39 protein-coding genes and 1 other RNA gene (1 of these 40 cut by a window edge) are annotated in these 40,657 nt (G+C 64.8%); 22 read left to right on the top strand and 18 right to left on the bottom strand.

Annotated features, from left to right (window positions below; translation table 11 throughout):
• Positions 1-138 precede the first annotated feature (138 nt).
• The 4 genes from AC0L3U_RS27405 to dapE all read left to right on the top strand — a co-directional run bounded on the left by AC0L3U_RS27405 (position 139) and on the right by dapE (position 3,941).
• On the top strand, positions 139-828 hold the full coding sequence (locus AC0L3U_RS27405; RefSeq protein WP_473363911.1) for a pyrimidine 5'-nucleotidase: 690 nt from the start codon (positions 139-141) through the stop codon (positions 826-828).
• Between the two features lie 194 nt (positions 829-1,022).
• Positions 1,023-1,868 (top strand): 2,3,4,5-tetrahydropyridine-2,6-dicarboxylate N-succinyltransferase, encoded by an 846-nt coding sequence (gene dapD / locus AC0L3U_RS27400; protein ID WP_247407202.1) that lies wholly within the window; start codon positions 1,023-1,025, stop codon positions 1,866-1,868.
• Positions 1,869-2,124: 256 nt separating this feature from the next.
• Positions 2,125-2,778: a DUF805 domain-containing protein gene (locus tag AC0L3U_RS27395; protein WP_473363921.1), complete on the top strand. Its 654-nt coding sequence runs from the start codon at positions 2,125-2,127 to the stop codon at positions 2,776-2,778.
• Positions 2,775-3,941 (top strand): succinyl-diaminopimelate desuccinylase, encoded by a 1,167-nt coding sequence (gene dapE, locus AC0L3U_RS27390; RefSeq protein ID WP_473363910.1) that lies wholly within the window; start codon positions 2,775-2,777, stop codon positions 3,939-3,941. Before AC0L3U_RS27395 ends, dapE begins: the two co-directional genes overlap by 4 nt.
• A 150-nt stretch (positions 3,942-4,091) precedes the next feature.
• Here the strand turns inward: dapE and AC0L3U_RS27385 are convergent, their stop codons facing one another.
• The 4 genes from AC0L3U_RS27385 to def all read right to left on the bottom strand — a co-directional run bounded on the left by AC0L3U_RS27385 (position 4,092) and on the right by def (position 6,770).
• Positions 4,092-4,427: a GIY-YIG nuclease family protein gene (locus tag AC0L3U_RS27385; protein WP_473363909.1), complete on the bottom strand. Its 336-nt coding sequence runs from the start codon at positions 4,425-4,427 to the stop codon at positions 4,092-4,094.
• Between the two features lie 23 nt (positions 4,428-4,450).
• On the bottom strand, positions 4,451-5,188 hold the full coding sequence (truA, locus tag AC0L3U_RS27380; RefSeq protein ID WP_473363908.1) for a tRNA pseudouridine(38-40) synthase TruA: 738 nt from the start codon (positions 5,186-5,188) through the stop codon (positions 4,451-4,453).
• Positions 5,188-6,111: a methionyl-tRNA formyltransferase gene (gene fmt, locus AC0L3U_RS27375; RefSeq protein ID WP_473363907.1), complete on the bottom strand. Its 924-nt coding sequence runs from the start codon at positions 6,109-6,111 to the stop codon at positions 5,188-5,190. Before fmt ends, truA begins: the two co-directional genes overlap by 1 nt.
• A gap of 134 nt (positions 6,112-6,245) precedes the next feature.
• A complete protein-coding gene (def, locus tag AC0L3U_RS27370; RefSeq protein WP_007604684.1) occupies positions 6,246-6,770 on the bottom strand; it encodes a peptide deformylase in 525 nt (174 codons plus the stop codon).
• 171 nt (positions 6,771-6,941) lie between these two features.
• Here def and AC0L3U_RS27365 point away from each other — a divergent pair, with 171 nt between their 5' ends.
• Complete coding sequence (locus AC0L3U_RS27365) at positions 6,942-8,141, top strand: DNA recombination protein RmuC (RefSeq protein ID WP_247285430.1); 1,200 nt, start codon at positions 6,942-6,944, stop codon at positions 8,139-8,141.
• A 180-nt stretch (positions 8,142-8,321) separates the two neighbouring features.
• Positions 8,322-9,686, top strand: coding sequence for an AmpG family muropeptide MFS transporter (locus AC0L3U_RS27360; RefSeq protein WP_473363906.1), 1,365 nt, complete (start codon positions 8,322-8,324; stop codon positions 9,684-9,686).
• A 157-nt stretch (positions 9,687-9,843) separates the two neighbouring features.
• Here AC0L3U_RS27360 and AC0L3U_RS27355 read toward each other — a convergent pair whose 3' ends face one another.
• From AC0L3U_RS27355 to ffs, 5 genes are all read right to left on the bottom strand, one after another.
• Complete coding sequence (locus AC0L3U_RS27355; RefSeq protein ID WP_473363905.1) at positions 9,844-10,281, bottom strand: hypothetical protein; 438 nt, start codon at positions 10,279-10,281, stop codon at positions 9,844-9,846.
• A 26-nt stretch (positions 10,282-10,307) separates the two neighbouring features.
• Positions 10,308-10,910, bottom strand: coding sequence for a recombination mediator RecR (gene recR / locus AC0L3U_RS27350; protein ID WP_473363904.1), 603 nt, complete (start codon positions 10,908-10,910; stop codon positions 10,308-10,310).
• 1 nt (position 10,911) lies between these two features.
• Positions 10,912-11,241 carry a YbaB/EbfC family nucleoid-associated protein gene (locus AC0L3U_RS27345; RefSeq protein ID WP_007597704.1) on the bottom strand — a complete coding sequence of 110 codons (330 nt, stop codon included), beginning with the start codon at positions 11,239-11,241 and terminating at the stop codon, positions 10,912-10,914.
• A 104-nt stretch (positions 11,242-11,345) separates the two neighbouring features.
• Positions 11,346-13,163 (bottom strand): DNA polymerase III subunit gamma/tau, encoded by a 1,818-nt coding sequence (locus AC0L3U_RS27340; protein ID WP_473363903.1) that lies wholly within the window; start codon positions 13,161-13,163, stop codon positions 11,346-11,348.
• Between the two features lie 94 nt (positions 13,164-13,257).
• Positions 13,258-13,354, bottom strand: an RNA gene (gene ffs / locus AC0L3U_RS27335) — signal recognition particle sRNA small type.
• Positions 13,355-13,547: 193 nt separating this feature from the next.
• On the opposite strand from ffs, the gene AC0L3U_RS27330 reads away from it, so the two are divergent.
• The 9 genes from AC0L3U_RS27330 to AC0L3U_RS27290 all read left to right on the top strand — a co-directional run bounded on the left by AC0L3U_RS27330 (position 13,548) and on the right by AC0L3U_RS27290 (position 21,031).
• A complete protein-coding gene (locus AC0L3U_RS27330) occupies positions 13,548-14,393 on the top strand; it encodes a transporter substrate-binding domain-containing protein (RefSeq protein WP_473345537.1) in 846 nt (281 codons plus the stop codon).
• Positions 14,394-14,533: 140 nt separating this feature from the next.
• A complete protein-coding gene (locus AC0L3U_RS27325) occupies positions 14,534-15,196 on the top strand; it encodes an amino acid ABC transporter permease (RefSeq protein WP_247285426.1) in 663 nt (220 codons plus the stop codon).
• Entirely contained in the window at positions 15,193-15,990 is a 798-nt protein-coding gene (locus tag AC0L3U_RS27320) for an amino acid ABC transporter ATP-binding protein (RefSeq protein ID WP_473363902.1), read from the top strand. The genes AC0L3U_RS27325 and AC0L3U_RS27320 overlap by 4 nt, the downstream gene beginning before the upstream one ends.
• Complete coding sequence (locus AC0L3U_RS27315) at positions 15,990-16,745, top strand: SDR family NAD(P)-dependent oxidoreductase (RefSeq protein ID WP_473363920.1); 756 nt, start codon at positions 15,990-15,992, stop codon at positions 16,743-16,745. The genes AC0L3U_RS27320 and AC0L3U_RS27315 overlap by 1 nt, the downstream gene beginning before the upstream one ends.
• Entirely contained in the window at positions 16,742-17,869 is a 1,128-nt protein-coding gene (locus AC0L3U_RS27310; protein ID WP_473363901.1) for a muconate cycloisomerase family protein, read from the top strand. The genes AC0L3U_RS27315 and AC0L3U_RS27310 overlap by 4 nt, the downstream gene beginning before the upstream one ends.
• A gap of 255 nt (positions 17,870-18,124) precedes the next feature.
• A complete protein-coding gene (locus tag AC0L3U_RS27305; protein ID WP_473293174.1) occupies positions 18,125-18,544 on the top strand; it encodes an HIT domain-containing protein in 420 nt (139 codons plus the stop codon).
• An 11-nt stretch (positions 18,545-18,555) separates the two neighbouring features.
• Positions 18,556-19,494, top strand: coding sequence for an NAD(+) diphosphatase (gene nudC, locus AC0L3U_RS27300; RefSeq protein WP_473363900.1), 939 nt, complete (start codon positions 18,556-18,558; stop codon positions 19,492-19,494).
• Positions 19,495-19,500: 6 nt separating this feature from the next.
• Positions 19,501-20,454, top strand: a complete 954-nt coding sequence (locus AC0L3U_RS27295) for a sugar kinase (RefSeq protein WP_473363899.1) — start codon at positions 19,501-19,503, stop codon at positions 20,452-20,454.
• Positions 20,455-20,521: 67 nt separating this feature from the next.
• Complete coding sequence (locus AC0L3U_RS27290; protein ID WP_027514344.1) at positions 20,522-21,031, top strand: Lrp/AsnC family transcriptional regulator; 510 nt, start codon at positions 20,522-20,524, stop codon at positions 21,029-21,031.
• Positions 21,032-21,164: 133 nt separating this feature from the next.
• On the opposite strand, the gene AC0L3U_RS27285 is transcribed toward AC0L3U_RS27290, so the two are convergent.
• The 4 genes from AC0L3U_RS27285 to AC0L3U_RS27270 form a co-directional block, all read right to left on the bottom strand.
• Positions 21,165-22,664, bottom strand: a complete 1,500-nt coding sequence (locus AC0L3U_RS27285) for a phosphomannomutase/phosphoglucomutase (RefSeq protein ID WP_473363898.1) — start codon at positions 22,662-22,664, stop codon at positions 21,165-21,167.
• 189 nt (positions 22,665-22,853) lie between these two features.
• Positions 22,854-23,363, bottom strand: coding sequence for a TIGR02281 family clan AA aspartic protease (locus AC0L3U_RS27280; protein ID WP_473363897.1), 510 nt, complete (start codon positions 23,361-23,363; stop codon positions 22,854-22,856).
• Between the two features lie 125 nt (positions 23,364-23,488).
• A complete protein-coding gene (hrpB, locus tag AC0L3U_RS27275; protein WP_473363919.1) occupies positions 23,489-25,966 on the bottom strand; it encodes an ATP-dependent helicase HrpB in 2,478 nt (825 codons plus the stop codon).
• A gap of 143 nt (positions 25,967-26,109) precedes the next feature.
• Positions 26,110-27,426, bottom strand: a complete 1,317-nt coding sequence (locus AC0L3U_RS27270; protein ID WP_473363896.1) for a UDP-glucose dehydrogenase family protein — start codon at positions 27,424-27,426, stop codon at positions 26,110-26,112.
• Between the two features lie 193 nt (positions 27,427-27,619).
• Here AC0L3U_RS27270 and AC0L3U_RS27265 point away from each other — a divergent pair, with 193 nt between their 5' ends.
• From AC0L3U_RS27265 to AC0L3U_RS27255, 3 genes are all read left to right on the top strand, one after another.
• On the top strand, positions 27,620-28,687 hold the full coding sequence (locus AC0L3U_RS27265) for an acyltransferase family protein (protein ID WP_473363895.1): 1,068 nt from the start codon (positions 27,620-27,622) through the stop codon (positions 28,685-28,687).
• 252 nt (positions 28,688-28,939) lie between these two features.
• Entirely contained in the window at positions 28,940-32,020 is a 3,081-nt protein-coding gene (gene polA / locus AC0L3U_RS27260; protein WP_473363894.1) for a DNA polymerase I, read from the top strand.
• A 294-nt stretch (positions 32,021-32,314) separates the two neighbouring features.
• Positions 32,315-32,950 (top strand): LysE family translocator, encoded by a 636-nt coding sequence (locus AC0L3U_RS27255; RefSeq protein ID WP_473363893.1) that lies wholly within the window; start codon positions 32,315-32,317, stop codon positions 32,948-32,950.
• Positions 32,951-33,098: 148 nt separating this feature from the next.
• Here the strand turns inward: AC0L3U_RS27255 and AC0L3U_RS27250 are convergent, their stop codons facing one another.
• Positions 33,099-33,725, bottom strand: coding sequence for a glutathione S-transferase family protein (locus AC0L3U_RS27250; protein ID WP_473363892.1), 627 nt, complete (start codon positions 33,723-33,725; stop codon positions 33,099-33,101).
• 175 nt (positions 33,726-33,900) lie between these two features.
• Here AC0L3U_RS27250 and pyrE point away from each other — a divergent pair, with 175 nt between their 5' ends.
• The gene (pyrE, locus tag AC0L3U_RS27245) at positions 33,901-34,464 is read left to right on the top strand and encodes an orotate phosphoribosyltransferase (protein WP_018460046.1); all 564 of its coding nucleotides are present in this window, start codon (positions 33,901-33,903) and stop codon (positions 34,462-34,464) included.
• Positions 34,465-34,753: 289 nt separating this feature from the next.
• Entirely contained in the window at positions 34,754-35,533 is a 780-nt protein-coding gene (locus AC0L3U_RS27240) for a DUF2865 domain-containing protein (protein ID WP_473363918.1), read from the top strand.
• 116 nt (positions 35,534-35,649) lie between these two features.
• Here the strand turns inward: AC0L3U_RS27240 and AC0L3U_RS27235 are convergent, their stop codons facing one another.
• From AC0L3U_RS27235 to AC0L3U_RS27225, 3 genes are all read right to left on the bottom strand, one after another.
• Positions 35,650-36,081, bottom strand: coding sequence for a hypothetical protein (locus AC0L3U_RS27235; RefSeq protein ID WP_007605013.1), 432 nt, complete (start codon positions 36,079-36,081; stop codon positions 35,650-35,652).
• Positions 36,082-36,170: 89 nt separating this feature from the next.
• Positions 36,171-36,470, bottom strand: a complete 300-nt coding sequence (locus tag AC0L3U_RS27230; RefSeq protein WP_473363891.1) for a hypothetical protein — start codon at positions 36,468-36,470, stop codon at positions 36,171-36,173.
• Between the two features lie 7 nt (positions 36,471-36,477).
• Positions 36,478-36,708: a hypothetical protein gene (locus AC0L3U_RS27225; RefSeq protein WP_473363890.1), complete on the bottom strand. Its 231-nt coding sequence runs from the start codon at positions 36,706-36,708 to the stop codon at positions 36,478-36,480.
• A gap of 229 nt (positions 36,709-36,937) precedes the next feature.
• Here AC0L3U_RS27225 and AC0L3U_RS27220 point away from each other — a divergent pair, with 229 nt between their 5' ends.
• Positions 36,938-39,454, top strand: coding sequence for a glycogen/starch/alpha-glucan phosphorylase (locus tag AC0L3U_RS27220; protein WP_473363917.1), 2,517 nt, complete (start codon positions 36,938-36,940; stop codon positions 39,452-39,454).
• A 94-nt stretch (positions 39,455-39,548) separates the two neighbouring features.
• A complete protein-coding gene (locus tag AC0L3U_RS27215; protein WP_473363889.1) occupies positions 39,549-40,364 on the top strand; it encodes an acyl-CoA thioesterase in 816 nt (271 codons plus the stop codon).
• A 165-nt stretch (positions 40,365-40,529) separates the two neighbouring features.
• On the opposite strand, the gene AC0L3U_RS27210 is transcribed toward AC0L3U_RS27215, so the two are convergent.
• Positions 40,530-40,657: the final stretch of a phosphoenolpyruvate carboxykinase gene (locus AC0L3U_RS27210; RefSeq protein WP_456767288.1), read on the bottom strand. The gene runs 1,489 nt beyond the window's last position; the window shows 128 of its 1,617 coding nt (coding positions 1,490-1,617); its start codon lies beyond the right edge, outside the window; the stop codon is at positions 40,530-40,532.

Genomic DNA, 40,657 nt, shown 5'->3' with positions numbered 1-40,657 from the left:
ATGCCTTGACTTCAGAACCCCGGCAGAGGCCTTCTCCTCTCAACTGTTGCACTTCGAGTGTGAATCCACCTCCTGGCCTTCGCCAGGACGACGATTGAGGGTGGGGCTGCCACCGCGGTCAACGGATAGAGAGTGAAAATGACCTCACCCCGCGCCTTTGCCCATATCGACACTTGGGTGTTCGACCTCGACAACACGCTCTATCCGCACCACGTCAATCTGTGGCAACAGGTCGATGCGCGGATTACCGAGTTCGTTTGCAACTGGCTGAACCTGACACCGGTGGAAGCGCGCAAGATCCAGAAGGATTATTACCAGCGCTTCGGCACCACCATGCGCGGCATGATGACCCTGCATGGCGTCCGCGCCGACGACTATCTCGCCTACGTCCACAAGATCGATCACTCGCCGCTGGAGCCGAACCCGGCGCTGGGCGAGGCCATTGCAGAACTGCCGGGACGAAAGCTGATCCTGACCAACGGTTCGGTCGATCATGTCGATGCGGTGCTGGCGCGGCTCGGCTTTGCTGGGCATTTCGACGGCGTGTTCGACATCATCGCCGCCGACTTCGAGCCGAAGCCGGCGCCGCAGACCTACCGCAAGTTTCTCGCCGACCATTCGGTCGATCCGACCCGCGCCGCGATGTTCGAGGACCTCGCCCGCAACCTCACCGTCCCGCACGAGCTCGGCATGACCACCGTGCTGGTGATACCGGACGGGACGAAAGAGGTCGTGCGCGAGGACTGGGAGCTGGCGGGCCGTGACGCCGCCCATGTCGACCACGTCACCGATGATCTGGCGGGGTTTTTGGGCAGGCTGTTGCATTGAACGGTAGCCCGGATGGAGCGCGAGCAAAATCCGGGGCTTTGTTGCGGTGAGACCGCCCCGGAATGCGCTTCGCTCCTTCCAGGCTACGGTCTTCGCGGGTGATGACACCGAACCAAGCTTGACTCCGTCCCCCCAAATCCCGAAAAAGCGCTCCAAATCACCGCAAATTCCCGCCCGCCTCTGAGGAAATCCCGATGTCCCTGTCCGCCCTCGAATCCACCATCAACGGCGCCTTCGACGCGCGCGACGGCGTCTCGACCTCGACCAGGGGCGAGGTCCGCGACGCCGTGGATCACGCGCTGGAGATTTTGGACAAGGGCGAGGCCCGCGTTGCCGAGCGCGGGGCCGACGGCAAGTGGAAGGTCAATCAGTGGCTGAAGAAGGCGGTGCTGCTCTCGTTCCGCCTCAACGACATGGGCGCCATTCCCGGCGGCCCCGGCAAGGCGGCCTGGTGGGACAAGGTGCCCTCGAAGTTCGACGGCTGGGGTGAGAACCGCTTTCGCGACGCCGGTTTCCGCGCCGTCCCCGGCTCCATCGTGCGCCGCTCGGCCTTCATCGCCCGCAACGTCGTGCTGATGCCGTCCTTCGTCAATCTCGGCGCCTATGTCGATGAATCCACCATGATCGACACCTGGTCGACCGTTGGCTCCTGCGCGCAGATCGGCAAGCGCGTGCACATCTCCGGCGGCGTCGGCATCGGCGGCGTGCTCGAGCCGCTGCAGGCCGAGCCTGTCATCATCGAGGACGATTGCTTCATCGGCGCGCGCTCTGAGGTCGCCGAAGGCGTGATCGTGCGCAAGGGCGCGGTGCTGTCCATGGGCGTGTTCCTGGGTGCGTCGACCAAGATCGTCGACCGCGACACCGGCGAGATTTTCATCGGCGAAGTGCCGGAATATTCGGTCGTCGTTCCCGGCGCACTGCCCGGCAAGCCCATGAAGAACGGCCAGATCGGCCCGAGCACCGCCTGCGCCGTCATCGTCAAGCGTGTCGACGAGCGCACGCGCTCCAAGACCAGCATCAACGAGCTGCTGCGGGACTAAGACTCTTCTCCCTCTCCCCGTTCTTACGGGGCCGCGACGAGCTTCGCTCGCGCTGAGAGGGTTGGGGTGAGGGGCCTCTCTCCACGGACGAGATGTCCGCGAGACCTGTACCCCCTCACCCGGATCGCAAGGGCGATCCGACCTCTCCCCGCAAGCGGGGCGAGGTGAAAGAAGCCCCTTGCGGCTCCTCATCGAACCCACCCTCCCCCAATCTCGACCAACATCCGGGCGACCTCTCCCGCCCGGAGCCTTTGGCATGGACTGGACCTGGTATCTGTTCCGCTTCGATGGCCGCATCAATCGCGCCTTGCTATGGCAGGCGCTGCTGATCGTGATGCTGCTGGTTTGCATGCTCGGGATGATCGACCAGGCCATCAAGGTGCAGAACGGGGCCGCAACTTTCGCCTTCAACTTCAAGGTCGACTTCGATTTCGGCGTCGACGACATCTTCAACGTGGTCGATCCCAGGGCCTACCGTCAGCTGGCAACGGCCGATCGCGCGACCCTCATCCTCAAGGTGCTCGGCACTTCGCTGTTCCTGTGGATCTACCTCGCAACCGCGACCAAGCGGCTGCACGATCGCGACCGGAGTGGCTGGTGGCTGGTTCCGTTTTTCGTCGTGCCCGCGTTGTTCGACCAGTTCTCGGACCTGCTGCCGACCGAATCAAACTGGGTTGTTGCCCTCGCCTGGGCCATGCACATTCCGTGGTTTTGGGGCCTCGTCGAAATGTTCGTTGTGCCCGGCACCTCGGGCGACAACCAGTTCGGCCCCGATCCGTTGGCCGAAGTTGAGGATGGCTCCGCATCCGCCCCGCTTGCGGCGAAAAGCTGGGACCAGCAGAGCGAGATCGAATTTGTCCCGCCCAGTGCTAGCCCACCCGGCGGCATGCATGTTAAGCGGGGCGTATGACCGATGCTCTCTCGATTGCCCGCGATCTCATCCGCTGCCCCTCGGTAACCCCTGAAGATGCCGGTGCGCTGGGCGTGCTTGAAAAAGCCCTCAATGCGGCAGGCTTCACATGCCACCGCGTGACCTTCAGCGAGCCCGGTACCGCCGACGTCGACAATCTCTATGCGCGGATCGGCACTGACGGGCCGCACATCACCTTTGCCGGCCACACCGACGTGGTGCCGCCGGGCGACGAGAGCGCCTGGAGCGTCGGCGCGTTCTCGGGCGAGGTCCGGGACGGCTTTCTACATGGCCGCGGCGCGGTCGACATGAAGGGCGGCATCGCCTGCTCGGTCGCCGCGGTGCTGGAGCATCTTGCCGCGAACGACGGGAAGCCGCGCGCGGACGGACAGGGCTCGATCTCCTTTCTGATCACCGGTGACGAGGAAGACGTCTCTATCAACGGCACGATCAAGCTGTTGAAATGGGCGGCGGAGCGCGGCGAGAAATTCGACCATTGCGTGCTGGGCGAGCCCTCCAATGTCGAGACGCTCGGCGACACCATCAAGGTCGGCCGCCGCGGCTCGCAATCCGGCACGCTCTACGTCGATGGCGTGCAGGGCCACGTCGCCTATCCGCACCGCGCCGCCAATCCGGTGCCTGATATCGCGCGGCTGATCGTGGCGATCTCCGACGAGCCGCTCGACCATGGCAGCGCGCAGTTCCAGGCCTCCAATCTCGAATTCACCTCGGTCGACGTCGGCAATACGGCCAATAACGTCATCCCAGGACAAGCCCGCGCAAAATTCAACATCCGCTACAACGACAATCACACCCAGGCGAGCCTGCGCGAGCTGGTCGAGACGCGGCTGACCAAAGCCTGCGGCAACCGCATCCGCGCCCGCATCGTCTGGGAGCCCTCGAACTCGAACGTGTTCGTGACCAAGCCCGGCCCGTTCACCGAACTTGCGGTGTCCGCGATCGAGGAGGTGACGGGCCGCAAGCCGGAGCTATCGACCTCAGGCGGCACCTCGGACGCGCGCTTCATCTCGAGCTATTGCCCGGTGATCGAATTCGGCCTGGTCGGCCAGACCATGCATCAGGTCGACGAACGCGTGCCGGTTCAGGATCTGGAGCAGCTGACGAAGGTGTATCGCGGGATTCTGGCGAGGTATTTCGGGTAGGCTGTGAGGCTATCTCGCTGCCGCCAATCACTCCGCCGTCATGCCCGGGCTTGTCCCGGGCATCCACGTTCTTTGCGACCGCGAAACAAAGTTCGTGGATGGCCGGGACAAGCCCGGCCATGACGGCAGTGGCGGGAGCTCAGGCCCGCCTTACTCGACAATCGTATCGTAAAGGTCCTTCCATTCGGGATTCTCCTTCAGGATTAGCCTCACCTTCCACGTCCGCGACCAATGCTTGATGTTGTGCTCGCGCTGGATTGCGGTTTGGATGTCCTCATAGCGCTCGAAATAGACTAGCAGTTTGACGCCGTACTTCTTGGTGAAGCCTGGCACGAGTCCATTTCGATGCTCGTACACGCGACGAATAATGTCATTCGTCACACCGACATACAAAATGCCGTTGGCCGCGCTCGCCAGGATGTACACCCATCCCCCATGCATGGTCGCATGTTGACGCACGTGGATGGCCGGGACAAGCCCGGCCATGACGCCTGTGGCGGCATCACACTCTAATAATCCACCTGCATCAGATACAGCCCGTCCGGCGGGGCGACGATGCCGCAGGCGGCGCGGTTGCGCGCGGCGAGCGCTGCGGAGAGATCGTCGGCGGTCCAGCGGCCTTCGCCGACCCACATCAGCGATCCCACCATCGAGCGCACCTGGCTGTGCAGGAACGAGCGCGCCGAGGTGAGAATATTGATCTCGCGCCCGTCGCGCACGACATCGAGCTGATCGAGCGTCTTCTCCGGCGATTTGGCCTGGCACTCGGTATCGCGAAACGTGGTGAAATCGTGCTTGCCGAGCAGGCGCTGTGCCGCCGCATGCATCGCATCGGCATCGAGCCGGCGCGGCACGCGCCAGGCGTGGCCGACATCGAGCGCGAGATTGGCGCGGGTGTTGACGATACGGTAGCGGTAGTGGCGCTTCACGGCCGAGAAGCGTGCCTCGAAACTATCAGGCACGATGTCCGCCTCGAGCACGGCGATCGGATGCGGGCGCAAATGCGCGTTCAAGCCGTCGCGAAAACGACCCTGCGGAAACTGCTTGTCGATATCGACATGCGCGACCTGGCCACGCGCATGCACGCCGGCATCGGTGCGCCCGGCGCCGTGCACGCGTGCATCCGCGCCGGTCATCGCCTTGACGGCAGCCTCCAGCGCGCCCTGCACCGAGGGCAGCGTCTCCTGCACCTGCCAGCCGAAGAACGGCGCGCCGTCATATTCGATGATGAGCTTGTAGCGGGGCATCAGGCCAGCCGCATCGGCGGCTTGAGCGGCACGCCGCGCAGGAAGTCCGCGGCCTGCATGCGCGCCTTGCCTTCGCGCTGGAGCTCGATCAGGCGGATTGCGCCCTCGCCGCAGGCGATGGTGAGGTGATCGTCGAGCACCTCGCCGGGTGCGCCCGCGCCTTTCGCCAGCTCGCAGCGCAGGATTTTTACCCGCGCATTCTCAAGCTCGGCCCAGGCGCCGGGAAACGGCGACAGGCCGTGGATATGGCGCAGCACCTCGCGCGCGGGCCTGGTCCAGTCGATCCGCGCTTCGGCCTTGTCGATCTTGGCGGCATAGGTGACGCCGTCCTCACTCTGCTGCTTGAGCTGAAGCCCGCCGCGGGCGAGCGCGGCCATGGCGCGCACCATCAGATCGGCACCGAGCCGGGACAGACGATCGTGCAGATCGAGCGCGGTCATATTGTCCGTGATCGCGAGCCGTTCCGCCATGGCGACGTCGCCGGTGTCCAACCCGACATCCATCTTCATCACCATCACGCCGCTCTCGGCATCGCCGGCCATGATCGCGCGGTTGATGGGAGCAGCACCGCGCCAGCGTGGCAGCAGCGAGGCGTGCAGATTGTAGCAGCCAAGCTTTGGCGCATCGAGGATCGCCTGCGGCAGGATCATGCCATAGGCGACGACGACGGCGGCATCGGCGTCGAAGGCGCGAAATTCTTCCAGCGCCTCCGGCGTTTTCAACGTCTTCGGCGTCAGCACCGGCACGCCAAGCTTTCGCGCGGCCTCTTCCACCGGTGTCGGCTGCAATTGCAGGCCGCGCCGGCCGCCGGGCTTGGGCGCGCGCGTATACACGGCCACGATCTCGTGGCCGTGCGCGACGAGCTCGAGCAGCGTCGGCACGGAGAAATCGGGCGTGCCCATGAAGATCAGGCGGAGGGGCATGTGGCGGCGCTCGGTAAGGATGGTTTCTCCGTCATGCCCGGGCTTGTCCCGGGCATCCACGGTCTTGGCGACAAAGCAAGCAAGGCGTGGATGGCCGGGTCAAGCCCGGCCATGACGACGAGAGAGAACCCTACTCACTCCGCGCGCTTGGCGGCTTTCTCGAATTTCTTCAGCACGCGGTCGCGCTTGAGCTTTGACAGATAGTCGACGAACAGCACGCCGTTGAGATGGTCGATCTCGTGCTGGATGCAGGTGGCGTAGAGGCCTTCCGCGTCCTCCTCGTGCACCTTGCCGTCCAGATCCATGTAGCGCACCCGCACCTTGGCAGGGCGCTCGACCTCCTCGTAATATTCGGGGATCGACAGGCAGCCTTCCTCGTAGACCGACAGGTCCTCGGAGGAGGCGATGATTTCCGGGTTGATGAAGACGCGCGGCTCGGGCTTGGTCTCGCCGTCCTGGTCGGGCTTGGCGAGGTCCATGGTGATCAGCCGCAACGGCTGCGCGATCTGGATCGCCGCGAGCCCGATGCCGGGCGCGTCGTACATGGTCTCGAACATGTCGTCGGCAAGCTTGCGGATCTCCGGCGTGACCTTCTCGATCGGCTTGGAGACCAGACGCAGCTGCTTGTCGGGCAGGATGATGATTTCTCTGAGGGCCATGGCCGCGATTTAAGCCGCGCGTTCGATGCGGTCAATCCGGCCGGGAACCCCGTTAACCCTCCGCTAACCATAAAACTTCGCCTTTCGTTAACCATAAAAATTAACGGGGCATTTACACTAAATGTTCGCTATTCGTTCGTGCCGCCGAGCGAATCGGCTAGAAGCAGGAGCATGAACGAGATCATTTTCATGCTCGGCGACTGGCCGGTGCGCACCGTGGACGCGCTGATCGGCTTCGGCGCCCTGGTCCTCATCCTGATGGTGGTGATCGCCGTCGTGATCGCGCGCTCCGGGCGGCGCGGCGCGGAACTCGCGATGGCCAACGCCATCCGCGCCGACGAGCTCGAGGAGCGCATCAGCCAGATGCTGCATGCCCAGAGCGAGGCTTCGGGCCGGGTCGACGCCATGACCCAGACGCTGGCCGGCCGCCAGGCCGACATGGCGCGCGCGGTCAACGAGCGGCTGGATTCGGTGACCCACCGCGTCGGCCAGTCCATGGAGCACTCGACCCGCAACACCATGGAGAGCCTGCACGCGCTGCACGAGCGGCTCGGCATCATCGACAGCGCGCACAAGAACCTCACCGACCTCACCACACAGGTCACGACCCTGCGCGACGTGCTCGCCAACAAACAGTCGCGCGGCGCCTTCGGTCAGGCGCGGATGGAGGCGATCGTCCAGGACGGTCTGCCGAAGGGCGCCTACGAGTTCCAGTTCACGCTCTCGACCGGCAAGCGGCCGGACTGCGTCGTGTTCCTGCCCGACCAGCGGCCGCTCTGCATTGACGCGAAATTTCCGCTGGAAGCGATGACCGCGCTGCATGACGCGCGCACCGACGAGGAAAAGCGCATCGCCACGCAGCGGCTGCGCGGCGACGTCATGAAGCATGTCAGCGACATCGCCGAGAAATATCTCGTCGCCGGCGAGACCCAGGACATGGCGCTGATGTTCGTGCCGTCGGAATCGGTCTACGCCGAAATCCACGACGGTTTCGACGACGTGATCCAGAAGGCGTATCGCGCCCGGGTCGTGCTGGTGTCGCCGTCGCTGCTGATGCTGGCGATCCAGGTGATGCAGCAGATCATGAAGGACGCGCGCATGCGCGACGCCGCCGACCAGATCCGCACCGAGGTGATCAAGCTCGGCGACGACCTCGGCCGCCTGCGCGACCGCGTGCTGAAATTGCAGAAGCACTTTGCCGACGCGAACGAAGACGTGCGGCAGGTGCTGATCTCCGCCGACAAGATCGAGAAACGCGCCGGGCGTATCGAAGAGCTCGATTTCAGCAAGAGCGATGCGCCGGAAGCGCCGCATCTGGTCGCGACCGGCGCTGCCGAGCTGTTCCCGCGGAAGCTCCAGGCGGGGGAGTGACTTTCCTTACCTCGCCCCGCTTGCGGGGAGAGGTCGGATCGCCCTTGCGATCCGGGTGAGGGGGTACAGGTCTCACAACCATCTCATTTGTGGAGAGAGGCCCCTCACCCCGACCCTCTCCCCGTAAGAACGGGGAGAGGGAGAAGAGGCAGCGCTGCCAGAATCTGCTAACACCCTGCCATGACCGCACCCGACGCGACCTCACCTGCCGGCCCCGGCACGGCCCCCACTTCCTGGCGTGACAGCCTTGCCGTTTACCTGCAGCCGCGGGTGCTGATCGTGCTGTTCCTCGGCTTCTCGTCCGGGCTGCCGCTGGCGTTGTCGGGCTCGACGCTGCTGGTGTGGATGCGGGAATCAGGCGTCGATCTCAAGACCATCGGGCTGTTTGCGCTGGTCGGCACGCCCTACACGCTGAAATTCCTGTGGGCGCCGCTGGTGGATGCGATGCATGTGCCGCTGTTCACGCGCGCGTTCGGGCGGCGGCGCGGCTGGCTGCTGTTCTCGCAATTGCTGCTGATCGCAGCCATCCTGCTGCTGGCGCTGACCGATCCCGCGCGCTCGCCGTTCTACGTCGCGCTCGGCGCATTGCTGGTGGCGACGGCCTCGTCGACGCAGGACATCGTGGTCGACGCCTTCCGCGTCGAGAGCCTGCCGGAAAGCGAGCAGGCCGCCGGCATGGCGTCCTATGTCGCGGCCTATCGCATCGGCATGCTGGTCTCGACCGCCGGCGCGCTGTTCATCGTGTCGGGCTTCGAGAGCACCGGCATCACCCGCACGTCCGCCTGGATGTGGGGTTATGTGGTGATGGCGGCGATGGTGCTGATCGGGACGATCACGGCGCTGGTCGCGACCGAGCCCGAGCAGTCATTGCGGGCGGAAGCCGCGACGCAGACGCAGACCGCGTTCGCGCGCGTGCTGCACGCGGCGGTCGGCGCCTTCTCGGAATTCCTGACGCGCAAGGACGCGCTCGCCGCGCTCGCCTTCGTCGTGCTGTTCAAGTTCACCGACGCCTTCTCCGGCACGATGACCGCACCGTTCGTGATCGACCTCGGCTTCTCCCGCAACGACTATGCCGCGATCGTGAAGGGCGTGGGCCTTGCTGCGACGCTGATCGGCGGCTTTGCCGGCGGCTTCGTCGCACGGCGCTATTCGCTTGCGACCAGCCTCTGGATCGGCGGCGTGGTGCAGGCGCTTGCGAATCTCTCCTTCTCCTGGCTGGCCTTTGTCGGCACCAGCCAATGGGCGCTCGCCTTCGCCATCACCTGTGAGAACTTCACAAGCGCGATCGGCACGGTGATCTTCGTCGCCTATCTTTCGGCGCTCTGCCAGAACCCGCTGCACACGGCGACGCAATATGCGCTGCTCACCGCGCTTGCCGCGGTGGGGCGGACCTATCTCTCGTCAGGCGCCGGCTTCGTGGCTGATACCACCGGCTGGCCGCTGTTCTTCGTGATCTGCATGCTGGTGGCGATCCCGAGCCTGGTGCTGCTGGCCTGGCTGCAGAAGCGCGGGCATTTTGATGCGCTGGGGCCGGTGAGGGTTTAGACCGGCTCTCTCACCTTCGTCATTACGAGCGACTTGTCCGCCGTAGCTCGAAGAGCGAAGGCGGAAGCGAAGCAATCCAGACTGCCGCCGCGGAGACGGTCTGGATTGCTTCGTCGCAAGTGCTCCTCGCAATGACGACGCAGATAGCAGAGCTCCCCTATTGCTTCTTGATCAAACTCCACTTCGTGATCACGGCCTCGCTCATCTGGCCGGGGTCGCTGGCGCAGGCGACTTCGTCGACCTTGACCGAGATCTCCTTGCCGGCGAACGTCTTCAACTGTGCGGCCTGCGCGTCGCCGCTGGGAACGAGCTGGAAGGTTTCGGGGCCGGTCTCGAGATTGCACAGTCCGTTCGGCGGCGGCAGCCGGCGCGGCTCGGAGGTGATCTGGTAGGTCGCAACCCGCTTGCCGACGTTCTTGACGTCGCGCACTTTCATCGTGTTCAGCTCGCCCGAGAGCACCTCGCCGGCATTGATCGGCTTGCCGGGCTTCGACGGCGGCGGAGCCCCGTCGTCCTGCTGCGCGGAGATCGCCGGCGTTGCCAGCATCGTCAGCGTCGCGACCAAAGCCCATCGTGTGGCGAAAAGTTTCGTCATGTCGTCCGTTCCGTAAGTCTGGATGGCTAGAACAGGGTGCGCTGCCGCATCGCGGCCGATAGCGTACCTTCATCGAGATAATCAAGCTCGCCGCCGACCGGCACACCATGGGCGAGCCGGGTTACTTTTACGTTGGCGTCCTGAAGCAGGTCGGTGATGTAGTGTGCCGTGGTCTGGCCGTCGACGGTGGCATTCAGCGCCAGGATGACCTCATGCACCTGCGCCTCATGCGCGCGCGCGACCAGCGCCTCGATGGTGAGGTCCTGCGGGCCGACGCCGTCGAGCGGCGACAATGTCGCGCCCAGCACGTGATAGCGCCCTTGGGTGGCATTGGCCCGCTCCAGCGCCCAGAGATCGGCAACGTCGGCGACGACGACGATGATCGAGGGATCGCGCTTCGGATCGGTGCAGACCGTGCAGGGACTTTGCGTGTCGATGTTGCCGCAGGTCTTGCAGACCTGGACCTTCTCGAGCGCGACCTGCATGGCCGAGGACAGCGGCATCATCAGCGCTTCGCGCTTCTTGATCAGATGCAGCGCCGCGCGCCGCGCCGAGCGCGGGCCGAGGCCCGGCAGCCGCGCGAGAAGCTGGACCAGCCGCTCGATCTCAGGACCCGCAACAGCGCCCATATTACTGGCCGAACAGCCCCGACAGCCCCGGCGGCAGGCCGAGCCCGCCGGTGAGCGACTGCATCTTCTCCTGCATGGCGGCTTCCGCCTTGCGGCGGGCCTCGCCGAACGCGGTGACGAGCAGATCCTCGAGCACCTCGCGCTCTTCCGCCTTCATCAGCGAAGGATCGATCTTGACGCCCTTGACGTCCATCTTCGCGGTCATGCGCACGGCGACGAGACCGCCGCCGGAGATGCCCTCGACCTCGACGTTGGCGAGCTGGTCCTGCATCTCCTGCATCTTGGATTGCAGCTGCTGCGCCTGCTTCATCATGCCGAAAATATCGACCATCGGTGCTGTCCTTGGTTGGCGCGATCAATCATCATCGCGCCTTCGCTAGTTGTTTTGAGCATGATCCAATCGGAAAAGCGCTTCACGCTTTTCCGGATCATGCTCTAGAGATCGTCGCCGTCGGAACCGTCGGGCGGATCGTCACTGCCATAGTCGGCGTTAATATCGGATTCCGGCGCCTCGGGGGCAAGCCTGCGGACCTCGACGACCTTCGCACCCGGAAAACGCGACAGCACCTCGCGCACGCGCGGATCGGCCTCGGCGGTGCGCGCATGTTCCTGCTTGGCCGCCTGGCTCACCGAGCGCAGCGTCGGCTGGCCCGGCTCGTTGGAGACGATCACGGTCCAGCGGCGCCCGGTCCAGAGCTCGAATTTGCGCGCGAGATCGGAAATCATGGTCTTGGAGGCGTTGGGCTCGAGCGCGACTTCCAACCGGCCCTCCTCGAAACGAACGAGGCGCATGTCGCCTTCGAGCGCCCCCTTGGTCAGGAGGTCGCGCTTCTGCCCGGCGAGCGCAACGAGCTGGGTGAAGCTCGTGACACGCAACACGGGCGCGGCAGCTTGCGGATCCGGCGCGGGCGTTGCCATCTGCGGACGGGCACCACCGCCGCCGAACGAGGACGGCGACGATGTCGGCATGCGAACCGGAGCTGCGGACGCCACCGGTCCCGCCGGCGCGTTGCGCGCGGCACTGCCGCCGCTCACGACCGGCGAACCCCCGCCGTTCTGCTCCAGCATCTTGATCGCTTCGTCCGGCGTCGGCAGGTCGGCGACATAGGCGATGCGCACCAGCACCATCTCGGCGGCTGCGGCGGGCCGCGTCGCGGCCTGCACCTCGGTGATGCCCTTGAGCAGCATCTGCCACATCCGCGACAGCACGCGCATCGATATCTTCGAGGCGAAATCCCGCGCGCGCACGCGCTCGGTCTCGCCATAGGCGACGTTGTCGGCGGTCGCCGGCACGATCTTCACGCGGGTGACGAAATTGACGAACTCGGCGAGATCCGAGAGCACCACGATCGGATCGGCGCCGACGTCGTACTGGTCACGGAACTCCTTGAATGCGGACGCGATGTCGCCACGCGCCAGAGAATCGAAAAGATCGATGACACGGGTGCGGTCGGCAAGCCCCAGCATCTGCCTGACGGCATCGGCCTTCACGGTGCCCGCCGCATGGGCGATGGCCTGATCGAGCAGCGAGAGCGAATCCCGCACCGAGCCTTCCGCGGCCCGCGCGATGATGCCGAGCGCTTCAGGCTCGATCTCGACGTTTTCCTTGGCGGCGATGTTGGCGAGATGCTTCATCAGCACGTCGGCCTCGACGCGGCGCAGGTCAAAACGCTGGCAGCGCGACAGCACAGTCACGGGAACCTTGCGGATCTCCGTGGTGGCGAACACGAATTTGGCGTGCTCCGGCGGTTCCTCCAGCGTCTTCAGGAAGGCGTTGAACGCCGCCGTCGACAGCATGTGGACTTCGTCGATGATGTAGACCTTGTAGCGGGCGCTGGCCGGGGCGTAGCGGACGCTGTCATTGATCTGACGGACGTCGTCGACGCCGGTATGCGAGGCCGCGTCCATCTCCAGCACGTCCATGTGCCGGCTTTCCATGATCGCCTGGCAATGCACGCCGAGCGTCGGCATCTGGACCGTCGGGCCCTTCACCGAGCCATCCGGCATCTCGTAGTTGAGCGCACGGGCAAGAATGCGCGCGGTGGTGGTCTTGCCGACGCCGCGGACGCCGGTGAGGATCCACGCCTGCGGAATGCGGCCGGTCTCGAATGCATTGGAGACGGTGCGGACGACGGCTTCCTGGCCGATCAGATCGTCGAAGCTGGAGGGACGGTATTTCCGCGCCAGCACCCGGTAGGGCGTGCTGGCCTGGCCGGCGCTATCAGGGTTGGGAGGGGCGCCAGCGTCGGTCATCGGTCGATCCGCAATGAAGTGTCTTTCGGCCGGCTTTGCGGAAAGGAGCGCGCTGGCGGCCCGAGCCGCCGGCGCAATTCGCTCGGAAAAACAGGTAGGAGACTGACGAGCGACCCGATCCGGACCTCGTTAGGGCTGCTTCCTTCCGGACCTGACCCGGTTGGCGAGTGGCTCGTCCACCGCCAATCTCCCGGTCCCTATTTGGGGCCAAAAGGCCCGGAAAGCAAGCGGGTATCGGCTTGAACGGGCTGGGCTTCGTAGTGGCTTGCCCAGCATCCGGGCAATTCCCGCTCTGCACAGCCGATAGGCTGTGCTTTCACTGCCGGAGGCGCCTTGGTAAGAACGCTGCCGGAACTCCTTCCAACAGAAAAGCGATTGATCCCAATGGTTACACGTCGTGATGTTGCATCGATTGTCGGACTTGGCGCGATGGCTGCGGCGACGCTGGCCTCCCCGGCCGTGGCGCAGACCGCCGATACCAACGAATCGACCTTCGCCCGCATCCGCCGCACCAAGAAGATGCGGATCGGCGCGGTCGGCGGCGGCGCACCCTATTACATGAAGGATCTTTCGACCGGCCAGTGGAAGGGATTTTACGTCGATATCGCCAAGGCGCTTGCCGAGGACATGGAGGCCGAGCTCGAGATCACCGAGACCACTTGGGGCAATTCGGTGCTCGACCTGCAGTCCAACAAGATCGACATCTTCTTCGGCCTCAACCCGACCCCGAAGCGCGCGCTGGTGGTCGACTTCTCGGTGCCGGTCTTCAACAATGCCTTCGGCATCCTCTGCAAGAAGGACTTCAAGCCGAAGAGCTGGGCCGAGCTGAATTCGCCGGACGTCAAGATCGCGGTCGACCAGGGCTCCTCGCACGACCAGGTCGTCAGCCGCCTGACGCCGAAGGCGCAGATCTCGCGGCTGAAGACCGCCGACGACGCCACCGCCGCGCTGCAGACCGGCCGCGTCGATGCGCAGTGCCTGATCACGATGCTGTCGCTGACCGTGCTGAAGAAAAACCCTTCGCTCGGCCAGTTCGTGCTGCCGACGCCGATCTTCGCCACGACGTCGAACGCCGGCTTCCGCCGCGAGACCGACAAGACCTGGCGCGACTACGTCAACACCTGGATCGACTTCAACAAGGGCCTCGGCTTCATCCGCAACGCAATCATCACCAACATGGAGCTGGTGGGCGTGACCGAAGCGGACATTCCGCCGGGCGTTTCGTTGTAAGGTGTGATGAGCGCCTGAGTCTCCGCACGTCATGGCCGGGCTTGTCCCGGCCATCCACGTCTGACCCGCGCCACCAAGAACGTGGATGCCCGGGACAAGCCCGGGCATGACGACAAGTTTCGGGTATGAGTTAAGCACGCATGTATCAGTGGGACTTCGGCATCCTCTGGAGCTATCGCTGGCTCTTTCTCAACGGGCTCGGCGTTACCGTTGGCTTTACCGTGGTCATCGTCGTGCTCGGCCTCGTCTTCGGTCTGTTCGGCGCGTTCGGCACCCTGTCGCGCTTTCGTGCGGTGCGCCTGATCGCGCTCACCTTCATCGAGGCGTTCCGCTGCACGCCGATCCTGGTGCAGCTGATCTGGTTCTATTACGCGCTGCCGATCCTGGCGGGTGTCGAGATGACGCCGATCACGGCCTCGGCGCTGGCGCTCTCGCTGTATGGCGGCTCGTTCTATTCGGAGATCATCCGTGGCGGCATCATCTCGATCGATCGCGGCCAGTCCGAAGCCGGCGCCGCGCTCGGCATGACGCCGGGCCAGAGCATGCGGCGCATCGTGCTGCCGCAGGCGATCAAGCGCATGATCCCGGCGCTGATGAACCAGTCGATCATCCAGTTCAAGAACACCTCGCTGGTCTCGGTGCTGGCGGTGCCTGATCTGGTCTATCAGAGCCAGGTCGCCGCCCATGACAGCTACCGTCCGCTGGAAACCTACACCGCAGTCGCGGTCGCCTATGCGGCGATCCTGATTCCCCTGACCATCATGGTCCGGCGCGGCGAGAAACGACTGGCGGTCGGCGAATGAGCGACACCTCTTCCAAGATCGAGATCCGGGCGCTGCGCAAAAGCTTTGGCAGCAACGAGGTCTTGAAGAGCATCAGCCTCGACGTCGCCAAGGGTGGTGTCGTGGCGCTGATCGGCCCATCCGGGTCCGGCAAGTCGACGCTGCTCCGCTGCATCAACCTCCTGGTGACGCCCGACGGCGGCAGCGTCCGCGTCGGAGAGACGCGCTTTGCTTTTGGAGAAAGCACAAAGCTGCCGGACGTGAAGACGCTGGCAAGATTCCGCGCCACCACCGGCATGGTGTTCCAGCATTTTAATCTGTTCCCGCACATGACGACGCTCCAGAACGTGATGGAGGGACCAGTCACGGTGCGGCGCATGGCCAGGGCCGACGCCGAGAAGCTGGCGCGCGCGCAGCTCGCCAAGGTGGGCCTTGCAGAGAAGGCCGATCAATATCCGGCAACGCTCTCCGGCGGACAGAAGCAGCGCGTCGCGATTGCGCGGGCGCTCGCGATGGAGCCGGACGTGATGCTGTTCGACGAGGCCACCTCCGCGCTTGATCCCGAGCTTGTCGGCGAGGTGCTCGCCGTGATCCAGCAGCTGGCGTCGGAGGGCATGACCATGGTGATCGTGACCCATGAGATCGCCTTCGCCCGCGAGGTTGCCGATCGCCTCATCTTCATGCGCGACGGCGTCGTGGTCGAGGAAGGCCCGGCGCGGCAGGTCATCGATCATCCGCAGGCAGCGGCGACGCGCGCCTTCCTCAGCCATTTTCACCGCACCGGCGCATTGCCGCCGGCCACAACGGCATCATGATGTCCGACATCAATCGCGTCTATCTCGTCACCGGCGCCGCCAGCGGCATCGGCCGCGCCACCGCAAAACTGCTCGCGGCGCCCGGCGTTGGGCTCGTGCTGCATACCCGATCGAACGAGGACGGACTCAAGGCGACCGCGGCGGAAGCCAAAGCAAGCGGCGCGGCTGTTGCGACATGCCTCGGCGATCTAGCCAATGAAGTGGCCCTGACGCTTGCTTGCGCGACCGCCCATCTCGATTTTGGCCGGCTTGACGGATTGATCCTGGTCGGAGGTCACGCCCGGCGCGGCAGTGCGATCGGCACGCCTGCGGATCAATTCCTGCAGGCGATGGACGAATCGGCCCTCGCCTTCACACGTTTCGTCAAGCTTGCTCTTCCGCAGCTGCGTGCGGGACGAGATGCGCGGATCGTGGCGGTGTCGTCGTTCGTTGCGCACGCGATCCGGCCGGAGTTCGCGCCCTTCGCAGCGACGGCCGCGAGCCGTTCCGCGCTCGAAGCGCTGGTCCGGCTCACCGCAGTCGAGCTCGCCAAGGAGGGCATCACCGTCAACGCCGTCGCGCCGGGCCTCATCGTCAAAGACAAGCCCAGCGAAAGCCGGCTGTCACCCGAGCAGATCGCCGCGACCGAGGCGCTGATCCCGATGGGCCGTCGCGGGCGGCCGGAGGAAGTCGCCGAGATCATCGCCTTCCTGGCCTCCCCGAAAGCATCCTACGTCACCGGCCAGGTCTGGCACGTCAATGGGGGCCTGACATGACCGAAGCGACCGTCGAACGCATCAGGCTGTTCCTGATCGAGAGCCCGATCAAGATGGCGCGCCTCCAGGGTGTCGGCAACGTCAAGGGCACGGTGAAGCGCGTGCTGATCGAGCTCACTTCGAGCGACGGCGTGATCGGCTGGGGCGAGGCCGCACCGTGGGAAGTGTTCACGGGAACGCCGGAAGCGGCCTTCTCCGCGCTCGACATCTATTTGCGGCCGATCGTGATGGGCAAGTCGGTGCGCCGCATCCGCGCGCTGATGGCCGAGCTCGATCGCGCGCTGGTCGGACATGCCGAAGCCAAGGTCGCGATCGAAATGGCGCTGCTCGACATCGTCGGCAAATCGTCGGGACTTTCGGTCGCCGACCTGCTCGGCGGCCGCGTGCGCGACACGATCCCGCTGTCGTTCTCGATCGCCGATCCGGATTTCGCCGCCGATCTCGAACGCATGCGGAAAATGGTTCCGGACGGCAATGTCATCTACAAGGTCAAGACCGGCGTGAAATCGCATCGCGAGGATCTCGATCATCTCGCGGCGATCCGCAACGAGTTCGGCGACAAGGTCAATCTTCGCGTCGATTACAACCAGGCCTTAGCGCCATTCGGCGCCATCAAGATCCTGCGCGACGTCGAGCAGTTTGCGCCGACCTTCATCGAACAGCCGGTACCGCGCAAATATCTCGACGTGATGGCGCAGCTCACCGCGGCGCTGGAAACGCCGGTGCTCGCGGACGAAAGCTGCTTCGACCGCCGCGACATGATGGAGGTGGTGCGCCGCGAGGCGGCAGATGCCGTCTCGATCAAGCTGATGAAGGCCGGCGGCCTGTTCGAGGCGCAGGCGATCATGGCGATCGCCGACACCGCCGGCCTGCCCGGCTATGGCGGCACGCTGTGGGAGGGCGGCATCGGGCTCGCCGCCGGCACGCAGCTGATCGCGGCGACGCCGGGAATCTCGCTCGGCTGCGAATTCTACATGCCGCATCACGTGCTAACCGAGGACGTGCTGGAAGAGCGCGTCGCCAACCGCGGCGGCCACGTCGTGGTGCCCGACGGCCCCGGTCTCGGCATCCGCGTTAGCGAAGCCTCGGTTCGCGCCAATGCGCGGGTGCTGGCGGAGGGGTAAGACGTCACCACGCATTCGCTGTCGTCCCGGCGAAGGCCGGGACCCATAACCGCAGGGAGATGTTTTGCGAAGATTTGGTCGTTCGGGATTAGCATCAACCGCAATCGATAGACCTCGCGGTATGGGTCCCGGCCTTCGCCGGGACGACAACGCTGCATGCTGCCCCTGCGGGCTCCTATCCTTCCCCTCGCCAACTCCGTATCGTATGGTCCGGCCAATCGCGCCCGATCCCGTCGGGCGATCTGGAAACTCCATATGTCCGAACCCGCCTGGTCGCTGCACTCCCGCCTGAAAGAGGACACCATCGACATCGGCGATTTGCCGCTGTCCAAGGTCTTGGTCATCAAGGACGCGCATTATCCCTGGCTGCTGCTGGTGCCGCGGCGCGCGGATGCGGTCGAGATCATCGATCTCGACGAGGTGCAGCAGGCGCAGTTGATGACGGAGATCTCCCGCGTCTCGCGCGCGCTGAAGGAGATCACCGGATGCGACAAGCTCAACATCGCGGCACTCGGCAACCTCGTGCCGCAGCTTCACGTCCACGTCATCGCGCGCCGCACCAGTGATGCCGCCTGGCCGCGGCCGGTCTGGGGCGTGATGCAGCCCTTGGCGCACGACGCTACCGAGGTGCAGAGTTTCATCAGCGCGCTTCGCCGCAAGATCTGGTTGGGTTGAAAGAACAAGACATGTCAGCATTCGACTCGTTTCCGCTGGGGCAGCCGGCCTTCGTCACCAACATTCTCGACCGTGCCGCGCATCTGCGCCGCGATGACGAAAAGCTGTTCGCGCTGGAGCAGAAGCCGACCTCGCGCGCCTATGTGGTCTACCGCGACTCGCTACTGGTGAAGCGCGACGGCGACAAAGTGCGCGCGCTGCTCGGAATCGACGAGGCGCTGAAATGCGGCGCCAATCCCGGCACGATCTTCTTAGGCTTGCGCGACGGCGCCGCGATGTTCGGGATGGGCCTGTCGCAGGCCGCTTCCGAGAAGCTGGTCGGGCGCGAGGACTACGCCCTCAACGAGCTGCGCGGCATGGCGATGCAGGGCGCGGTGCCGCCGCAGGAGCTGTCGGCGATCGCGATGGCGAAGTCGATGGTGAGCTGGCATCAGCGCCACGGCTATTGCGCCAATTGCGGCACGCGCAGCGCGATGAAGGAAGGCGGCTGGAAGCGGGAGTGCCCCAGTTGCAAGGCCGAGCACTTTCCGCGGACCGATCCCGTCGTGATCATGCACGTCGCCTCCGGCGAAAGGTGCCTGCTCGGCCGCCAGAAACAGTTTCCGCCGGGCATGTATTCCTGCCTCGCCGGTTTCGTCGAGGCGGCCGAAACCATCGAGGACGCGGTGCGCCGCGAGATCCTCGAAGAATCCGGGATCCGCTGCACCGACGTGCAGTATTACATGACCCAGCCCTGGCCCTATCCGTCGTCGCTGATGATCGGCTGCAGCGCGCGGGCGGTGAGCGAGGACATCGTCGTCGATCATTCCGAACTGGAGGATGCGCGCTGGTTCACGCGCGAGGAGGCCGCTCTGATGCTGACGCGGACGCATCCGGACGGGCTCGCGGGCCCGCATCCATTTGCGATTGCGCATCACCTGCTCGGCCGCTGGGTGCACGACAAGAGCTGACCGCCGATGGCGCACTCTGTGATCGGGCCGCGCATCCTCTGCATCGGCATTCCCGTGCGCGACCTGACCTTTCGTGTCGAGGCCGTGCCCGCGCGCGGCAGCAAGGCCAACGCCACGCATCTCGCGGAGATCTGCGGCGGCAACGCGCTCAATGCCGCGATCGCCATCGCGCGGCTTGGCGGCCGCGTCTCCTTCGCAGGTCCGATGGGCGATGCGCAGGAGACGTCGAGCGGCTTCATTCTCGAGCGCATGAGATCCGAAAATATCGAGACAAGCCATATCGTGCGCATACCTCATGCGACCACGCCCGTCTCTGCCATCATCATTGACGCGACGGGCGAGCGAACGCTCACGATCTATCGCGATCCGACCCTGTGGACAGTCGAGCTGCCCGACGCCGACAAGCTGCTCGCCGATTGTCGGGCGGTCCTCGTCGAGAGCCGCTGCGCATCGTTCTGCACGGACCTCTGCACTGAGGCACGCCGGCGCGGCATTGCCGTCATCGTCGGCGTCGATCGCGCGATGTCGTTGCAGGACGGCCTGCTCACGGCCGCCTCGCATTTGCTGTTCGCCAGCGAACAGGTGCAGGAGACCGCCGGCATCGCCGATGACGGCGAGGCGTTGCAGCGCCTGGCCGCGCTCACGCCCGCCTTCCTCGCCGCCACCCGCGGCCCGCGCGGCACGATCTGGCTGAACGAGAGCGCCGAGCTGGAGCAGACGCCGGCTGTCCCGGTTCAGGCTGTCGATACGCTCGGCGCCGGCGACGTCTTCCATGGCGCCTTCACGCTTCGCCTCGCCGAAGGCGGCGGCGTGCGGGAGGCGCTGCAATTCGCCGCGGCCGCCGCAGCGCTGAAATGCACCCGTCACGGCGGCGGCCTGGCCGCTCCGCAACGCGTTGAAGTTGAAGAGCTTTTGCGAGGCGGGCAGCAGAGGGATTCCACTGATGCGGCGAGAATATAGGCTTGCCGTGGAAAGATTTTCTCTATATCAGGGAAATCAGCCCTTGATATGGAACAAAGTTCTTCAAATGACCGATCTCGCCGTCCCGCTCCCCGAGACCAGCCGCCGCCTCGACGCCATCGACCGCAAGATTCTGATGGTGCTGCAGGATGATGCCTCCCTCTCCGTCGCCGAGATCGGCGACCGCGTCGGCCTGTCCTCGACCCCCTGCTGGAAGCGCATCCAGCGCCTGGAGGCCGATGGCGTGATCACCAAGCGGGTGGCACTGGTCGACCAGAACAAGATCGGGCTCGGCATCTCCGTGTTCGTGTCGGTCGAGAGCTCCGACCATTCCGACGCCTGGCTCAAGAAGTTCGCCGACGCCGTCAGCGCCATGCCGGAGGTGATGGAGTTCTATCGCATGGCCGGCGACGTCGACTACATGCTGCGCGTCGTCGTCGCGGACATGCAGGCCTATGACGTGTTCTACAAAAAGCTGATCAGCGCCGTGCCGCTGAAGAACGTCACCTCGCGCTTCGCGATGGAGAAGATCAAGTCGGTCACCGCGCTGCCGATCCCGGCGGTGGTGGCGGCTTAAGGTTTACTCGCTGGCGCGGACTTTATCGGTCATCGTCATGGCCGGGCTTGTCCCGGCCATCCACGCGTATCGACACAGCGAGAAGAACGTGGATGCCCGGGACAAGCCCGGGCATGACGGCCGGAGTTGCACCTCAGATCTTCTGATTGTACTCGCCGACTTCGGGATGGGTGCGCAGCACGCTGTTCACCATCTCGAACATGTCGTGCATGCGCTGCTCGGAGACCGGGCTCTCGACCACGACGACGAGCTCGGGCTTGTTGGAGGAGGCGCGCACCAGGCCCCAGCTGCCGTCCTCGACCGTGACGCGGACGCCGTTGACGGTGACGAGATCGCGGATCGCCTGGCCGCCGATCTTGGCGCCCTTGGCCTGCAAGCCCTCGAAGTGCTTCACCACCTTGTCGATGACGCCGTACTTCACCTCGTCGCCGCAATGCGGCGACATGGTCGGCGACGACCAGGTCTTCGGCAGCGCGTTCTTGAGATCGGCCATCGACTTGCCGGACGCGCGATCGAGCATGTCGCAGATCGCGAGCGCCGACACCAGACCGTCGTCATAGCCGCGTCCATACGGCTTGTTGAAGAAGAAGTGGCCGGACTTCTCGAAGCCGGCGAGCGCACCCGTCTCATGGGTGCGGCGCTTCATGTAGGAATGGCCGGTCTTCCAATAGGTGGTTTTTGCACCCTGCTTCTGCAGTACCGGATCGGTGATGAACAGGCCGGTCGACTTCACGTCGACGATGAACTGCGCATCCTTGTGGATCGCGGACATGTCGCGCGCCAGCATCACACCGACCTTGTCGGCAAAGATCTCCTCGCCGGTGTTGTCGACGACGCCGCAGCGATCGCCGTCACCGTCGAAGCCGAGACCCACATCGGCCTTGTGCTGCAGCACCGCGTCGCGGATCGCGTGCAGCATCTCCATGTCTTCAGGGTTCGGATTGTATTTCGGGAAGGTATGGTCGAGCTCGGTGTCGAGCGGGATCACCTCGCAGCCGATCGCCTCCAGCACCTGCGGCGCGAACGCGCCGGCGGTGCCGTTGCCGCAGGCCGCGACGACCTTGAGCTTGCGCTTGAGCTTCGGACGGCTGGTGAGATCGGCGATGTAGCGCGCCGGATAATTCTCGTGGAATTGATAGGAGCCGCCGGCCTTGTTCTTGAACTCGGCGCCCAGCACGATCTCCTTCAACCGCGTCATCTCGTCGGGGCCGAAGGTCAGCGGGCGGTTGGCGCCCATCTTCACGCCGGTCCAGCCATTGTCGTTGTGCGAGGCCGTAACCATGGCACAGCAGGGCACGTCGAGGTCGAACTGCGCGAAATAGGCCATCGGCGTCACCGCGAGCCCGATGTCGTGCACCTTGCAGCCTGCTGCCATCAGGCCGGAAATCAGCGCATATTTGATCGAGGCCGAATAGCCGCGGAAATCATGACCGGTGACGATCTCTTGCTTGACGCCGAGCTCCGCGATCAGCGCGCCCAGCCCCATGCCGAGCGCCTGGATTCCCATCAGGTTGATTTCCTTCTGGAACAACCAGCGCGCGTCGTATTCGCGAAAGCCCGTGGCCTTCACCATCGGCTCGGATTCGAAGGCATAGGTGTTGGGCAGCAACACGGATTTCGGCTTGGGGAACATTGAGACGGTCTCGTGAAAAAGAGCCAGATTTAATGCAGCCTTAGCGAATGCCGGGCTGCAGCGGAAGGCAGGAATGGCAGCTTATGGATGATAATTGCGGCAGTTTGGTAACGGGGAAATCTGGCCGCGAGAGTGGCCGAAATAGTGATCTTCTTGAAATATGTGATCGCTGGAGCCTTTGGAAGGACCTTACTGCTCCAGCACCATCTGGCCGTTGGCGTATTCGAAGCGCTTGAGGCGGGAGAGGAAGGAGAGGCCGAGCAGGTTCTCGGACAGCGCCTCGTCGGGCAACACCATGGCATCGACGTCGCGCACGATAAGCCCGCCGACATCGAGCATGGCGATGCGGGTGCGCGCGGCCTTGATGGTGCCGTTGGCGGTGGAGACGGTGGCGTTGTAATCGCCGCGCGAGGGCCGCAGGCCGAAACGGGCGGCCGAGGTCTCGTTCAGCGCCACCACGGAGGCGCCGGTGTCGACCATGAAGCCGATGCGCTGGCCTTCGATCCGGCCCTCGGTCTGGAAGTGGCCGCGGCCATCGCGGGGGATGTTGAGGCTGCGGCCGCCGGCCGGCGCGGTGGACGCGACTGCTACCGTACGCGGCACCGACGTCGCCGAAGCGGAGCTCATCCTGTCCGCCATCTGCGCCATGAACGTGCCGAGGCCGATCATGATCGCCGCGAAGATCATTAAGTTACGCATCACACCACTCGAAGCCGAAGCTCGATTTCACCACGCGGCAGGCCGCTCCGCGAGCGACGCTGCGGCCAGAGCTGTGCTATTTTGACGAAAAGGATGAGCGGACGGTTAATGCGTGTTCGGAACGCTCACGTCCCGCGCGGCTTGACCCGCCGGGTCGGCGGCGCATTCGCCGGATCTTCCGGCCAGGGATGGCGCGGGTAGCGACCGCGCAAATCGGAGCGCACGGCGCTGTAGCTGCCGCGCCAGAAACCGGGCAGATCGCGCGTGACCTGCACCGGGCGCTGCGCCGGCGACAGCAGCTCCAGCACCAGCGGCACCTTGCCGGCGGCGATCGAGGGATGGGTGTTGAGGCCGAACAATTCCTGCAGCCGCACCGCGATGGTCGGCCCCTGCTCGGCTTCGTAGTCGATCGCGAGCACGCTGCCGGTCGGGGCCTCGAAATGCGTCGGCGCCTCGCGGTCGAGCCGCGCGCGCATCTCCCACGGCAACAACGCCATCAACGCGTCGGAGAGATCGCCGGCGGAGATATCCTTCAGCGCGATCTTGTCGTAGAGCGCCGGCACCAGCCAATCGTCGCGCCGCGCGATCAACCCGTCGTCCGAGAGATCAGGCCAGCTATCGCCCTCGGCCTTGCGCAAGAACATCACGCGGTCGCGCCATTGTCTTGCGGCCTTCGACCAGGGCAGCCGGTCGAGGCCGGCGGCGATCAGCCCGTCTGCGAAGATGCGCGCGGTGTCCTCCGAGGGCGACACGGCAAGTGTCGCCTCGGAGAGCGTGATCGCGTGCAGCGCGCGCTTGCGCCGCGCCCGGAGGGCCATCGCGCCGCGATCGAACGAGATCTCCTCGACGGATTCGATATGCTCAGCGAAATGCCGCTCGATCTCGTCCTGCGAGATTTGCGCTGCGAGCAGAATGCGCCCGCTCGCCGCCGTGCCGGTCATCTCGCCGATCGCGATATAGGGCGCGCGGGCGAGCGAGGAAGTTTGATCTACGGCAGCACCTCGACCGTTGGCGAGCACGAAGCTGCCGTTGCCGCGGTTGCGTGCGACGCGGTCCGGGAAGGCGTAGGCCAGCATCAGGCCGGTCGAGAGATCACCTTCGCCGGCCGCCGTCTTCTCTGACGCCGCCACCTGCGAGGCCCAGCGCCGCGCGAGGTCGCGCGCGCTTGCGGCCCGCGGGGAACGGTCGCGGCGGAACTGATCGCGACGGTGCTCGAGATCGACGCTGTCGCCGCCGAGCCCGCGCTCGGTGATGATGGCGGCGATCTCGGCGGCGGCCTCGCCCTCGCCGGCACGATGCGAATCCACGATCATGCGCGCGAGCCGCGGCGGCAGCGCCAGCGCGCGCAGGCTCTTGCCCTCCGCGGTGATGCGGCCATCGGCATTGAGCGCGTTGAGCTCGGCGAGCAGGCTTTTTGCTTCTTTCCAGGCCGGCTGCGGCGGCGGGTCGAGAAACGACAGCGCGGCAGGGTCGGCGACGCCCCATTGCGCGAGATCGAGCACCAGCGAGGACAGATCGGCGCTGAGGATCTCGGGCTGGGTGTAGGGCGCGAGCGAGGCTGTCTGAGGTTCGTCCCAGAGCCGGTAGCACACGCCCGGCTCGGTGCGGCCGGCGCGGCCGCGGCGCTGGTCCGCTGCAGCGCGCGAGACGCGCACGGTCTCGAGCCGGGTCAGGCCGATGTCGGGCTCGTAGCGCGGCACGCGGGCGAGACCGGAATCGACCACGATGCGCACGCCCTCGATGGTGAGCGAGGTCTCCGCGATCGAGGTCGCCAGCACCACCTTGCGCGTGCCTTTAGGTGCAGGTGAGATGGCACGGTCCTGCACGGCGGCGTCGAGCGCGCCGAACAGGGGAACAATCTCGATCGAAGCGTCCTGCACGCGTTCGCCGAGGAGGTTCTGCGTCCGGCGGATTTCGGCGGCGCCCGGCAGGAACGCCAGCACCGAGCCGGCATCGGCGCGTAGCGCCGAGGCGATCGCATCCGCCATCTGCCGCTCCACCGGCGCGTCCGCCTTGCGGCCGAGATAGCGCGTCTCCACCGGAAAGGCGCGACCCTCGCTTTCGACGACGGGCGCTTCGCCGAGCAATCTTGCCACGCGGGCGCCATCGAGCGTGGCCGACATCACGAGGATGCGCAAATCCTCGCGCAGGCCGGTCTGCGCATCGCGCGCGAGCGCGAGGCCCATATCGGCGTCGAGCGAGCGCTCGTGGAATTCGTCGAACAGGACGGCGGCGATGCCCGAAAGTTCGGGATCGTCGAGGATCTGGCGGGTAAAGATGCCCTCCGTCACCACCTCGATGCGGGTCGCGCGCGAGATTTTCGAGCCGAAGCGGACACGATAGCCGACGGTCTCACCGGCGCGTTCGCCCAGTGATTTGGCCATGCGGTCGGCGCTGGCGCGCGCCGCGATGCGCCGCGGCTCCAGCACGATGATCTTCCTGCCCTTGACCCAAGGGGCATCGAGCAGCGCCAGCGGCACGCGCGTGGTCTTGCCGGCGCCCGGCGGCGCCACCAGCACGGCGGCATGATGCGCCCCCAGCGTGCGCGAGAGCTCGTCGAGCACGGCATCGATCGGGAGGGGCGTGTCGAAACTGCGGGGCAAATATCTCGCTTCCGTCATCACCCGCCTTGTGCGCACTTGCGCACTGGTGCGGGTGATCCAGTAAACTCGGATCTCGGCTGTTACGAAGATCGCGGATTACTGGATACCCCGCCTTTGCGGGGTATGACAATCATATGCCGCTATCAGCCCTGCACCGGCGGTCGTCCAATGCTCTCATAGACGAAGCCGGCCGCAGCCATTTCTTCGGGGCGGTAGATGTTGCGCAGATCGACGATGACGGGCTGGGCCATGGTCGCCTTCAGCCGGTCGAGATCGAGCGCCCGGAACTGCACCCATTCGGTGACGATCACGATCGCGTCGGCGCCTTCCGCGCAGGAATAGGCGTCCTCGCAATAAATGATGCTGGGCAGCTCGCTCTTCGCCTGCTCCATGCCGACGGGATCGAAGGCCTTCACCTTCGCGCCCATGTCGATCAAGCCCGTAACCAGCGGGATCGACGGCGCATCGCGCATGTCGTCGGTGTCGGGCTTGAAGGTGAGGCCGAGCACAGCGATGGTCTTGCCGCGCAGCGAGCCGCCTAGCGCCTGGCTGACCTTGCGGGCCATCGCGCGCTTGCGGTTCTCGTTGACCGCGAGCACGGATTCGACGATGCGAAGGCTCACATCGTAATCCTGCGCGATCTTGATCAGCGCCTTGGTGTCCTTCGGAAAGCACGAGCCGCCGAAGCCTGGGCCGGCATGCAGGAATTTGGTACCGATGCGGTTGTCCAGGCCAATGCCGCGGGCGACCTCCTGCACGTTGGCGCCGGCCTTTTCGGAGAGGTCGGCGATCTCGTTGATGAAGGTGATCTTGGTCGCGAGGAACGCGTTGGCGGCGTATTTGATCATCTCGGCGGTGCGGCGTTCCGTGAACATCAGCGGCGCCTGGTTCAGCGACAGCGGCCGATAGATGTCGCTCATCACCTTGCGGCCGCGCTCGTCGGAGGTGCCGACGACGATGCGGTCGGGGAATTTGAAGTCGCGGATCGCCGCGCCCTCGCGCAGGAATTCGGGGTTCGAGGCGACGACGACTTCGGCCTTGGGATTGGTCTCGCGGATGATGCGCTCGACCTCGTCGCCGGTGCCGACCGGAACGGTCGACTTGGTCACGACGACGGTGAAGCCGGACAGTGACTGCGCGATCTCTTTCGCGGCCGCATAGACGTAGGACAGATCGGCGTGGCCGTCACCGCGGCGCGACGGCGTGCCGACCGCGATGAAGACAGCATCGGCATCCGCGACCGGCTTGGACAAATCGGTGGTGAACTCCAGCCGCTTGGCCTTCACATTCGTCGCGACCAGTTCGTCAAGCCCGGGCTCATAGATCGGGATCTCGCCGCGATGAAGTGCCGCGATCTTCTTTTCGTCCTTATCGACGCAAATGACGTCGTGACCGAAATCCGCAAAGCAGGCCCCGGACACCAGTCCCACATAGCCCGTGCCGATCATAGCAATGCGCATGAAAAACCCTGTTTGGCTTGGTTAACGAAACCGCAATTCCAAGGCGGTTTAGCATTTTACCGGGGTGAGGGAACAGCCCGCGTACAAAAAACGGCACAGCACTTGTACCGGTAAAGAAATCGTAAGCAGCAAGGCGGCAAACTGCCCCGCGTTCACGCAGATCCTGGCGGAACACGCCTCAAAAAGAGACACCATGGCACCATCAGGCACAATCGCCGCGAGCGGGGGACTCAAGGCCCCCGCGGCTGCGCGTGTCGATTGGGTCGATTACGCCAAGGGCATCTGCATCGTCATGGTCGTGATGATGCATTCGGTGCTGGGGGTCGAGCTTGCCGCCGGCGAGACCGGCTTCATGCATGTTTTGGTGGCCTTCGCAAAGCCGTTCCGGATGCCGGATTTCTTCCTGATTTCGGGTCTGTTCCTGTCACTGGTGGTCGACCGGGACTGGCGAACCTATCTCGACCGCAAGGTAGTGCATTTCGCCTATTTCTATGTCGTCTGGGTGACAATCCAGTTCGGCTTCAAGGCCCCCGCATTCGCGGCGGAAACGAGCTGGCGCGACGCCGGCTTGCTCTATCTGGAATCCTTCGTCGAGCCGTTCGGCACGCTGTGGTTCATCTATCTCCTGCCGATCTTCTTCGTCGTCACGAAACTGACACGGCGCATGCCGCCGCTGGCGATCTGGCTGGTCGCCGCCGCGCTGGAGACGGCGCGCATCTCGACCGGGTGGACCGCGATCGACGAGTTCTGCGCACGCTTCGTCTATTTCTATTCGGGCTATCTGTTCGCGCCCTACGTGTTCGCGCTGTCGGACCGTGCGCGCAATCATCCCGCATGGGCGCTGACAGCGCTCGCGACATGGGCGCTAGTCAATGCCGGTCTGGTTATGCTCGGCGCCAGCGAGTGGAAATTCGTATCGCTCGTGCTCGGCTTCGCCGGGGCCTGCGCCATCATCACGATGGGCACGCTGCTCGCGCGCGCGCAATGGCTGAACGTCTTCCGCTTCTGCGGCGAGCATTCGATCGTGATCTACCTCGCCTTCTTCTTGCCGATGGCGGCGACACGGACGCTGCTCTTGCGCACGGGCATCATTCCCGACATCGGCGCGGTGTCGCTGATTGTGACTATCGTCGGCGTGATCGGCTCGCTCGCGATCTGGCAGATCGCTCTGCGTCTTGGCGGCAATTTCCTGTTCGAGCGGCCCGATGCGTTCTGGATCGCGCCGAAGAAGGCGGGGCCGGCGCTGCAGGCGGCGGAGTAATCCTGCCTCCACATCGTCGTCCCGGCGGAGGCCGGGACCCATACCGCGTGATTTATCGATAGATCGCGGTCTTCGTACTGCGGCACGATCGCTTAGCTGCCAGTCTTCGCCAAACTTCTCCCTGTGGTTATGGGTCCCGGCCCCCCCGTGCGCGATTGCGCACTAGGCCGGGACGATATTTGAGTGTGGGCTCCGGCCAGATTTCCCACATCCGAGGCTGTCAAATCCCGCAAAAATTCATACATTGCGGCCATGCCCAAGAGCTCCCCAAAGACCACCGCCCAAGCTGACACCAAGGCTGCCGCGCCCAAGGCCGCCGAAACCAAGCTCGCTGCTGCGACAGCTGCTGCCAAGCCCGTCGCCGCGAAGGCAGCCGGCAAGGGCGACCATGTCTTCCTGGTCGACGGTTCCGGCTACATCTTCCGCGCCTACCATGCGCTGCCGCCGATGAACCGCAAGTCCGACGGCTTGCAGGTCAATGCCGTGCTCGGCTTCTGCAACATGCTGTGGAAGCTTTTGCGCGAGATGCCCGAGGACAATCGGCCGACGCATCTGGCGATCATTTTCGACAAGTCGGAAATCACCTTCCGCAACAAGATCTATCCTGAGTACAAGGCGCACCGGGCGCCGGCGCCGGACGATCTGATCCCGCAATTTTCGCTGATCCGCGAAGCGGTACGCGCCTTCGACCTGCCTTGCCTGGAACAGGTCGGCTTCGAAGCCGACGATCTGATTGCGACCTATGTGCGGCAAGCGTGCGAGCGCGGCGCGAGCGCGACGATCGTGTCCTCCGACAAGGACCTGATGCAGCTCGTCACCGATTGCGTCACCATGTACGACACCATGAAGGACCGCCGCATCGGCATCCCCGAGGTGATCGAGAAGTTTGGCGTGCCGCCGGAGAAGGTGGTGGAAGTGCAGGCCCTGGCCGGCGATTCTACCGACAACGTTCCTGGCGTGCCCGGCATCGGCATCAAGACGGCGGCGCAGCTGATCGTCGAATATGGCGATCTCGAGCAATTGCTGTTCCGTGCCACCGAGATCAAGCAGCCGAAGCGGCGCGAGGCGCTGATCGAGAACGCGGAGAAGGCGCGCATCTCGCGGCAGCTCGTATTGCTCGACGACAAGGTCGACCTCGACGTCCCGTTGGACGATCTCGCCGTCCACGAGCCCGATGCGCGCAAGCTGATCGCGTTCCTGAAGGCGATGGAATTTTCTACGCTGACGCGCCGCGTCGCCGAGTTCTCGCAGATCGATCCGGCAAACGTCGATGCCGATCCGGGCTATTCCAGCGGCGCCAGCGTTTTCTCGCCGCTGCCGCCTTCGGACGTCGTGCCGGCCCCGGGAACCGGCGCGCCGGCGCAAGCGCCAGTGGGCCAGCGCAATGCATCGGCGAGCAAGGAGGACAAGGCCGCGAGCCCGAAGGGCGCGCCGATCTCTCTCGCCGCCGCGCGCGAAGAGATTTTGCGGAAGCTTCCGGTCGACCGCAGCAAGTACCAGGCCGTCAAGACGCTCGCGGAATTGAACGCGTTCATCGCGCGCATCCATGATGCCGGCCATGTCGCGGTCGAGATCCGGGCAAACTCGATCGACCCGATGCAGGCTGATCTCTGCGGCATCGCGCTGGCGCTGGCGCCGAACGAGGCCTGCTACGTGCCGCTGGCGCACAAGCAGTCCGGCGGCGGCGCCGGCCTGTTCGACGCCGGCCTCGCGTCCGATCAGGTCAAGCATGGCGAGGCGATCGAGGCGCTGCGACCGGTGCTGGAATCACCGGGCATTCTCAAGATCGGCTTCGACGTCAAATTCACCGCGGTGATGCTGGCGCAGCACGGCATCACATTGTGCAACACCGACGATGCGCAGCTGATCTCCTACGTGCTCGACGCCGGCCGCGGCTCGCATGCGCTGGAGCAGCTGTCCGAGCGCTGGTTCGGTCACGCCATGCTGAAGGAGAACGAGCTGCTCGGCAGCGGCAAGGGCAAGATCACGTTCGACCAGGTGCCGATCGACAAGGCCGCGGCGCTGTCGGCGGAAGGCGCCGACATCACCTTGCGCGTCTGGCGCGTGCTGAAGCCGCGCCTCGTCGCCGAGCACATGACCACGGTCTACGAGACGCTGGAACGCCCGCTGGTGTCGGTGCTCGCGCGCATGGAACGGCGCGGCATCTCGATCGACCGCCAGGTGCTGTCGCGTCTCTCCGGCGACTTCGCCCAGACCGCGGCGCGCGTCGAGGCCGAGATCCAGCAGATCGCGGGCGAGCCCGTCAATGTCGGCAGCCCGAAGCAGATCGGCGACATCCTGTTCGGCAAGATGGGACTGTCCGGCGGCACCAAGACCAAGACCGGCGCGTGGTCCACCACCGCTCAGGTGCTCGACGAGCTCGCCGAGCAGGGCCACGATCTCCCGAAGAAGATTCTGGAGTGGCGCCAGGTCTCGAAGCTCAAATCGACCTACACCGACGCGCTGCCGACCTACGTGAATCCCCAGACCCACCGCGTCCATACGACCTACGCGCTGGCCGCGACCACGACGGGCCGGCTGTCCTCGAACGAGCCGAATTTGCAGAACATTCCGGTGCGCACCGAGGACGGCAGAAAAATCCGCCGCGCCTTCATCGCAACGCCGGGGCATAAGCTGGTCTCCGCCGACTACTCGCAGATCGAGCTGCGGCTGCTCGCCGAGATCGCCGACATTCCCGTGCTGCAGCAGGCTTTCCGCGACGGTCTCGACATTCACGCCATGACGGCATCGGAAATGTTCGGCGTGCCGATCAAGGGCATGCCGAGCGAAATCCGCCGCCGCGCCAAGGCGATCAATTTCGGCATCATCTACGGCATTTCGGCGTTCGGCCTCGCCAACCAGCTCGGCATCGGGCGCGAGGAGGCCTCCGCCTACATCAAGAAATACTTCGAGCGCTTTCCCGGCATCCGCGCCTACATGGACGAGACGCGCGACTTCTGCCGGAGCCACGGCTACGTCACCACGCTGTTCGGACGCAAGATGTACTATCCCGACATCAAGGCTTCGAACGCCTCGGTGCGCGCCTTCAACGAGCGCGCCGCGATCAACGCCCGGCTCCAGGGCACCGCCGCCGACATCATCCGCCGCGCCATGACGCGGATGGAGGCTGCACTCGCCGGGAAGAAGCTGTCGGCGCAGATGCTGCTGCAGGTGCATGACGAACTGATCTTCGAGGTGCCGGACGCGGAGGTCGAGGCCACACTTCCCGTCGTGCAGCACGTGATGCAGGACGCGCCGTTCCCGGCCGTGCTGCTCTCGGTGCCGCTACATGTCGATGCACGCGCGGCGAACAATTGGGACGAGGCGCATTGATTTTTCTTACCTCGCCCCGCTTGCGGGGAGAGGTCGGATCGCCTCGGCGATGCGAAGCATCGTCCGGTGCGATCCGGGTGAGGGGGTACAGGTACCACGGCGATCTCATGCGTGGAGAGAGCCCCTCACCCCAACCCTCTCAGCGCGAGCGAAGCTCGTCGCGACCCCGTAAGAACGGGGCGAGGGAGCGCACCGAGCGCGCGGCCGCACCAGAATTGTCCTCCGTGCAATTTCGCGATGGTCCCACTGCGCCACCCATATTAGAATTGTGCCGTCTCCCGCACCGGTTCAGCCATGCCCCACACCTCCGCCCTGCTCGGCTTCGCGCTTGTCTGCCTCGGCCTCGTGCTCACGCCCGGGCCGAACATGATCTACCTGATCTCGCGTTCGATAACGCAAGGCCCAGTGGCGGGCATCGTCTCGCTCGGCGGCGTGGCGCTCGGCTTCGTGTTCTACATGCTGTGCGCGGCGTTCGGCATCACGGCGCTGCTGCTCGCCGTTCCCTTCGCCTATGACGCGCTGCGCTTTGCCGGCGCCGGTTATTTGCTGTGGCTGGCCTGGCAGGCGGTGAAGCCGGGCGGTCGCTCGCCGTTCCAGGTGAAACAGCTTGCGATCGACAGCCCGCGCAAATTGTTCGCAATGGGGTTCGTCACCAATCTGCTCAACCCGAAGATCGCGATGCTTTACCTCGCGCTGCTGCCGCAGTTCATCGACCCCGCCGCCGGCAGCGTGCTGGCGCAGTCGGTGGTGCTCGGCGCGATCCAGATCGCGATCAGCGTCAGCGTGAATGCCATGATCGCGCTCGCGGCCGGGTCGATCGCGCTGTTTCTCGCAAGCCGGCCAAGCTGGATGCTGGTCCAGCGCTGGCTGATGGGCACGGTGCTGACCGGGCTTGCGGTGCGGATGGCGGTCGAGGCGCGGAAGGTGTGAGGGCTTTTTCACCTCTCCCCGCCTGCGGGGAGAGGTCGGATCGCTCTTGCGATCCGGGTGAGGGGGTACAGGTCTCACGGCCATCTCATCAGCGGAGAGAGGCCCCTCACCCAACCCTCTCCCCGTAAGAACGGGGAGAGTGAGAAGATCAATCCAGCTTCGCCTCCATGCCCCGCTTCACCGCCGGGCGGGCTATCAGGGCCTCGTACCAGCGCTTGACGTGGGGAAAGTCGGCCAGGTCAACCTTGTGGCGAGGGTGACGCCAAGCCCAGCCCAGGATGGCAAAATCGGCAACCGAGAGCTCGTCGGCGACGAAATCGCGGGCCTCCAGCCGGCGGTCGAGGACGCCATAGAGCCGTCGCGTCTCCGCCATGTAGCGCTTGAGGCCGTAGGCGCGGTCCTGCTCGTTCTCGAGCGCGATGAAATGGTGCACCTGGCCCGGCATCGGTCCGAAGCCGCCCATCTGCCACATCAGCCATTCATAGACGGGGATGCGGCCCGAAAGCGATTTCGGCAGGAATTTGCCGGTCTTTTCGCCGAGATACAGCAGGATCGCCCCCGACTCGAAGATGCTGACGGGCTTGCCGTCCGGCCCCTCGGGGTCGAGGATCGCGGGAATCTTGTTGTTGGGCGAGAGCTTCAGGAACTCCGGCGCCATCTGTTCGCCCTTGCTGATATTCACCGGGATCACCTTGTAGGGCAGCCCCATTTCCTCCAGCGCAACCGAGATCTTGCGGCCGTTCGGCGTGTTCCAGGTGTGCAGCTCGATGGTCATTTGTCGCGTGTCCTTCCCCGGGGATATCCGGCATCCACCTACTCCAGAACGTTGCACCCCCACAACCGGCGGGCCGGGATGGCCGATCCCTGTTGACGGGGGAAGCCCCCTCTGGAATGTCGGGGCCGTCGCGGATAAATTCCGCCACTTCCAAAAACGCTCCCGAGGGCCCGCCGTGTCTAAATCAGCCTCCCGCGCCCGCCTGTTCGAGATCATCCGCCGGCGCTCTTTCGGCCGCGGCGAGGTGACGCTCGCGTCGGGTCGCAAGAGCGACTTCTACTTCAACCTCAAGCCGACCATGCTCGACCCGGAGGGTGCGACGCTGCTCGCCGAGCTGACCTATGAGGCGCTGAAGGACGACCAGCTCGATTTCATCGGCGGGCTCGAGATGGGCGCGGTGCCGCTGGCCGGGGCGCTGGCGCAGATCTCCTGGATCAAGGGCCATCCCATCGCGGCCTTCTTCGTGCGCAAGAAGCCGAAGGAGCATGGCGCGAAGCTCGCGATCGAGGGGCTGCCCAGGGGCGAGACGCTGGAAGGCAAGCGCGTCGTGATCGTCGAGGATGTCACCACCACCGGCGGCTCGGCGATGAAGGCGGTGGAGGCGGTGCGCGAGACCGGCGCGGAAGTGGTGCTGGTGCTGACCATGGTCGACCGCGAGGAAGGCGCCGACGACACCTTTGGCGCGGCCGGCCTGCCATTCCGCTCGCTGTACAAGGCGTCGGAATTTTTGAAGGCTTGAGCGCTTTCTTCCCCCTCGCCCCGTTCTTACGGGGAGAGGGTTGGGGTGAGGGCCTCTCTCCACAGATGAGATAGCCGTGAGGCCTGTACCCCCTCACCCGAATTGCATCTTCGATGCAATCCGACCTCTCCCCGCAAGCGGGGCGAGGTAAAAGGCCCTCAACCGCTCATTTACCATCCCGCCTTATGGTGAATCATGTGCTGAGACCTGAGGGTCCCGGCCGGTTGGTAGCGTCGGGTGGAGTAAGCGTTTGCGTACAGTCATGTCCCATGCGCGCCTGAATCGCGCGATGCTCGTCGCCGCCACACTGGCAGCACCGCTGCTTGCGGCTCCGGCCCCGGTTTCGGCCGAAGGCCTGTTCGATTTCTTCTTCGGCGGAATGCAGCCGCAGCAGCAGCGGCCGCAGCGTGAGGTGCCGCAGCAGGCGAGCTCCTACGCGGACCCCTTCACCGGCCAGCAGAATGCCGCATCCCCGCAATATGTGCCGCCGGCACGTTCGGCCGCGGCCGGCGGCTCGGGACCGGCGTTCTGCGTGCGCAGCTGCGACGGCAAATATTTTCCGCTGATGCGCGGTCTCACCTCGCCCGCGCAGATGTGTCAGGCCTTCTGTCCTGCGAGCGCCACCAAGATCTATTTCGGCTCCTCGATCGACGGCGCCGCGTCGCAGACCGGCGAGCGCTACGCCGATAGCGAGAACGCGTTCGCCTATCGCAAGGCGCTGCGCGCCGACTGCACCTGCAACGGCCGCGAGCCGGTCGGCCTCGCGCCGGTCGATCTGGCGCTGGACTCGTCGCTAAAACCCGGCGACGTGATCGCCACCAGCGACGGCCTCGTTGCCTATACCGGCATCCGCGTCGGCAACGACCAGGCCGCGGACTTCACCCCGGTCGCCTCCTACCCCGGTCTCACCGCGCAGGTCCGTGCACGGCTCGGCGAGATGAAGGTGGCGCCGGTGCGCGCCGACACGGTGGCGGCGGATAGCCCCGCCGCGGAGATCGTGCGCGAGACGCTGCCCGACGTGACGGTGCCGAAAACGCAGAAGCCGGCGAAGCGGGCTGGGCTGGAGTAAAGCCCAACTCTCACCAAGTCGTCATTGCGAGCGAAGCGAAGCAATCCAGAATCTTTCCGGAGAGACGCTCTGGATTGCTTCGTCGCTACGCTCCTCGCAATGACGAGATTGCTGCACTACCGTCCGATGATCACGCCGATCACATTCGGCGCCGCCAGATATTTCTCCTCGATCGCCGCGCGCGCGGCGGCGCGGTTGTCTGCCGTGAGCAGGCCGCGCTTCTCGGCCAGGATCATCCAGCAAAAACCCCACCAGTCGGTGAGCATGCCCTGATCGTCGACGAGGTCATACCCCTGCTCGGCGGCGAAGATGCGCGCATGCGCTTCGTCCAGCGTGTCGAGGAACAGATGGTCCTCGGACGAAAACAGGTCGTCGCTGACATCGTCGATGGTGTAGCCCCAGATCGACTGGCAGACCGCGTTGAACTCGCGGTCGAACTGGTCGTCGTCGACCGCGTAGCGCCGCGCCGCCTGATGCAGCCGCGACAGCGAGCGCGCGAAATCGGCGATCCTGGTGAGGGCAAACTGGTCGAAGGCAATGGTGGACATGTAGTCCTCGCGAAGTCTGGCAGACGCTAGATATTGTGTCGGCAATGCGCCGAATCACAATGATATATCAAAGACTTGCTAAAGTGTTCTTAATTTGTTCCGAGGCGTTGCCGTTGTGCCCATTCATCAGGATAGGGCTCGCGATCACCGACAAATTCAGAAGTGTACTGCCCCCAGCCATAGTGGCGGTAATAGAGCTGCATCGCCTCATCGTGACTTTGTGCTTCGAAGCAAAGGACGCATCGCGGAGCTGTTTGATCGACCTTCGCCGCTTCATCGTACAGATGCTTCCGAATATCGTCGCCGTCAGGACCGGCAAGTACAAGCGAGGGCAGCACCTGACCGCTTTCGTTGATTACTTCCCAGATTTCGTGGAGCAGCGATGCCAACCCAGCCTCACATCGCCGACATCAACTTATCCCCGCACGCGCTCGCATAAAACTTGCCGCCGCATTGGCGCTTGATGGCGGCGCAGCGGGCGGCGGGCGTGGCGTTTTGCGGGAGCGTGACGGCGCAGCTCAGGCCGTCGGCGCTGCGGCCGATCTTGCCGGCGGCGAAGGCGGCGCTGGACGCGGTGATGCAGACGACGAGGAAGGTGGCGGCGGCGATTTCGATCAGCCGTCGCATCACAGGTCTCATCAGAGAGTTCATGGGGCGCTCCTCCACACTGATGGCTGAATTGGCCGCCATTCTAGCACCAAATCCACGTTTCCCCGTATGCGTCCGGGTTCCCAAATCGGCCCGTTCCTTGCATAATTTTACGCCAGCGCAGTGCACGGTCGCGCCAGCAATGGTTCCGGTACAGAGGCAAGATGCGTAGGGTCAGTAGTGTTCTCGCGACCAGGAAGTGACGACTTTGCAAGATTCATCGTTCCAGCCCAATTTCTCCGCCCCCAACCAGCCCATCGACGAACTCGCGCTGGCTGAGATCAAGGGCGCTATCCTGGCGAAGCTGCGCCTTGCCATCGGCAAGGATGCGGGCATGGCGACCAAGCACGACTGGTACCAGGCCGCCGCGCTGGCGCTGCGCGACCGCATCGTGCATCGTTGGCTCACGGCCGAGAAGCACAGCTACGATGCGGGGCGCAAGCGCGTCTATTATCTCTCGCTCGAATTCCTGATCGGCCGCCTCTTCAGCGACGCGCTGAACAATATGGGGCTGTTGAAGATCTTCGAGGTCGCGCTCGGCGATCTCGGCGTCTCCTTGCCGGAGCTGCGCAAATGCGAGCCGGACGCTGCGCTCGGCAATGGCGGCCTGGGCCGTCTCGCCGCCTGCTTCATGGAAAGCATGGCGACGCTGTCGATCCCCGCGATCGGCTACGGCATCCGTTATGATTACGGCCTGTTCCGCCAGATCATCAATCAGGGCTGGCAGCAGGAATATCCGGACGAATGGCTCGGCTTCGGCAACCCCTGGGAATTGCAGCGACCCGAAGTGATCTATGACATTCGCTTCGGCGGCGGTGTCGAGCATGTCGAAGACAAGGGCCGCGATCGCGCGATCTGGCATCCGTCCGAGACCGTGCAGGCGATGGCCTATGACACGCCGATCGTCGGCTGGCGCGGCCAGCACGTCAACGCGCTGCGGCTGTGGTCGGCGCGCTCGCCCGATCCGCTGAAGCTCGACGCCTTCAACACCGGCGACTATGTCAGCGCCAGCGCCGAGCAGTCGCGCGCGGAAGCGATCTGCAAATTCCTCTATCCGAACGACGAGAGCCCGGCGGGCCGCGAGTTGCGCCTGCGCCAGGAATATTTCTTCGTCTCGGCTTCGCTGCAGGATCTGATCAAGCGGCATCTTGCGTCGGATGGCCAGCTCCGCAGCCTGTCGAGCAAGGTCGCGGTGCAGCTCAACGACACCCATCCGAGCCTGGCCGTCACCGAGCTGATGCGGATCCTGATCGACGACCACAATTTCCGCTGGGACGAGGCCTGGAAGATCACGGTCGCCACGCTGTCCTACACCAACCACACCCTGCTGCCCGAGGCGCTGGAGACCTGGCCGGTCGAGCTGTTCGAACGGTTGTTGCCGCGGCACCTCGAGATCATCTACCGGATCAACGTGCAGCACCTCGCGCTCGCGGAGGCGCGCGCCCCCGGCGACATCGACTTCCGCGCCTCGGTCTCGCTGATCGACGAGCGGAGTGGCCGGCGCGTGCGCATGGGCCAGCTCGCCTTTGTCGGCTCGCACCGCATCAACGGCGTCTCCGCGATGCATTCGGACCTGATGCGCGAGACCGTGTTCCACGACCTCAACCATCTCTATCCCGGCCGCATCACCAACAAGACCAACGGCATCACCTTCCGCCGCTGGCTGATGCTGGCCAACCCGAAGCTGACAGATCTGTTGCGCGAGACCTGCGGCGATGCCGTGCTCGATGATCCGACGCAGCTCAGCCTGATCGAAGCCCGCGCCAGCGACGTCGAATTCCAGAAGAGGTTCCGCGCGGTCAAGCTTCACAACAAGACGGCGCTGGCCCGCCTGATCGGCGAGCGACTCGGCATCAAGGTCGATCCGAGCGCGCTGTTCGACGTGCAGATCAAGCGCATCCACGAATACAAGCGCCAGCTTCTCAACGTCATCGAGACCGTCGCGCTGTACCAGGCGATCAAGGACGATCCCAACGGCAACTGGGTGCCGCGGGTGAAGATCTTTGCGGGCAAGGCGGCGGCGAGCTACCGCTACGCCAAGCTGATCATCAAGCTGATCAACGACGTCGCGGAAGTCGTCAACAACGATCCCGCGATCGGCGGCAAGCTCAAGGTCGTCTTCCTGCCCGACTACAATGTCAGCCTCGCCGAAGTCATCATTCCCGCGGCCGACCTGTCCGAGCAGATCTCGACGGCCGGCATGGAAGCCTCCGGCACCGGCAACATGAAGCTGTCGCTGAACGGCGCCCTCACCATCGGCACGCTCGACGGCGCCAACATCGAGATCCGCGATCATGTCGGCGCGGAGAACATCGCGATCTTCGGCATGGAAGCCGGCGACGTGATGATCCGGCGCAAGCAGGGGCTGGACGCTTCCGACGTGATCCGCAATTCGCCAAAGCTCCAGCGCGCCATCAATGCGATCGGCGTCGGCGAGTTCTCGCCCGGCGATCCCGGCCGCTTCGAATCGATCGCACACGCGCTGCGCTATCTCGACCATTACATGGTCAGCGCCGACTTCGATTCCTATTACGAGGCGCAGCGCAGCGTCGATGCGCGCTGGCAGGTGGCGCCGGCCTGGACCCGCGCCTCGATCCTCAACGTCGCGCGCATGGCGTGGTTCTCCTCCGACCGCACCATCCGCGAATACGCCGAGGAGATCTGGAACGTGCCGGTCAACCCGACCACGCCGCTGCTGCCGACCTTGCGCGACGTCGCTGGCTGAATTTCCGCGAGGTGAAATCGGTTACCCACGAGGTAATTGCACAAGCCGGCGGCGGACGTGATATGACGTCCGTCATTGAACGCCGGATCGAACAATGCACGCCAAGCTCCCGCACCCTTTCGACGACGCCACCCGCGTCAGCGCCGGCGACTCCAGCTGGCAGGGGCACACCAGCGACGATTACTGGGCCTTTGTCGGCCCGTTCGGCGGCGTCACGGCCGCGACTATCCTGCGTGCGCTGATCGAGCATCCGGAACGTGCCGGCGATCCGCTGGCGCTCACCGTCAATTACTGCGCGCCGATCGCGAAGGGGCCGTTCGATCTGGACGTGCGACTGGTGAAGGCTAACCGCTCCAGCCAGCACTGGAGCGTCGAACTGTCGCAAGGCGGCGGCGAGGTCGCAACGCTCGCCACCGCCGTATTCGCCGAACGCCGGCCGTCCTGGGAGCACAGGGTGGCGCAATATCCGGATGCAAAGCCGTTCGAGGAGACGATGCCGTTCCCGAAGATCGCGGCGTCCTGGGCCAACCAGTACGAATTCCGCTTCGTCGAGGGCGAGATGCGGATCGGCCCGCCCAAGCCCGAGCTCGCCAACACCTACTCAAAGCTCTGGATCAGCGATCGCGAGCCGCGCAAGCTCGATATGCCGTCGCTGATGTCGATGTCGGACGCTTTCTTCGGCCGCATCTTCCACGCGCGGCGCGAGCTCGTGCCGTTCGGCACGGTGTCGCTGACGACGTATTTCCACACCGACAGCGAAGAGCTCGCGGCCGAGGACATCACCCGCGTGCTGGCGACCGCAGATTCAAAGATCATGCACAAGAGCTACGCCGACCAGAACGCCGAGCTGTGGTCGCCGAACGGAAGACTGCTCGCGACCACGACGCAGATCGCCTATTTCAAGGCTTAGCTGCTCCCACAAGTTCGTTATTGCGAGCGCAGCGAAGCAATCCAGACTGTTTCCGCGGAGGGATTCTGGATTGCTTCGCTGCGCTCGCAATGACGGTGGAGAGACATCTCGAAAAGCAAAAGGGCGGCCTCGAGGCCGCCCTTTCGAATTTCAAACGACGCAAGCTTACTCCGCCGCGAGCTTCACATCCGGTGCAGCGGCGCGGACCTCGGCGTCGACCTGGGCTTCGAACTTGGCAAAGTTCTTCTGGAACATGCCGACCAGCGCGCGGGCGGTCTTGTCGAACTCGTCCT

This window comes from Bradyrhizobium sp. Kon69, from assembly GCF_055807515.1.
The sequence above is the reverse complement of the archived record's forward strand: the minus strand, read 5'-3'. Positions and strand labels throughout refer to the sequence as shown.

Bases quoted from the DNA above. Each gene is read 5' to 3' on its own strand.
- AC0L3U_RS27405 (WP_473363911.1), top strand. From the start codon at position 139: ATGACCTCACCCCGCGCCTTTGCCCATATCGACACTTGGGTGTTCGAC.
- dapD (WP_247407202.1), top strand. From the start codon at position 1,023: ATGTCCCTGTCCGCCCTCGAATCCACCATCAACGGCGCCTTCGACGCG.
- AC0L3U_RS27395 (WP_473363921.1), top strand. From the start codon at position 2,125: ATGGACTGGACCTGGTATCTGTTCCGCTTCGATGGCCGCATCAATCGC.
- dapE (WP_473363910.1), top strand. From the start codon at position 2,775: ATGACCGATGCTCTCTCGATTGCCCGCGATCTCATCCGCTGCCCCTCG.
- AC0L3U_RS27385 (WP_473363909.1), bottom strand. From the start codon at position 4,427: ATGGCCGGGCTTGTCCCGGCCATCCACGTGCGTCAACATGCGACCATG.
- truA (WP_473363908.1), bottom strand. From the start codon at position 5,188: ATGCCCCGCTACAAGCTCATCATCGAATATGACGGCGCGCCGTTCTTC.
- fmt (WP_473363907.1), bottom strand. From the start codon at position 6,111: ATGCCCCTCCGCCTGATCTTCATGGGCACGCCCGATTTCTCCGTGCCG.
- def (WP_007604684.1), bottom strand. From the start codon at position 6,770: ATGGCCCTCAGAGAAATCATCATCCTGCCCGACAAGCAGCTGCGTCTG.
- AC0L3U_RS27365 (WP_247285430.1), top strand. From the start codon at position 6,942: ATGAACGAGATCATTTTCATGCTCGGCGACTGGCCGGTGCGCACCGTG.
- AC0L3U_RS27360 (WP_473363906.1), top strand. From the start codon at position 8,322: ATGACCGCACCCGACGCGACCTCACCTGCCGGCCCCGGCACGGCCCCC.
- AC0L3U_RS27355 (WP_473363905.1), bottom strand. From the start codon at position 10,281: ATGACGAAACTTTTCGCCACACGATGGGCTTTGGTCGCGACGCTGACG.
- recR (WP_473363904.1), bottom strand. From the start codon at position 10,910: ATGGGCGCTGTTGCGGGTCCTGAGATCGAGCGGCTGGTCCAGCTTCTC.
- AC0L3U_RS27345 (WP_007597704.1), bottom strand. From the start codon at position 11,241: ATGGTCGATATTTTCGGCATGATGAAGCAGGCGCAGCAGCTGCAATCC.
- AC0L3U_RS27340 (WP_473363903.1), bottom strand. From the start codon at position 13,163: ATGACCGACGCTGGCGCCCCTCCCAACCCTGATAGCGCCGGCCAGGCC.
- AC0L3U_RS27330 (WP_473345537.1), top strand. From the start codon at position 13,548: ATGGTTACACGTCGTGATGTTGCATCGATTGTCGGACTTGGCGCGATG.
- AC0L3U_RS27325 (WP_247285426.1), top strand. From the start codon at position 14,534: ATGTATCAGTGGGACTTCGGCATCCTCTGGAGCTATCGCTGGCTCTTT.
- AC0L3U_RS27320 (WP_473363902.1), top strand. From the start codon at position 15,193: ATGAGCGACACCTCTTCCAAGATCGAGATCCGGGCGCTGCGCAAAAGC.
- AC0L3U_RS27315 (WP_473363920.1), top strand. From the start codon at position 15,990: ATGTCCGACATCAATCGCGTCTATCTCGTCACCGGCGCCGCCAGCGGC.
- AC0L3U_RS27310 (WP_473363901.1), top strand. From the start codon at position 16,742: ATGACCGAAGCGACCGTCGAACGCATCAGGCTGTTCCTGATCGAGAGC.
- AC0L3U_RS27305 (WP_473293174.1), top strand. From the start codon at position 18,125: ATGTCCGAACCCGCCTGGTCGCTGCACTCCCGCCTGAAAGAGGACACC.
- nudC (WP_473363900.1), top strand. From the start codon at position 18,556: ATGTCAGCATTCGACTCGTTTCCGCTGGGGCAGCCGGCCTTCGTCACC.
- AC0L3U_RS27295 (WP_473363899.1), top strand. From the start codon at position 19,501: ATGGCGCACTCTGTGATCGGGCCGCGCATCCTCTGCATCGGCATTCCC.
- AC0L3U_RS27290 (WP_027514344.1), top strand. From the start codon at position 20,522: ATGACCGATCTCGCCGTCCCGCTCCCCGAGACCAGCCGCCGCCTCGAC.
- AC0L3U_RS27285 (WP_473363898.1), bottom strand. From the start codon at position 22,664: ATGTTCCCCAAGCCGAAATCCGTGTTGCTGCCCAACACCTATGCCTTC.
- AC0L3U_RS27280 (WP_473363897.1), bottom strand. From the start codon at position 23,363: ATGCGTAACTTAATGATCTTCGCGGCGATCATGATCGGCCTCGGCACG.
- AC0L3U_RS27270 (WP_473363896.1), bottom strand. From the start codon at position 27,426: ATGCGCATTGCTATGATCGGCACGGGCTATGTGGGACTGGTGTCCGGG.
- AC0L3U_RS27265 (WP_473363895.1), top strand. From the start codon at position 27,620: ATGGCACCATCAGGCACAATCGCCGCGAGCGGGGGACTCAAGGCCCCC.
- polA (WP_473363894.1), top strand. From the start codon at position 28,940: ATGCCCAAGAGCTCCCCAAAGACCACCGCCCAAGCTGACACCAAGGCT.
- AC0L3U_RS27255 (WP_473363893.1), top strand. From the start codon at position 32,315: ATGCCCCACACCTCCGCCCTGCTCGGCTTCGCGCTTGTCTGCCTCGGC.
- AC0L3U_RS27250 (WP_473363892.1), bottom strand. From the start codon at position 33,725: ATGACCATCGAGCTGCACACCTGGAACACGCCGAACGGCCGCAAGATC.
- AC0L3U_RS27240 (WP_473363918.1), top strand. From the start codon at position 34,754: ATGCTCGTCGCCGCCACACTGGCAGCACCGCTGCTTGCGGCTCCGGCC.
- AC0L3U_RS27235 (WP_007605013.1), bottom strand. From the start codon at position 36,081: ATGTCCACCATTGCCTTCGACCAGTTTGCCCTCACCAGGATCGCCGAT.
- AC0L3U_RS27225 (WP_473363890.1), bottom strand. From the start codon at position 36,708: ATGCGACGGCTGATCGAAATCGCCGCCGCCACCTTCCTCGTCGTCTGC.
- AC0L3U_RS27215 (WP_473363889.1), top strand. From the start codon at position 39,549: ATGCACGCCAAGCTCCCGCACCCTTTCGACGACGCCACCCGCGTCAGC.